The 57,671-nt window shown below is 43.8% G+C and carries 52 protein-coding genes and 2 tRNA genes (1 of these 54 running past the window's edge); 35 read left to right on the forward strand and 19 right to left on the reverse strand.

What is annotated here, in order from left to right; translation table 11 throughout:
• The 13 genes from EZE20_RS24340 to EZE20_RS22780 all read left to right on the forward strand — a co-directional run.
• On the forward strand, positions 1–591 hold a 591-nt coding region (locus tag EZE20_RS24340), incomplete at its 5' end, for a polysaccharide biosynthesis protein (RefSeq protein WP_207104710.1).
• The gene (locus tag EZE20_RS22725) at positions 548–1,261 is read left to right on the forward strand and encodes an FkbM family methyltransferase (protein WP_132122106.1); all 714 of its coding nucleotides are present in this window, start codon (positions 548–550) and stop codon (positions 1,259–1,261) included. The genes EZE20_RS24340 and EZE20_RS22725, both read left to right, overlap by 44 nt.
• A gap of 8 nt (positions 1,262–1,269) precedes the next feature.
• A complete protein-coding gene (locus EZE20_RS22730) occupies positions 1,270–2,160 on the forward strand; it encodes a glycosyltransferase family 2 protein (protein WP_132122108.1) in 891 nt (296 codons plus the stop codon).
• A complete protein-coding gene (locus EZE20_RS22735; protein ID WP_132122110.1) occupies positions 2,157–3,323 on the forward strand; it encodes an O-antigen ligase family protein in 1,167 nt (388 codons plus the stop codon). The genes EZE20_RS22730 and EZE20_RS22735 overlap by 4 nt, the downstream gene beginning before the upstream one ends.
• Before the next feature lie 11 nt (positions 3,324–3,334).
• Positions 3,335–4,213: a class I SAM-dependent methyltransferase gene (locus EZE20_RS22740; protein WP_132122112.1), complete on the forward strand. Its 879-nt coding sequence runs from the start codon at positions 3,335–3,337 to the stop codon at positions 4,211–4,213.
• Between the two features lie 17 nt (positions 4,214–4,230).
• Positions 4,231–5,409 carry a glycosyltransferase gene (locus EZE20_RS22745; RefSeq protein ID WP_132122114.1) on the forward strand — a complete coding sequence of 393 codons (1,179 nt, stop codon included), beginning with the start codon at positions 4,231–4,233 and terminating at the stop codon, positions 5,407–5,409.
• 23 nt (positions 5,410–5,432) lie between these two features.
• Complete coding sequence (locus EZE20_RS22750) at positions 5,433–6,137, forward strand: glycosyltransferase family 2 protein (RefSeq protein ID WP_165933556.1); 705 nt, start codon at positions 5,433–5,435, stop codon at positions 6,135–6,137.
• A gap of 27 nt (positions 6,138–6,164) precedes the next feature.
• Positions 6,165–7,292, forward strand: coding sequence for a non-hydrolyzing UDP-N-acetylglucosamine 2-epimerase (gene wecB, locus EZE20_RS22755; protein ID WP_132122118.1), 1,128 nt, complete (start codon positions 6,165–6,167; stop codon positions 7,290–7,292).
• Between the two features lie 7 nt (positions 7,293–7,299).
• The gene (gene wecC / locus EZE20_RS22760; RefSeq protein WP_132122120.1) at positions 7,300–8,520 is read left to right on the forward strand and encodes a UDP-N-acetyl-D-mannosamine dehydrogenase; all 1,221 of its coding nucleotides are present in this window, start codon (positions 7,300–7,302) and stop codon (positions 8,518–8,520) included.
• Between the two features lie 27 nt (positions 8,521–8,547).
• Entirely contained in the window at positions 8,548–9,297 is a 750-nt protein-coding gene (locus tag EZE20_RS22765; protein WP_132122122.1) for a glycosyltransferase family 2 protein, read from the forward strand.
• A 195-nt stretch (positions 9,298–9,492) separates the two neighbouring features.
• Positions 9,493–10,506, forward strand: a complete 1,014-nt coding sequence (locus EZE20_RS22770; RefSeq protein WP_132122124.1) for a sugar transferase — start codon at positions 9,493–9,495, stop codon at positions 10,504–10,506.
• A 357-nt stretch (positions 10,507–10,863) separates the two neighbouring features.
• Complete coding sequence (locus EZE20_RS22775) at positions 10,864–12,270, forward strand: capsule assembly Wzi family protein (protein WP_132122126.1); 1,407 nt, start codon at positions 10,864–10,866, stop codon at positions 12,268–12,270.
• 122 nt (positions 12,271–12,392) lie between these two features.
• The gene (locus tag EZE20_RS22780) at positions 12,393–13,904 is read left to right on the forward strand and encodes a capsule assembly Wzi family protein (RefSeq protein ID WP_132122128.1); all 1,512 of its coding nucleotides are present in this window, start codon (positions 12,393–12,395) and stop codon (positions 13,902–13,904) included.
• A gap of 348 nt (positions 13,905–14,252) precedes the next feature.
• Here EZE20_RS22780 and EZE20_RS22785 read toward each other — a convergent pair whose 3' ends face one another.
• Positions 14,253–14,654 carry an HIT family protein gene (locus EZE20_RS22785; RefSeq protein ID WP_132122130.1) on the reverse strand — a complete coding sequence of 134 codons (402 nt, stop codon included), beginning with the start codon at positions 14,652–14,654 and terminating at the stop codon, positions 14,253–14,255.
• Positions 14,655–14,905: 251 nt separating this feature from the next.
• Between EZE20_RS22785 and EZE20_RS22790 the strand changes: the two genes are divergently transcribed.
• Positions 14,906–15,604 carry a 3-keto-disaccharide hydrolase gene (locus EZE20_RS22790; protein ID WP_132122132.1) on the forward strand — a complete coding sequence of 233 codons (699 nt, stop codon included), beginning with the start codon at positions 14,906–14,908 and terminating at the stop codon, positions 15,602–15,604.
• 32 nt (positions 15,605–15,636) lie between these two features.
• Positions 15,637–16,515 (forward strand): hydroxypyruvate isomerase family protein, encoded by an 879-nt coding sequence (locus EZE20_RS22795; RefSeq protein ID WP_132122134.1) that lies wholly within the window; start codon positions 15,637–15,639, stop codon positions 16,513–16,515.
• A 204-nt stretch (positions 16,516–16,719) separates the two neighbouring features.
• On the opposite strand, the gene EZE20_RS22800 is transcribed toward EZE20_RS22795, so the two are convergent.
• Complete coding sequence (locus EZE20_RS22800; RefSeq protein ID WP_132122136.1) at positions 16,720–20,715, reverse strand: AAA domain-containing protein; 3,996 nt, start codon at positions 20,713–20,715, stop codon at positions 16,720–16,722.
• A 99-nt stretch (positions 20,716–20,814) separates the two neighbouring features.
• A complete protein-coding gene (locus EZE20_RS22805) occupies positions 20,815–21,933 on the reverse strand; it encodes a type III polyketide synthase (RefSeq protein WP_228713976.1) in 1,119 nt (372 codons plus the stop codon).
• 165 nt (positions 21,934–22,098) lie between these two features.
• Here EZE20_RS22805 and EZE20_RS22810 point away from each other — a divergent pair, with 165 nt between their 5' ends.
• The 5 genes from EZE20_RS22810 to msrA all read left to right on the forward strand — a co-directional run bounded on the left by EZE20_RS22810 (position 22,099) and on the right by msrA (position 24,580).
• A complete protein-coding gene (locus EZE20_RS22810; RefSeq protein ID WP_132122138.1) occupies positions 22,099–22,968 on the forward strand; it encodes a UbiA family prenyltransferase in 870 nt (289 codons plus the stop codon).
• A gap of 114 nt (positions 22,969–23,082) precedes the next feature.
• A tRNA-Gly gene (locus EZE20_RS22815) sits at positions 23,083–23,155 on the forward strand.
• 72 nt (positions 23,156–23,227) lie between these two features.
• A tRNA-Leu gene (locus EZE20_RS22820) sits at positions 23,228–23,313 on the forward strand.
• Positions 23,314–23,418: 105 nt separating this feature from the next.
• Positions 23,419–23,724 carry a hypothetical protein gene (locus EZE20_RS22825; protein ID WP_132122140.1) on the forward strand — a complete coding sequence of 102 codons (306 nt, stop codon included), beginning with the start codon at positions 23,419–23,421 and terminating at the stop codon, positions 23,722–23,724.
• Between the two features lie 187 nt (positions 23,725–23,911).
• Positions 23,912–24,580 (forward strand): peptide-methionine (S)-S-oxide reductase MsrA, encoded by a 669-nt coding sequence (gene msrA / locus EZE20_RS22830; protein ID WP_132122142.1) that lies wholly within the window; start codon positions 23,912–23,914, stop codon positions 24,578–24,580.
• Positions 24,581–24,680: 100 nt separating this feature from the next.
• Here the strand turns inward: msrA and EZE20_RS22835 are convergent, their stop codons facing one another.
• Complete coding sequence (locus EZE20_RS22835) at positions 24,681–25,310, reverse strand: hypothetical protein (RefSeq protein WP_132122144.1); 630 nt, start codon at positions 25,308–25,310, stop codon at positions 24,681–24,683.
• A gap of 172 nt (positions 25,311–25,482) precedes the next feature.
• Here EZE20_RS22835 and EZE20_RS22840 point away from each other — a divergent pair, with 172 nt between their 5' ends.
• Both EZE20_RS22840 and EZE20_RS22845 read left to right on the forward strand, forming a co-directional pair.
• Positions 25,483–25,680 carry a DUF2188 domain-containing protein gene (locus EZE20_RS22840; protein WP_132122146.1) on the forward strand — a complete coding sequence of 66 codons (198 nt, stop codon included), beginning with the start codon at positions 25,483–25,485 and terminating at the stop codon, positions 25,678–25,680.
• A gap of 135 nt (positions 25,681–25,815) precedes the next feature.
• Entirely contained in the window at positions 25,816–26,316 is a 501-nt protein-coding gene (locus EZE20_RS22845; protein WP_132122148.1) for a DUF4494 domain-containing protein, read from the forward strand.
• A 122-nt stretch (positions 26,317–26,438) separates the two neighbouring features.
• Here the strand turns inward: EZE20_RS22845 and EZE20_RS22850 are convergent, their stop codons facing one another.
• The 3 genes from EZE20_RS22850 to EZE20_RS22860 all read right to left on the reverse strand — a co-directional run bounded on the left by EZE20_RS22850 (position 26,439) and on the right by EZE20_RS22860 (position 31,922).
• Positions 26,439–27,869 (reverse strand): hypothetical protein, encoded by a 1,431-nt coding sequence (locus EZE20_RS22850; RefSeq protein ID WP_132122150.1) that lies wholly within the window; start codon positions 27,867–27,869, stop codon positions 26,439–26,441.
• Positions 27,870–27,898: 29 nt separating this feature from the next.
• A complete protein-coding gene (locus tag EZE20_RS22855) occupies positions 27,899–30,847 on the reverse strand; it encodes a GEVED domain-containing protein (RefSeq protein WP_132122152.1) in 2,949 nt (982 codons plus the stop codon).
• A gap of 340 nt (positions 30,848–31,187) precedes the next feature.
• Positions 31,188–31,922 carry a hypothetical protein gene (locus EZE20_RS22860; protein WP_132122154.1) on the reverse strand — a complete coding sequence of 245 codons (735 nt, stop codon included), beginning with the start codon at positions 31,920–31,922 and terminating at the stop codon, positions 31,188–31,190.
• A 261-nt stretch (positions 31,923–32,183) separates the two neighbouring features.
• Between EZE20_RS22860 and EZE20_RS22865 the strand changes: the two genes are divergently transcribed.
• Entirely contained in the window at positions 32,184–34,238 is a 2,055-nt protein-coding gene (locus EZE20_RS22865; protein WP_132122156.1) for a histidine kinase, read from the forward strand.
• A gap of 94 nt (positions 34,239–34,332) precedes the next feature.
• On the opposite strand, the gene EZE20_RS22870 is transcribed toward EZE20_RS22865, so the two are convergent.
• From EZE20_RS22870 to EZE20_RS22880, 3 genes are all read right to left on the reverse strand, one after another.
• Entirely contained in the window at positions 34,333–35,721 is a 1,389-nt protein-coding gene (locus tag EZE20_RS22870; protein ID WP_132122158.1) for an OmpA family protein, read from the reverse strand.
• 94 nt (positions 35,722–35,815) lie between these two features.
• Positions 35,816–36,574, reverse strand: coding sequence for a LytR/AlgR family response regulator transcription factor (locus tag EZE20_RS22875; protein ID WP_132122160.1), 759 nt, complete (start codon positions 36,572–36,574; stop codon positions 35,816–35,818).
• Positions 36,575–36,652: 78 nt separating this feature from the next.
• The gene (locus tag EZE20_RS22880) at positions 36,653–37,324 is read right to left on the reverse strand and encodes a sensor histidine kinase (protein WP_132122161.1); all 672 of its coding nucleotides are present in this window, start codon (positions 37,322–37,324) and stop codon (positions 36,653–36,655) included.
• Between the two features lie 203 nt (positions 37,325–37,527).
• Here EZE20_RS22880 and EZE20_RS22885 point away from each other — a divergent pair, with 203 nt between their 5' ends.
• A complete protein-coding gene (locus EZE20_RS22885; RefSeq protein WP_132122203.1) occupies positions 37,528–38,331 on the forward strand; it encodes a UDP-2,3-diacylglucosamine diphosphatase in 804 nt (267 codons plus the stop codon).
• Positions 38,332–38,346: 15 nt separating this feature from the next.
• Here EZE20_RS22885 and EZE20_RS22890 read toward each other — a convergent pair whose 3' ends face one another.
• The 5 genes from EZE20_RS22890 to EZE20_RS22910 form a co-directional block, all read right to left on the reverse strand.
• Positions 38,347–39,060, reverse strand: coding sequence for a carboxypeptidase-like regulatory domain-containing protein (locus EZE20_RS22890; protein ID WP_132122163.1), 714 nt, complete (start codon positions 39,058–39,060; stop codon positions 38,347–38,349).
• Positions 39,061–39,201: 141 nt separating this feature from the next.
• Positions 39,202–40,035 (reverse strand): phosphatidate cytidylyltransferase, encoded by an 834-nt coding sequence (locus EZE20_RS22895; RefSeq protein ID WP_132122165.1) that lies wholly within the window; start codon positions 40,033–40,035, stop codon positions 39,202–39,204.
• Entirely contained in the window at positions 40,016–40,225 is a 210-nt protein-coding gene (locus EZE20_RS22900; RefSeq protein ID WP_132122167.1) for a putative signal transducing protein, read from the reverse strand. The genes EZE20_RS22895 and EZE20_RS22900 overlap by 20 nt, the downstream gene beginning before the upstream one ends.
• Positions 40,226–40,429: 204 nt before the next feature.
• Positions 40,430–41,509, reverse strand: coding sequence for a baeRF3 domain-containing protein (locus EZE20_RS22905; protein ID WP_132122169.1), 1,080 nt, complete (start codon positions 41,507–41,509; stop codon positions 40,430–40,432).
• 108 nt (positions 41,510–41,617) lie between these two features.
• Positions 41,618–42,574 carry a CPBP family intramembrane glutamic endopeptidase gene (locus EZE20_RS22910; RefSeq protein ID WP_132122171.1) on the reverse strand — a complete coding sequence of 319 codons (957 nt, stop codon included), beginning with the start codon at positions 42,572–42,574 and terminating at the stop codon, positions 41,618–41,620.
• 134 nt (positions 42,575–42,708) lie between these two features.
• On the opposite strand from EZE20_RS22910, the gene dusB reads away from it, so the two are divergent.
• From dusB to frr, 5 genes are all read left to right on the forward strand, one after another.
• On the forward strand, positions 42,709–43,707 hold the full coding sequence (gene dusB, locus EZE20_RS22915) for a tRNA dihydrouridine synthase DusB (protein WP_132122173.1): 999 nt from the start codon (positions 42,709–42,711) through the stop codon (positions 43,705–43,707).
• Positions 43,704–44,627 carry a DMT family transporter gene (locus EZE20_RS22920; RefSeq protein WP_132122175.1) on the forward strand — a complete coding sequence of 308 codons (924 nt, stop codon included), beginning with the start codon at positions 43,704–43,706 and terminating at the stop codon, positions 44,625–44,627. The genes dusB and EZE20_RS22920 overlap by 4 nt, the downstream gene beginning before the upstream one ends.
• A gap of 70 nt (positions 44,628–44,697) precedes the next feature.
• Positions 44,698–45,198, forward strand: a complete 501-nt coding sequence (locus tag EZE20_RS22925) for a biotin/lipoyl-containing protein (protein ID WP_132122177.1) — start codon at positions 44,698–44,700, stop codon at positions 45,196–45,198.
• 62 nt (positions 45,199–45,260) lie between these two features.
• Entirely contained in the window at positions 45,261–45,986 is a 726-nt protein-coding gene (pyrH, locus tag EZE20_RS22930; protein ID WP_132122179.1) for a UMP kinase, read from the forward strand.
• Positions 45,987–46,049: 63 nt separating this feature from the next.
• Positions 46,050–46,610 carry a ribosome recycling factor gene (frr, locus tag EZE20_RS22935; protein ID WP_132122181.1) on the forward strand — a complete coding sequence of 187 codons (561 nt, stop codon included), beginning with the start codon at positions 46,050–46,052 and terminating at the stop codon, positions 46,608–46,610.
• A gap of 89 nt (positions 46,611–46,699) precedes the next feature.
• Here the strand turns inward: frr and EZE20_RS22940 are convergent, their stop codons facing one another.
• The 3 genes from EZE20_RS22940 to EZE20_RS22950 all read right to left on the reverse strand — a co-directional run bounded on the left by EZE20_RS22940 (position 46,700) and on the right by EZE20_RS22950 (position 49,999).
• Positions 46,700–47,308 (reverse strand): DUF4136 domain-containing protein, encoded by a 609-nt coding sequence (locus EZE20_RS22940; RefSeq protein ID WP_132122183.1) that lies wholly within the window; start codon positions 47,306–47,308, stop codon positions 46,700–46,702.
• A 308-nt stretch (positions 47,309–47,616) separates the two neighbouring features.
• Positions 47,617–48,606, reverse strand: a complete 990-nt coding sequence (locus EZE20_RS22945; RefSeq protein ID WP_132122185.1) for a UDP-glucuronic acid decarboxylase family protein — start codon at positions 48,604–48,606, stop codon at positions 47,617–47,619.
• 82 nt (positions 48,607–48,688) lie between these two features.
• Positions 48,689–49,999: a UDP-glucose dehydrogenase family protein gene (locus tag EZE20_RS22950; protein ID WP_132122187.1), complete on the reverse strand. Its 1,311-nt coding sequence runs from the start codon at positions 49,997–49,999 to the stop codon at positions 48,689–48,691.
• Between the two features lie 300 nt (positions 50,000–50,299).
• Here EZE20_RS22950 and EZE20_RS22955 point away from each other — a divergent pair, with 300 nt between their 5' ends.
• From EZE20_RS22955 to EZE20_RS22965, 4 genes are read left to right on the forward strand one after another with little or no spacing between them, the layout of a single operon-like run.
• Entirely contained in the window at positions 50,300–51,442 is a 1,143-nt protein-coding gene (locus EZE20_RS22955) for an acyl-CoA dehydrogenase family protein (protein WP_132122189.1), read from the forward strand.
• Positions 51,443–51,601, forward strand: coding sequence for a hypothetical protein (locus tag EZE20_RS24185; protein WP_165933557.1), 159 nt, complete (start codon positions 51,443–51,445; stop codon positions 51,599–51,601).
• Positions 51,602–51,613: 12 nt separating this feature from the next.
• Positions 51,614–52,531, forward strand: coding sequence for an SPFH domain-containing protein (locus EZE20_RS22960; protein WP_132122191.1), 918 nt, complete (start codon positions 51,614–51,616; stop codon positions 52,529–52,531).
• A gap of 23 nt (positions 52,532–52,554) precedes the next feature.
• Positions 52,555–52,992: an NfeD family protein gene (locus EZE20_RS22965; protein ID WP_132122193.1), complete on the forward strand. Its 438-nt coding sequence runs from the start codon at positions 52,555–52,557 to the stop codon at positions 52,990–52,992.
• 171 nt (positions 52,993–53,163) lie between these two features.
• Here EZE20_RS22965 and EZE20_RS22970 read toward each other — a convergent pair whose 3' ends face one another.
• Complete coding sequence (locus EZE20_RS22970) at positions 53,164–53,601, reverse strand: helix-turn-helix transcriptional regulator (RefSeq protein WP_132122195.1); 438 nt, start codon at positions 53,599–53,601, stop codon at positions 53,164–53,166.
• Positions 53,602–54,115: 514 nt separating this feature from the next.
• On the opposite strand from EZE20_RS22970, the gene EZE20_RS22975 reads away from it, so the two are divergent.
• Together EZE20_RS22975 and EZE20_RS22980 are read left to right on the forward strand one after the other, a co-directional pair.
• The gene (locus EZE20_RS22975) at positions 54,116–54,796 is read left to right on the forward strand and encodes a LytR/AlgR family response regulator transcription factor (protein ID WP_132122197.1); all 681 of its coding nucleotides are present in this window, start codon (positions 54,116–54,118) and stop codon (positions 54,794–54,796) included.
• 745 nt (positions 54,797–55,541) lie between these two features.
• Positions 55,542–57,671, forward strand: partial view of an Ig-like domain-containing protein gene (locus EZE20_RS22980; RefSeq protein WP_165933558.1) — the beginning only. The gene runs 3,612 nt beyond the window's last position; only the first 2,130 of its 5,742 coding nucleotides appear in the window; it begins with the start codon at positions 55,542–55,544; its stop codon lies off the right edge, out of view.

Genomic DNA, 57,671 nt, shown 5'->3' on the forward strand with positions numbered 1-57,671 from the left:
AAATCATTTCTTAAGGTATTTGTATTGAATATTACTGTTTCCTTTGGAGGATCGCTATTCTTAATATGTTTTTCGGAAGAAATCTTAATATTCTTTTTGAAAGAAAATTTCAAGTATGAGTACATTACATATTTTTCAATATTAGCAATAATTTTTGGAGTATATACAGTATCCGTAACAGGTCATTATACACATTTAGGTTTTGGTAAAGCAAAAAAAGTAATGTACGTAACAATAATATCAGGATTAATTTCAGTAATAGCAATTTATATATTAAGTCTAAACTTTGGGCTACTAGGTGCGGTAATAGGAAATGCTTTCTATGCCTTAGTATTAGTATTATTAATTGACAGTTTCAGATTATTAGAAATAAATAAACAACAATTCAAAAGTAATATATATAACCTATTTATCCCATTAATTACATATATACTTTTTGGTACATTATATATAATATACGACATAAACATAACTTTTAGAATTATTCTATTAATTATCTTTTTTCTAATTTTATTAAACATTAACTGGAAGTTAAATTCAAAAAGAAATGAAATACATAATAACAAATATTTTCAAAAAATTAGGAGTTGATATTAAAAGATATCCAAATATACATCAAAGGAGAAAATTAAAGCTTTTTAAAAAATATAATATTTCGTTAGTTCTAGATGTAGGAGCCAATGTAGGACAGTATGGGAAAGAAATCAGAGATTTAGGATATAAAGGAAAAATTATATCATTTGAACCATTATCTAATGAATTTCAAATTCTAAATACTTTAACTAAAAAACATAAAGAATGGAGAGCCATTAACGTGGCATTAGGTGATATTGATGGCGAACTCGAAATTAATGTTTCAGAAATGTCAGTAACCAGTTCCATTTTAGATGTAAGCAATAATTATATGAATGAAGCATATTCAAATGCCCATGTTATAGGCAAGGAAATAGTAAAAACAATGACACTTGACACATTCTTCAATAAAGAACAATCGTTATTAAATGAAAATATTTTTTTAAAATTAGATGCACAAGGATATGAAGATAAAATAATCTTTGGCGCAAAAAAATCATTAGCTAACGTAATGGGTATTCAAATTGAAATGTCAATAGTGGAATTATATAAAGGTGAAATATTATTTAAAGAAATGCTAGAAAAACTAAATAACCTTGGTTTTGGTCTTATCGATATTAAACAAGGCTTTTATGATCCGAAAACACTTGATTTGTACCAGATTGATGGATTATTTTTTAGAAAATAGTATTTCAAATGAAAATTGCAATAGTATTTCCAATATTTAATGGATTAGAATTCACAAAAGTATGTTTAAAGAATTTAAAAACATGCCTAAAAGATAATGATCTTAACAATACTTATGATATTATAATTATAAATGATGGGTCGACTGATGAAAGTAGTTCATGGATAACAAAAAATTATCCAGAAATTATATTGATTCAAGGAAATGGAAATTTGTGGTGGAGCGAAGGAATGAATTATGGACTAAATTATTCATTCAATGTTTTAAGAGTTGATTTCGTACTTTGCTGGAATAATGATATAATTGCGGATATAAATTACTTTAAAAATTTAAATTATGAATTATCACTCTTAAAGGAAAATGAATTTCTATGCTCTAAAATATATTATAAAATTAACACCAATTATGACAAAAAATTAATATTTGCCGCAGGGTGCGGATTTAACAAAAATACAGGTAAGATAACAATTTATGGCAATGGTCAAGATAATAATTCAATATACGAAGCAAAGAGATATGTAGATTGGAGTGGTGGAATGGGTATGCTAATTTCGCAAAAATTATTTTCACTAAATGGCTTATTTAATAGCACACAATTCCCACAATACAAAGGAGACGCAGATTATTGCCTAAGAGGGAAAGAATTAGGATTCAAACTAAAATTTTGCCCTAATTTAGAAATCTATAATGATGCAAAAAATTCAGGTATAAATAATAATTATAATGACATAAATAATTTGATTAACTTACTAAGTAGCAGAAGGTCAATATATAATTTAAGATTAAATTATAATTTCTACGCACGGCATTGTGGAATATTGGGATTCATAAGTGGTTTTAGTTTAACCTATTTAAGATACTTAAAATTAGTATTAAGGGCAATATTTTACACAATATGATCACTATTCCAAAAAGTAATGCAGTACTTGGATTCTTATTTGGTATGCCAACAATAGTACTAGGAATTTATCCTGATATTTCTGGAATATCGTTATTACCTGTATTAATATTTTTTATTTTGGTGTTATCAAAACGTAAGTCAATAATTTTACCTGTAAAACTAGTAGTTTTTATTTTTCTCTTTATTTTTTTTGTTACGTTATCATATTTCTATTCAAATAAAACAGATTATTCAACCTACAAATTATTTATGATATATATTAAGGTCATACCCTTAATTTTTATTCCGATATTGCTAGGTAAAGATTTACCAAATTTTATTAATGGATATGTTCTAGCTGGTTTCATTAGTGTGCTTTTTCTATTTAGTACTTTATTACTTGGAGCAAACTCAAATGCTTTAAATAATAGGATCTATATAGGAAAGTTAAATCCCATTTGGATTTCAAGAAATTTATGCGAATTAATATTATTAGTTGGGCTAATTTTAAATAATCGAAAGGGAGCTATTATTATTTTACTTATTGGTACACCTATAATTTATCTTTCAGGGTCAAAAGGGCCAGTTCTATCCATGATTCTTGTTTTCTTTTATTCAATATTTAATCAAATTTTTTCTCTTCCAAAAGAGAAAAAAATATTTTCACTCATTATAGCTATTTTATTTTTTGGTTCAATAATGTTTTTTTCATTTGAACTAATCAATAGATTAGATACAAATAGCTACTTGGTTCAAAGGTTTTTTCGGGCAGTACCAGATTATGCGAGAGGTGAAACATATGAAACCAGCAGGGTTGTTGTATGGCCAAGAACAATATTTCTAATTATCGAGAATTTTCCTAAAATTCTCTTTACTGGTTTTGGAATGGGTGATTTTTCATTTTTCTATTCAGGAATTATTATTAATGATAGAATATATCCACACAACTTAATTCTTGAATTAATTGTTGAATATGGAATATTGTTTACATTATTTATATTCGCTTCCATATTTAATATTTGGCACAATAATAATAGTTCATTTAAGTTTTTGTTGCTATATTTTTTTTTAAATTCCATGGTATCAGGTGATCTTATTTTGAATGAATTCATATTTTTCTATTTGAGTTGTATGACCGTATCCTCAATTTGCAGTATAAGTAATAAGGCATTTAATAAATAAATCAAAATACTATGGATTCAAAATTCCCATATCTGGAAGAGTTTAGTCGAGAAATTAATATTGAAGATTATAAATTAGTAAAAGCCTTCGAAATTGAGAAAAAGTTTCATGAAGAAATCTGTAATGAACCCATTAAGGAAAATCGTCTAAAATTATATGAATGGGTCTATTCACAGGTTCATTCATTATATGGTAAAGATCAAAAATATGATTTCAAAAAGAATATTAGAGAGAAAAAGAAAAATGCATTCCTATTCAAAAGAGAATTTAAAAATAAATCAATAATTGATATTGGGTGTGGAGATGGCGCCCTTTTACATGCAATCTCATTGAGTTATCCATTTAAATCACTATTAGGGATAGATATTTCGACTATCACTCCGCAAATTGATGTTGAAAACATGCATTTTATAAAGTCAGATATAGTTAATTTCAAAGTCGAAAATCGGTTTGATGTTGCGATACTTGACAATGTTTATGAGCATATTTCAAAATTCGATACTGCTGATTTATTGGATTCTATTACAGATTCAATTCATGAAAATGGCAAGGTTGTGTTTTTAGTACCAAATAGACTTTTCGGACCATGGGACGTCACTAGAATATTAGATTATACGTACTCAGGTATTACACCCTCAATGGGTACTCATCTTAATGAAACTACATATACTGAATTAATTATTGAGTTAGAAAAACGTGGTTTCAATATTTTCAAGACACCGATCCCTCTTAGAAAAATTAAATATTTATCCTTTTTTTTAAGATTCCCTGCTAAATGGATGTCAAAAATTGAAACCAGTAGAATTGCTATGAAACTAATAAAGAAAATCAAATTCGAAGGGAAACCATTTTTTAGATTTGAAGTGATTTTAATTGCCTCAAAAAAATGAGATAATTTTTAATTCATATGCAAGTTAAAGAAAAAATTCTCTATTTAACCTTAGAGAGCCTTGAAAAAGATCCTATAATACAAACTCAGGTTGTAACACTAACCAATTCTTTAAATGACAGTTACGACATTGATATTTTGACATTAGAGAACTCAAACTATATAAAAAACAATACAAAACACTCAAATCATATTTTTTTGGAAAGGAAATCTTTTCTTCTCATTTTGATAAATCTTTTTATCTGGTTAATGAAGAATTCCAAGAATTATGATATTATCCATGTTAGGAGTTACTCGCCCATGTTTGCAGCGGTTCCATTTTCATTCATAAAGAAAAAACCAATTATTTTTGATATGCGTGGCGTAATGGGTCACGAATTTTGGGCGCGTGCAGTAGTCGTCTCCTCTCCCCTGCAAAAAACCAAGTACTATTTGTTAAGTCTAGTTTTTAGGGTCTTTGAAAATGTATTCTTACGGTTTTCCTCTCGAATTGTAGTTGTTTCTAATTCATTCAAACAATATGTTTTAGATAAAGGAATCACTAATAAAAAAATAGCGGTCATTCCTACTTTTTCTTCAAGTAAACAAGTTCATAATTATTCAATAAATATTACTTTCCCTTTCCCTATAACAAATTATCCTGTTTTTGTCTATTCTGGTTCTTTGGATATTTGGCAACAATTTCCAAAAACCCTCGAACTTTTTAATGTTATTTTAAATGAAATTCCAAATGCAAAGCTCTTGATACTTACCTTAGATACAATAAATGCCAATACAATAGCCCAGGAAGTTATTCCACAACATAGTTTTAAAGTCCTTTCTGCTAAAAGTAAAGATGTTCCATTCTATCTCTCCAAATGTGACTTTGGTTTGTTGCTGCGTTTACCTGATACTGTAAATCGAGTAGCTGCGCCTATAAAATTTGCTGATTATTTGTCTGCAGGATTGAAAGTCATTATTACAGAAGGTATAGGAGATACATCGGAACAAGTTAAACTTCATAACTTAGGATTTGTTCTGCCTAATCTTTCCTACTCCTCATTTAAGAATTTCGTTTCGGTAAATCGTAATTTTCTAAATACACGAATTGAAAGAAGCAAAAACGATTCGACTATCGAACAATTTCTAGAAGAAAATTATAGATTAGACCAGGCTTCTGAAAAATATAGACTTCTTTACCAAGGTTTATTAAAATGAATCGACCTCCCATTTCTGTTTGTATGGCAACTTATAACGGATCTAGTTTCTTGCGTCAGCAAGTAGAATCTGTTTTGTCACAGCTGAATCTTCATGATGAGCTCATTATTGCCGATGATCACTCAACAGATGATACATTATTTATCCTTAAATCATATCGCGACGATCGTATAAAGATTTTACCGTTACCAGAAAGCCCATTTCGAAATCCAATTTTCAATTTTGAATATGCCATTGAAAATGCTCAAAATGAATTCATTTATTTATGTGATCAGGACGATATTTGGTTACCTAATAAAGTAGATACCTTTCAAAATACTTTTTTATCTACTAATTGTGATATGATACTTTCCGATTGCACGATAGTGGACGAAAACCTAAGCGTTCGGTATGAATCTTACCGCTCAGTTTATCAATTCAGGCCAGGCAAATTACAAAGTTTCCTGGCTAATCCTTATCTTGGCTGTTGCATGGCCTTTAAAAAACGTGTATTGGCTAAATTGTTACCTTTCCCGAAATATATTCCGATGCATGATATTTGGATTGGAATTATTTGTGAGTTTTTTTACAACGTTGCAATTATTGAGGAACCTCTCATGCTGTACAGGCGTCATTCCAAAAATGCTACGCCTTTTACTGCGTCCGGCAAGAGTCAACACAGTTCTTTAAAGAAGCTAACATTCCGTTTAAACATGGCTCGTGGTCTGCTTCTAGCGTATTTAAGATAATTCAGTCAAGCGCAATACACCTAATTTATGGAGAAGAAAAAGGTTTTATTATTATTTGGTACACGCCCTGAGGCCATAAAAATGGCTCCGCTAATTCCTGAATTTCAAAAATTTGCTCGTATAATTGACTTAAAGATTTGTATTACCGCACAACATCGACACATGTTGGATCAGGTTCTTAGGTTTTTTGATATTGAAGTTGATTTCGATTTGAATCTAATGAAACCTGGGCAAAATCTACACTCATTAACCTCTGACATTATTCAGGAAACAAAGAAGATTTATGAAATTTTTCAACCAGACCTGGTACTGGTTCATGGTGATACTACAACCTCTATGGCAGCTGCTTTGTCAGCATTTTATCTTGGGATCCCGGTTGCACATGTTGAAGCAGGATTACGAACATTCAATAAAAAATCTCCATTCCCAGAAGAATTGAATAGAAATATAACTGGCAGAATTGCCGATTATCATTTTGCTCCTACCATAGAATCGAAAAATAACCTATTGGATGAAAGAATCGATCCATCAAAAATCGAAATTACTGGAAACACTGTAATTGATGCCTTACTTTTAGGGTTAAATAAAATTAAAGATCAAAAACCTGATTCAATTAAACTTTTGATAGATACTCTACCCTTTAATCGCCCATTTATACTTGTAACAGGCCATCGTCGGGAGAATTTTGGAGAAGGTTTTGTTTCTATATGTAAAGCTTTACATACCATATCTCAAAGTTTAGATGCAGATATAATTTATCCAGTTCATTTGAATCCAAATGTGCAGGATCCCGTATTTAAGTACTTATCAAATAACCCTGCCATTTTTCTAATTGAACCTCAACCTTACGAGGCATTTATCTGGTTGATGAATCAATCAAAACTAATTATTACTGATAGCGGAGGTGTGCAGGAGGAGGCTCCTTCCCTTGGAAAGCCTGTACTTGTTATGAGGGATACTACTGAAAGACCTGAGGCTGTAAGTGCCGGAACTGTTATTCTAGTTGGTACCGATTATGAAAAAATTGTGACTGAAACAATTTCATTATTTCAAAATGAAAAAAAATACGAACAAATGAGTAAACTTTCAAATCCTTATGGAGATGGGAATGCTTCCAAACGTATTGTTAATTTTATAGTTAATGAACTTAATTAATTGATTTATGGCCAAACATAAAGAGTTTAACGAGATCTGTATCATGGGTCTTGGTTATATTGGTTTACCAACAGCTGCACTATTGGCAAATAGAGGTTTTAGTGTAACTGGCGTTGATATTCAGCAGCATGTTGTTGATATAATTAATAGAGGTGAAATACATATTGTTGAACCTGAATTAGATGCATTTGTTATGGCTGCAATTAATTCTAAAAATTTAAAGGCAACAATACTTCCAACCTATTCAGATGTTTTTATAATTGCTGTTCCAACACCTTTTCAGGGTGATTTTCAACCAAATTTGGAATATGTTTTCAATGCTACCAAGGCCATAGCGCCCTTTATAAAGCCCGGTAATCTTATTATTTTGGAATCTACATCACCAATAGGTACCACTGAAAAAATTGCTGATATTCTTGCTTCTGAAGGTGTTGACATCAGTTCTGTTTATGTAGCTCATTGTCCTGAAAGAGTTTTGCCAGGACATGTGATGAGAGAATTAATTGAGAATGACCGTGTTGTTGGCGGCATTAATCTTGCCTCTACTGAAAAAGCCATTGCCTTTTACAAATCATTTGTCTCTGGGGAAGTTCTTGCGACAAATGCTCGGACTGCTGAGTTATGCAAACTAGCTGAAAATTCTTATCGAGATACAAATATTGCGTTTGCGAACGAACTATCCATAATTTGTGATAAAGCAAATATAAATGTATGGGAGTTGCGAAGGCTGGCAAACCGACACCCCAGAGTAAATATCCTGCAACCGGGCTGTGGTGTTGGAGGACACTGTATAGCTGTGGATCCATGGTTTATTGTAGCTGATTATCCAAATGAGGCTCAACTTATTCGTAAAGCGCGTGAAGTAAATAATTATAAATCGGAGTGGGTAATTGAAAAAATTAAAACAACAGCTTTGGAGTTTGAGATTAAACATGCAAAAAAACCCTCAATCGCCCTACTGGGTCTATCCTTTAAACCTAATATTGACGATTTAAGAGAAAGCCCGGCAGTATATATAGTCCAATCAGTGATTCAAAGTTTTGCTCCTGATTCAATTATTGTTGAGCCTAACATTGAAAGTCATCCAACCTTCAAAATTTCTGCTTTTGATCATGCTTCACACGATGCAGATATACTTGTAGTTCTTGTAGCGCATAAGGAATTTGGCACTATAAACAATTCTAAAAAATCAAATTCTATTATTCTTGACTTTTGCGGTGTAATTTAATTTTGATATAGCATTCTCACTTTCCATATGCCAACCTTATCCATCATCACTGTCGTCTACAACAACGTTCATACGGTTGGAGACACGCTTGCGTCAGTAGCTGCGCAGAAGGTGCGGCAGCTGGAGCATGTGGTGGTGGATGGAGTTTCTACGGATGGTACGCTTGCGGTTATTGCGGGCTTTAATTCTCCCGTTGTGCGGCTAACTTCCGAGCCGGATTCAGGGATTTACAACGCTATGAACAAGGGCATCAGACTTGCCACCGGAGACATTGTCGGGTTTTTGAACGCTGATGACGTTTACGAACATGCGGAGGTGCTGACACAGGTGCAGCGGGCATTTGCTGAGAACCCGCAGGCAGATGTTGTTTTTGGTGATTTGGTGTATGTCAAGGAAAATGACCTTGGAAAGGTGGTGCGACGCTGGAAGAGCAGACCTTACGATGCCGCCTTTTTTGAGGAAGGCCACGTACCGCCTCACCCGGCGTTTTTTGCCCGGCGAAGTGCCCTGCTGGCGAGCGGGGGATTTGATGAAACCTTCCAACTCGCCGCCGACTACGAACTCATGTTCCGCTTATTAAAAATTGAGCAACGCCCGTCTGTTTACATGCCGGAGGTGTGGGTGCGGATGCGGTTGGGGGGAGCCACCAATCAATCGACGCAGAATATCCGCAGGGGGAATCAGGAGATTGTGGCGGCCTGGAAAAGGCATCAGCAGGACATTCCCCTTCGTTTTTGGCTGCTGCGCTATCTTAGAAAAGTGAAACAATTTTGGTAAAATGACTTCCCGCCGTATGCGTTCTCCACTGCGCAAATGATCAGGAGATTACACATTTATGTAAATAATTTTCACGAGTGATAAGCTCTCCCCTTCATGACTATATTTTGACCTTTGGCTCAGTTTATTTTGTAGGCAATTGCATATTGTTTAGATTTACAAGCACATCCCGAATATTAACATATTGTTTCCCGTATGAATAGGAAGTTTTCTTACCACCATACTCCTGCGAAGTCATACGCGCATCGCCTGAAAAGCAAGACCGCTATCTCTGATGAGGTACTCATTATTACTAGTTTTGATTACTTTCTGGACAAGAATGGCTTAAAGCTACTCCTGAAAAAATACAAGGAGATAATCCTTGTCCCCCGCATGGTTGACGATGATTATTTACTGAATCAGACGATCCGGCCACTACTCGAAAAGTTCGATAAAATTCATTTGGTAACCAACCCGCAGTACGATTCCCGCTATCATGTCATATATGAGCTTGTCATCCGCAACAACAAGTCGATCCGCATTACGACGGTGTATGACTTTTGTGAGAATGTACTGAAAAAGGTGTACATCCCGGATGACATAGCAGAGGAAAATCCCGCAATGCCGCGTCGTTTGTCTTTTGACGGCAAGGTTCGGGCGGTTAAGAATATCATTGATCTGGTACTTTCTATCGTGCTATTTGCGCTTAGTTCTATCTTGTGGCTTGCGAGCGCATTTCGTATTCGGCAGGAGTCTCCGGGGCCAATTTTTTACTTTCAGGAACGTACAGGTTTGCATCAGGCCGAGTTCAAGTGCATCAAGTTCCGATCCATGGGTACGGATGCGGAAGCCAACGGAGCGGCTTTTTCAAGAAAGAAAGATTCCCGAATTTTTAAATACGGCGCGATTATGCGTCGCACCCGCATTGACGAGCTGCCACAGCTGATTAATATTTTTAAAGGAGATCTGTCGCTGATTGGTCCACGCCCGGAGCGTCCGGTATTCATTGACACGTTTGAAGAAACCGTCCCTTATTACAACCTCCGGCACGGAGTAAAACCGGGCATTACGGGCTACGCGCAGGTCATGTATCCCTACGGAGCAGGCGTGCGCGATGCGCGGCACAAACTGATGTATGACCTCTACTATATCAAGCACTGGAGCATTCAGCTGGAACTGAAAATAATCCTTGTAACGGCAATTGTCGTATTTACCCGCAAAGGACGGTAGTTAGCTGTTAGGTGTTAGGTGTTAGGTGTTAGGTGTTAGGTGTTAGGTGTTAAAAAATTCAAATTTTGATGGTTAAGTTCCTGGTTAATAGATTATTAGAAACTATTTTTTCAGCTACTTATGTAATCAGACAGAATTAAATTATGTTTAAAAGTATCACAAAGTATTGATTTACAATAATATAGAACCTAAGTGCTAATAACCTAAAAGCTAACAGCTACTTAAGTACTTAAGCATATTTAGTTTAGTTAAATAACATTACAAACACTTGATTATCAGCGTAATAAATAACTAACAGCTAATAACCTAACAGCTAACAGCTACTTTGGGCGCTTTTTGAACCTAACCCCACGTTGCATGCGTTTTTTACAGACGGGATTTTTTTTAGTACTTCTGGCGCATGTGGCGCACGCACAGGACTCAACCTTTACCTACTCAATTGCCGCACAGGCTGCGGCCACTACCTCTCAAACCCCTTTTTGGCTTCGGGCCAATCAGTTCGGGATGTTCCCCGCCGAAGGATCCTTTGGCAGCGCTCAGGCAGGGCTTTATAAACGCTATTCATCTTCATCTTCCTTTATTAAATGGTCAGCAGGTGCCGAAGTGGTAGCCTTTGGCGGGCCAAAAACCGATCTTTTTCTGACGGATGCCTACGCGGCGATTCGTTTGGGCCCGCTGGAAATCAGCGCCGGGCAGCGCAAAGAAACCGTTGGTTTGCAGGACACAACCCTTACGTCCGGTTCGTTGGCGTGGTCGGCCAATAGCAGACCGATGCCCCGGATTCAGGTAGCGCTGCCGCAGTTTGTATCCCTGGGATTTACGGGTCACTTTCTGGCCTTTAAAGGAAGCTATTCCGACGGACTCATGGGAAGCGCAGCCGTACAGTACGGGAACGTAACCGAAGTGCCCGATACTTACATGCACCACAAATCCCTTTACCTACGACTGGGAAAACCGACTCACCGGCTGCATCTCTTTGGCGGATTCAATCATCAGGTCATGTGGGGTGGCGAATACCTTATTTTTACGGGTGGGCTATCGCCTGCGGAAGCTTATAAGTACTCCATTTTAGGTAAAAGTTGGGCGAGTAGCCGGGTGGGAAATCACTTTGGCACAATTGATTTAGGCGCTAAATGGAAAGGGAAAACCTGGACGTACTTTCTGTATCGTCAAAACATCTACGAAGATGGTTCCTTATCCGAACTCACCAATATTTCCGATGGGCTGAACGGGCTGAGCATCCTACGCAATGAACCCGGGTTTACAGGGAGCAGCTGCCTGAAAGCATTTTTGGTAGAGTTTGTTGCCACTAAAAGTCAGGGCGGTAGAATCTTTGATTTCCAAAACGGGATTTTTGGCCGCGACAACTACTACAATCACTACGTGTACACGCAGGGATGGTCGTATCGGGGCAACAATTTGGGTACGCCTTTGGCGCCGTCGCAGGATGTCCTGCGGGAGGATCTTCCCCGGAGCGATTCTTCCTTTACTACCAACAACCGTTTTCTGGCGCTGCACCTGGGTGCCACCGCGCAGGTGCAGGCAATGGAAGTACAGGCAAGAGCCACGCTGAGTCAAAACTTCGGAACGTACTCGCTGCCCTTTACCCGTACGCAGCTCTCGCTACTTCTGCGTGCCGAAAAACCCGTCGCCTTTGCCGGAGGAAGTTTGCTCAGCATTCAGGCAGCGGCAGATATGGGCGGCTTGTACCCGCAATCCTTCGGATTGATGGTGGGCTGGCGAAAACGCGGAGTTTTTCAATAGACCGGAAACCCGGTAAACCTATTGGAGATTTATCAGATATACTTACATTTGCCTTCCGGGTATGGCTTTTTTTCTAATCTTTCCATAGAGCCATCCAATTTCTTACGATACGTTTTTTTTCAATGATACGTCACCGCTGCACACTACTGGTTCTGATTTTCCTTCTTCCTTTTTCAGGCATTGCGCAGGTAGACAGTACAGCCGTTGATTTTATTCCCAATTATGTAGAGGTAGGCGGTTTGCTGACCAATGGATCCCGGACGCCCTTTTGGCAGCAGAGCAATCGATTTGGCACAATTCCCCGGGATGGCAACGCCCTGATGATTCGTGGCGGCATGCAGCACACCTGGGCGCTGGGAAAGTCAGATTCAATTAAAGAGTGGCGGCGGGTTATGCGCCCTACTTACTTTGCCAAAGAGTGGCGGTTTCAGGTTGGGGTTGAGGGCGTAGCGAATGTTGGAAAAACAACCGACTTTTTGCTGCCGCAGGCCTACGGAGCAGTTCAGTTTGGCAATTGGGAGCTAATGGTCGGACGCCGCAAACAGTGGATCGGAATTGCGGACTCTACCCTCAGCAGTGGTTCCTACGCCTGGTCGGGCAATGCCTTGCCACTTCCAAAAATTCAGTTTGGCCTCAGCCGGTACACAGCGGTACCCTATACTAAAAATTGGGTGCAAATCATCGGTTTTTATTCCGACGGATGGTTTGAAAAAAACCGGCCGGTAACGAGCGAATTAAAATTTCATCAGAAACAACTGTATGGCCGCATCGGCAAGCCGGACGGGACATTTAAACTACTGGGCGGAATTAATCATCAGGTTCAGTGGGGCGGGAAGTCGCCCTATGAAACAATTAATGGCCAAATGCCCAAGGGATTTGAAAACTATATCCGAATGGCTTTGGGACAGCCGTCTGCCGGAAAGCTGGATACGGCTACTTTTTTTGATAATTCAAACCGCGTAGGCAATCACCTTGGAACGCTGGACGCAGGTTTTGAAATTACAGGCAGGAAAATCCGTTGGTTGCTCTACCGGCAAAACATCTACGAGGATGGGTCGCTGTTTCGATTGACCAACATCAAAGACGGATTGAACGGAATCAGCCTTACGCGCCTCACGGAGTCTGATGCTGATTTTCAAATACATAAAGGAGTTTTTGAAGTGTTATACACCAAAAATCAGGGAGGAAGCCAATTTATTTTTAATCAGGCTATTTTCGGAAAAGACAACTACTTCAACCACGCACAGGTTCGGGATGGCTGGGGGTATTTTGACCGGGGAATCGGCACACCCTTCATTCCGCCCACCTCCGAAACGGTTTGGCGCTACCCCAACTACGGCGATTCTTTCACAAGCAACAATCGGGTGTGGGTATTTCATACAGGCCTGCAAGGTTCCCTGCTGCAAAAAATCGAGTGGTCTACCCGGCTGTCGTTTTCGAGCAATGCGGGCGTGTATGACCTGCCGTTTTTGCCAACCGCTTATCAATTTTCAGGAGTCCTCAACCTCCGGGCCCGCACGTCCTGGCTGGGTGAAAACACCTTTGTTCAAGGTTCACTTGCCGCGGACATTGGCGACCTCTACCCCAAAAGCTACGGTCTGATGCTCAGCATCCGCAAAGAAGGGCTTTTTTGAATGTTGATTCTGTTCATAAATTATTGTAGAATGAATTCCATCCCGGGTATTCCATCCCGGGTATGAGATGCTCCGTAAGAGCTGACTGTTTGTAGCTAATATATAGATAGTATTCACACTAGCTCCGTTAGGAGCGGCCCACTAGCAGTACTCACGGGCCGCTCCTAACGGAGCTCATGAGAGATTAAATGGACATTATTCTACTAACGGTAAGCCTCTACGAGGCATAAGTAGCACTATTATTCAAGAGATGCCCATTAAAAAATTATACTCTAAACTAAATTTGCTTAATTACTTATCAGGAAAAAAACCAATGACCTGATAACTAACCGCTACTCAATCAACTGATCAATTTTCTGCTTCCAAAGCCTGCCGAATCTTTTCTGTTGTTTCGGCAAGTTCCTCCGAAGTCATTTTTAGCTTAGACCCAAAATCCATGTCGGCCATGCTGTTCAACGGGATCAGGTGTACGTGGGCATGCGGAACTTCCAGCCCGATGACGCTGACTCCGATGCGTTTGCAGGGAACGGCCTTTTGCAGGGCCGGGGCTATTTTTTTGGCAAATTGCAGGAGACCGGTATACAGGTCGTCATCCATGGCAAAGAGGTAGTCAATTTCCTTTTTGGGAATGACGAGCGTATGCCCCGGTGCTACCGGAAACACATCAAGAAAGGCCAGGAAGTCTTCGGTTTCGGCGATTTTGTGGCAGGGAATTTCACCTGCAACTATTTTTGAAAAGATGGATGCCATGAGATTTACGAATTACTATTCAGGAAAAGTATAGGCTGCAAGTTGTGATTTTTCTTTGTCACAGGCAAGTTTCTGTGGCTCAGGCCGGGAGAAGATGCCCAATCGGACAGGTTTGAAAAAGTAAACGGGTAACAAGTAAAAATCGGGTAAATTCCCGAAAAAACTATCTTTGCATGAAGGAGGCGGCAATAGAAAAGTTTACCTGCCGTTTTATCCAGCATAATCTTTTTTTAACTGCTTAGATCATTCGTATGAAATCTACAAAAATGGTTGTTGGTGCATTGCTTGCACTGTGTATTTTGGGAGGCTCTTCGGCCTATACCACTTTTTCAAAGAAAGGAAAGTGGGAATCTCTTTTTGATGGAAAAACCCTGAAAGGATGGAAAAAATGGAAAGGCGGCGAAATCACCAAATGGAAGGTAGAAGATGGCGCGATGGTCCTGATGGAAAAAGGCGGCGGAGATTTGCTGACTGAGAAAGAGTACGGAGATTTTGAGCTGGAACTCGAATGGAAGATTAGCGAAAAAGGCAACAGCGGCATTATGTACCACGTACAGGAAGGCGAAAAGTACTGCTGCCCCTACTCTACCGGACCGGAAATTCAGGTACTCGATGACGCCAAACACCCGGATTCATTTGCCGGAAAAGAAGGAAATCACAAGGCAGGATCGCTGTACGACTTGCTACCCCCCTCTGACCTGACGGCCGTAAAGCCTGCGGGTGAGTGGAATAAAGCCCGAATCGTGATTAACAAAGGAAAAGGAGAAAGCTGGCTGAACGGTAAGAAAGTGGTGGATTTCCCAACCCAAGGCCCCGAATGGGATGCAATGGTTGCGAAAAGCAAGTTTAAGGGATGGGATGGTTTTGGCTCGTTTGCCAAAGGCTCCATTGCCTTGCAGGATCACGGCGATAAAGTATGGTACCGCAATATCCGAATCCGGGAATTGTAAGATTCTCTAATCACTCAAAAACCCTCGTACCGATGAAATCATCCCGTAGAGATGCTGTCAAACAAATGGCCGGGCTAGCCGTAGGCATGCCCGTGGCCAATTCGCTCAAAGATCGTATGGACGCAACTGAACAAGCCCTTGGGTCTGCGCTGAAAGGCCGGATCAACCACTCGGTGTGTCGGTGGTGTTATGGCAAGATTCCTTTCGAGGATTTGTGCAAAGCCGCCAAAGAGATTGGCCTCACCTCCATCGAACTGTGCGGTCCCGAAGAATGGCCCATCCTGAAAAAATACGGTTTGCACTGCGCCATGCCGTGGGGAGCGGGCAAAGGAATTGTGGAAGGATTTAATAATCCAGCTTTTCACGACGAACTCGTGGCAAGCTATGAAGCGCATTTTCCCAAACTAGCCGCCGCCGGTTATGACAAAGTGATTTGTTTTTCGGGCAATAGAAACGGCATGAGCGATGAGCAGGGCATGGAAAACTGCGTGAAAGGCCTGCAACGCCTGATGAAAAGCGCTGAAAAATATAAGGTCACGCTTGTGATGGAGTTGCTCAACAGCAAGGTCGATCACAAAGACTACATGTGCGATACTTCCAAATGGGGTGTGGAGCTGTGCAAGAAATTGGGTAGCGAAAACTTCGGACTGCTGTACGATATTTACCACATGCAGATCATGGAGGGGGATGTGATCCGCACCATTCGGGACAATCATAAATACTTCTCGCATTACCATACCGGTGGCGTGCCGGGCCGCAACGAAATTGATGATACGCAGGAACTGAATTACCCTACGATCATGAAGGCGATTGTGGACACGGGCTATAAAGGGTACGTGGGTCAGGAGTTTATTCCCAAAAGAGACCCGCTAACGTCTCTTAAAGAAGGAGTTTTGATTTGCGATATTTGATTTTTCTGAAATTGAAAACCGTTTAGGTTTATAAGAAATTTTGAAGTACAAAAAGAACCTGCAAGGATTGAGAATATTCTTACAGGTTCTTTTTGTTGGGATTCCGCCAGTCATTGGGTCGCTCCTAACGGAGCTAATGGGCATTTCCTAGGGAACGATTCTACAAACAGATCGCCTCGCTGAGGCTAATTCTGTAAAAAATCCTTACAGGTCCTTTTTGTTGGCATTTCGCCAAAACTCGCGGCTGTATAGGCGCAAAAACGGCCAGTTTTTTTTCTTCAAAATAAGCGGCAAATAGGCATGCGGCTCTTTGGCAGACGTGCTGCCGTAGTACAAATCATCGTCTGTAAGCAGCAGAGCTTCGTAGCGTCCATCAGCTGATTGCCGGGTAAGGTCGGCAAAGGGTAACTCCGGCTGATACTCCGGCTGCCGCACCGATATCAGGTCTTTGAGCAATGCCTTGCTGCGGTAATTTCCCATTGGAGCAGGCTGCGGACGGTAGCGTCCTTCGGACACTTCCCGGGCGTAGGAAAGATAGGCTTTCAGAAGCTTTGGCCCTTCGTTGGCGGTTTGGTCCGTTTGCAGTTGCTCGGGCCACAAACTTGTGACTACGTACACTTTTCGGCGCGCCCGGGTGATCGCCACATTCAGCCGGTTTTCGCCCCCCTGCGTGTTTAGCGAACCAAACTGCATCACAAGCCGACCGTTGGGATCTGGCGCGTAGCCCAACGAAAAGATAATTACGTCGCGCTCGTCGCCCTGTACATTTTCAATATTTTTGACAAAAAGCTCCGGTGCCTGCACATTTTCCTGGTCGAGAATATCCTGAATCAGTTGCTGCTGATGGAAATTGAACGTCACGACACCCACGCTCAGCGCCTGCCCCGATAGTTCCGTGAGGAGCGTCACAATCTGCCGGGCTTCGGCCAGGTTGGTATTTTTCTCCCAAACGCCCTCCACGTGCAGGTAGTGAATGCCCGGTTCGGCATCGTTGATCTGGTGAAAATCGGGCAAAAGCCGGAGCGTATTTTTATAAAAATGTCGATTTGAAAAATCAATCAAATCCAGCGAACTACTACGGTAGTGCCCGGTCAGTTGCTGCTGTACGAGCGATTGGGCCGCCAAATCCAGCAAAGAATCAATTTCTAACGCCACCGGATTTTCGTCCTCCGCCTGATTTTCTTCAAAACGAACCTTGTATAAATCTCCCGGCGGAAGCTGCTTGCTATCGCCCGTAACCACAAGTTGCCGTCCCCGATATACGGCAGGCAAACCGTATTCAGCATAGCACTGCGATGCTTCATCAAAAATCACGAGGTCAAACAGATTGCTTTGCATCGGAAAGAGCGTCGAGACCGCCTCCGGTGAAGCCATCCAACAGGGAATCAATCGAAACACTTCATCCGAAAAGCCTTCGAGCACTTTTCGAATGGGCCACAGTTTCCTTTTCTTGGTTACCTGATGGTACAATTCACGGTAAGTCGTGCGGTTTCCCAACCGGTTATTTTCCAATCCCTGATAGGTAGCTTCCCGCAGTTGCATGAGTGTTGTATCCCGACTGAGGGTTTGTTTACGGCCAATGCCTGCCTGCAACTGCTCCTCCCAATGTTCCATTTTTAGCGACGAAACGGCCCGCAGCAGGGGGTGTTTGGCTTCGATGTGTTCGATCCAGGCCAGGCGAAGGCTGTTTTCAAACAGTTGCAGCAGGTTTTCGGTCTGTGCGGTTTCTCCCGCAGCGTGTTCCATCAACAGCGCCACGACGCTTTGCTCAACGGACGAAAATTGGAGCGTAATTTTGTCCATTTCTACCAGAGAATCAAAATCCTGCGTCAGTTCATGCCGTAGTTTTTCAGAAAATTCCAGGGGTTCTTCCAGCAAAGAATCCCATTGCGGTGTTGCTAAAAAAGATAGCTGCTTTTCCCGTTTTTGCTGCCAGGCCAGGAGCCATTGGTAAATTTCCTGAAACGTGTTGGTGAATTTCCCAAAATCAGTATTTTCCAGACTAATGTTTGTCAGAATGCTTTGCCAGGGTTTGAGGCGTAGTCGTAGGACGGCATCTGCCGCCCGCTCCACTTTTTTCAGGTAGCCTTGATACTCCGAAAGTGTGTTCGTATGAGCAGGACGTGTAGCCCGCAACAACTGATTTTGAAGCCATTGTTCGAGCTCCATGCGGTTTTTAAGCCGGATATTCAATTGATGAAGTTCCTCAGGAGTTGTCCCCAATCCATTGGCATTTGCCACCCGCGTCACGGTAGCTTTCTCTTTTCCAAACCATTTCCAAAACGTACCGCTTACTGCTGAGGCGTTTGCCTCTATTGCTTTGGCTAGCTGTGCCCGAAAAACAGGCAGTTCGTTGGCCGGCAAACTTTCCTCTATGGCACTTCCATCGGCAATCCAGCCCTCGATACTTTGCACCACCTGCCGGGCAAACGCCAGTCGGGCCGGGGCCTGCGGCTCGTCCTGTAAAAAATTTTGAAATAACGTAAATGTTTCAAAATCAGCAATATCCGAAAGTACATCTTCGATTCTCTCCGTGCATTCCGGTATATTTTGAATAAAATCAGGATGGAAAGCGACCGATGTCCACGCGCCAAACTGACGAATCTGTTCCTGAAAAAACGGAAAAAATTGCCGCAGTTCGGTTTCCATGCGCTGCAAATCGGGCAGGTGATAGTTGGCAAACGACAGCCGCTGAAGCCAGCTGTGCTCCGGCCCCAGGCGGTAAGCGTAGGTACAATAGCTGCGTAAGTTTCGGCGAAAACCATCCAAAGACGAAAAGGGAAACGAGCGGTAATAAGGACGGAGATTACAATCAGGTTCCGTAGGGTCACTTGACAAGTAGAGTTCTTTCACCGAAATTCCGCATTCAGATTCATCAAATAAAGCCGCACGAAATAGTTCAAGTTCGTGCACAACCTGATCAATCAACCGGCTTTCTCTGGTAAATTCCCGATCCAGAAACACGGCATCCAGGCTGTAATTTTCTTTTCGATATTCGTCAACTTTCTCGATATGAGCAGCTAATTGACGAAAAAGACCGGAGCGGTCATTTTTGAAATCGTGAATCAAGGCCACAAAGGGCGCCATACCCAGTTCATGAAGCCGGTGATGTACGACATCCAGAGCGGCTCGTTTCTGACACACAAGCAATACCCGTTTCCCATGTGCAGCAAAATCGGCCATTAAGTTACAAATGAGCTGAGATTTTCCCGTACCCGGCGGCCCCTGCACTACTACCGATTGTCCCTGTCTAACTAACCGGATGACTTGCTCCTGCGAAACATCAGCGGGTAGCGGTGTCAGAATGTGCTCTTCTTTCAGCGTATTTTGTGGAAGTGGTTCAGCCTCTGGATTTACTTCCGAAGCTTCCACTGCATCTACAACCTGTTCATTTTCAACTAAAAACAAAGGCATTTTCAAAACGCCCTGCTCCGCCTCCCGCAAGAGGTGGTGATAATCGGGCACGAGATATGAGCCAGCCTGTGGAAAAATCCCGAGGATCAATTCGGGGTATAATTTCAATTCACCATTCTTCTCCAACAGTTGCAAATCACTGCTCTTTACTTTATCAAAAGGCAGTAAAGTATCTTCAAAAAGTTTTTGGTTAAAATTGATTCTAAATGGCGTTTCTTTCAGCCACTCGTAAAGTGCCGTTCGGAATTCCAGCGGATCGCGGGGAAAATCTTCAAACGATTTTTCGAGAATTTCATCGGGTACTTTCACCTCATTGAAGTGCGCATAGGCCAAAGCAAAGCTGCGGTTGAGGGAGATTTCGGCATCATCGCGCCCGAAAAGGCACCACTGTTCGCGGTCAAGGCGGAGCGTTACCGGAAAAAACAAGAGCGGCGCATGAACGACCGAACCATCTGAAAACTTTCCGCGAACAAACGGATAGCCTACGTACAAATCGCGCGCGCCGCGTTCTTCTTCGATGAATTGTTCCGTTCGGGCAATTTTTCGCAACTTTCGGCTCAGTTCGTTCACCCGATCGTAACGAGGATCCTGCATATCGCAGAGCGGAATCCGGCTCTTTCGCTGAATGAGCTGGGTGATTACTTCAAAAGAAGATTTAGATAAAAGGAAATCGGTTTCGTGTAAATCGAGGAATTGCTCGGCAGGTAAACTACTGAGCAGCAGAGATTTGTTTCGACTGCTAAGATTGGTCAGGCGTTTGAGGTACGCTTTCAGGATTTTATTCATGCTTTTCTAAACGAAACGGATCGGAGTCCCGTACATGCGGGTGCTAACTCCGATCAAAAGTAGAAAAATAATGGTTCGTTTAATATACGTTTCGTTTGTCTATACTATTTTCAAAAGTGCGGTTTCGGCGGTCAGGCCGGGGCCAAAAGCACTCGCAAAAATCCATGAACCGCCCGACCGGCTGTTTAGCTCCCACAGTTTTTTTAGAACAAATAGGATAGTTCCTGACGACATGTTGCCGTACTCCTGCAAAATCGCATAGGCAGCGGCATTGTCTTCATGCGTCAGATCCAGAACCTGCTCAACAACTTCCAGAATTCGTCGCCCGCCGGGATGAATCGCGTACAGACTTATATCTTCCGGCTTGATGCCTTGCGCCTGTGTAATGCGCTGCAAAACCGCCGGTAAACCCGTTTTAAGAACATCAGGAACGCGGGAGGTCAGTTTCATTTCAAACCCAAAATCATGAATATGCCACGCCATATCTTCGCGTCCTTCGGGCAGTACTTCGCAGGCAAAGTCCATTATTTCCAATGCTGACGCCCCTGATTCCAGGCTACCTTCTATCAGAATACCCGCGGCACCGTCGGCAAAAAGGGCATTGGCCAACAGATGATCTTCTTCCTTTTTTTTCTGAAAATGCAGGGTACAAAGTTCCACACAGACCATCAGCACTTTTGCCGCAGGATCGGCTTTCACCAGCGCTGCGGCGGTTTTCAATCCATTGAAAGCTCCGTAACAGCCCATAAAATTTACGGCAATCCGATGAACCGAACTCTTTAAGCCCAAACGTTCAATCAGCTCAATATCCGGCCCCGGTGCGTACATGCCGGTGCAGCTAACCGTAATCAGATGGCTGATTTCGCCGGGTTGCATATTGCGGCTTTGCAGGCACTCGCGCAGAGCCGTTTCGGCCAAACCCACAGCATATTCGCGGTACGCTACCATCCGTTTTTGCACGGTAGGAAAAGGTTCGAGTGTGGGTGTATTGGGATAAAACGTAAATTCACCGGGTTCCAGCCCATAATCCGGCAAAACCGAGTAGCGCTGCCGAATGCGCGTGCTGCGATACAACGCACGTAGACGTCGCTCTTCCACAGGATTTAAGTCCATTGCGGCCGCCATAAAATCGGCGATCCGACTTTGGTCAAAGCGGTGAGGCGGTACAGCCGTACCAAAGGCCGTCAGGTATGCGGATGCGGGTATGGGATTTGACACTCAATTAAAATTTAGAAGAAAGTAGCTACATTCACGTAGGGGAATATGACTGGTAAACGACTTTTTGCACAACATGTTCTGATCCGTTTTCCAACATTCTCTTACCTTCCCTGTTTTAGGGTTAGTTTTTCTTTAACAAGGTATAAATTTCTGTGCCAATAGCGTATGAAAAGCGTTCTTTTACACCTTCGGATTCCATTTTCGGTTTTTTTGTTACCCGTCTTCCTGTTTGCCATCAGTCAGGCAGAACCCCTTCTGGAAACAAATGCGTGGTGGGCCTTTTGGCTCATTCACCTGTTTCTGTACCCGGCAAGCAATGCCTACAATAGCTACTACGACAAAGATGAAGGAAGCATCGGACTGCTCGAAAAGCCCCCGCCGGTGCGTTTTGAGCTACTTCTCACCGCCTGGGCATTGGATAGTGCGGCTGTTGTGCTGGCTCTGCTGGCCGACCTCGGCCCGGTGTTTGTAGGTTATTTGCTTCTGTATGGCTTCATATCCAAAGCGTATAGTCATCCGGCCATTCGTCTCAAAAAATACCCTGTGCTTAGCTGGCTCGTGGTCGGTTTATTTCAGGGGGCTTTTACCTACCTTGCCACGATTCAGGTCGTCAGCGGGCTCGACCTCTCTGACCTGCTCAATGTAAAATATCTGCTGCCGGCGCTCATTACCACGTCGAATCTTTGGGCGGTGTACCCCTTAACCCAAGTGTACCAACACGAAGAGGACGCTCAACGCGGAGATCTTACGTACAGCCGCCTGGTAGGCATCCACGGCACGTTCCTGAATGCCGCCGTATTTTTTACACTTTCCTTCGCCGGGTTTCTTTACTATTTCCTGAATTTTGGAAATTCAACCATGCTTTATATCCTTACCGTTTGCATGGGCCCTGTGCTTGGCTACTTTGCGGCCTGGTGGTGGATGGTCAAAAAAGATTTAAAAGAGGCAAATTTCCGGCATACCATGCGTATGAACGTACTGGCAAGCCTTGGACTCAATATTTTTTTCGGGATATTATGCTTCTACACCCTCTGATTACCAATTATTTATTTTTTCATTAACTTTTTTACTGAAAATTTTTCCGGATAACACTTGCGTGCAATCGCTGAAGCCTCTACATTTGCATCACCAAATATCAAAAAGGTCAACGCAGAAGTAGCTCAGCTGGTAGAGCGCAACCTTGCCAAGGTTGAGGTCGCGAGTTCGAACCTCGTCTTCTGCTCAAACAGGCTAAGCACCTTCTCAGGTGCTTTTCTTGTTATACGGACAGCAGGCCGAAAGGTTTGCAGCTCGGGCCGGGGTGGTGGAACTGGTAGACACGCAGGACTTAAAATCCTGTGAGCCGAAACGCTCGTACGGGTTCGATTCCCGTCCCCGGTACTGATTATCAAGGAGTTGCGATGAAAATTGCGGCTCCTTTTTTTGTGGTCCAATCCGATAGAATCCCAAAAATATTGTAAGCAAATCAATAAATTAATCTGATCAATGGATCCCTTACTTCCTAAACACAAATACTACCCTTTACAGCAAAAGATCAAAGAAATGAAGCTTAGCGGTGTTAATGACTTTATCCTAACTATTTCAGAAATAGATCAACTTTTAGCGGAAAGCAATAAAGGAATGTTGCCACTTTCTGCATTCAAATATGGACCGCTATACTGGGGCAACGACTTGAAAAGTCCCACGCATGTATGGAAACCTGCTTGGTTAACCAATGAATGTTATATTACCGAAGTGAATAATTTGAATAATGTAAGGCGATGTGGGACTATTCATTTTACTTTTAGATAGACATTAATTTCTTAAAAATTAATCCTTTACGATCGTAGCAATATATCAATTAGACTTTACTATTCAATTAATTGCCCACTACTCCCCAAATACCTCCCCCACTGAAACACATACCGCTGCTTTAACGTTAAAACAAAACCCGCTGATACATGTGTTGAGGCAGGAAATTACTTCAAAAGCAAATACCATGAATCGATTGAAATCGCTACCCTTCATCTGCCTGAGCCTTGCGTTGGGAGCTGTGGCCTGTACCAATGGCACCCATCAAAAACAAGATACCGCTGACGTACGAATTGTACCGTTGGCAGCTCCCCAAAACCGGGCGGTGGCGGCTTTTGCTGCCGGTTGCTTTTGGTGTACAGAGGAAATATTTGAAGCCCTGCCCGGGGTTGATTCGGTCGTTTCGGGCTATGCGGGTGGCACGGTTCCTAATCCAACCTACGAATTGGTCAACACCGAAACCACCGGACACGCTGAAACCGTGCTTATTTACTACGACCCTACTCAGATAAACTACGAAGAATTGGTGCGGGTATTTTACCTTTCGCACGACCCGACTACCCTTAATCGGCAGGGACCGGACCGGGGTTCTTCGTACCGTTCTATTTTATTTTATAATTCGGAGGAAGAGAAACAGAGTGCCGAATCCATCACGCAACAAATGAACACCGAGCGTTTTGACGGCAAGATTGTCACGGAAATTAGTCCGTTGAAGGCTTTTTACAGGGCCGAGGGTTATCATCAGGATTATATTGAGCATAATCCGGGCAATCCGTACGTCCAAAGTGTGTCGATTCCCCGCTTTGAAAGATTTAAAGAAATCTACACCGGAAAACTTCGGGAAGACAAAAAGTAGATGGATGCTCACAAAAAAATCGGAGGCAAACCCGTGATAGGCTTGCCTCCGATTTTTTGTTGAAAATTTTTCAGTCAGGAACCAAATAATAGATTTGACTCTACCGTCCCAAAATCATATTACTGGTGATTTCCTGCTCAAACGTAATATAGCCGGGATAATTTACCTGACGATCACCAACGGCAAGCGTTGGCTTAATTTTAACGGTCAGGCGCGAAGGAGCCGTATCAGATTTTCCTGACAGCGATTGTACCATCGTGATAAAACTGTCGCGGGTTTCGTCATTCATGAGCAAATCATACGCATTTGTGCTCAGCTGAACGGGTACTTTGGTGCTGCCGGTGCCGGGATATACCTCAATCCGGCGATTTAAAATTCCTTTGAAGATTTCTCTATTGGAAAGTAACACAATGTATTCCAATTGATTAATGGCAGCCAATTGTTTCGTTGGGTTATTGATATCAAGATTAACCCGCAAATCCAAAGGCACCTTTTTGCGCATCAGGGCAAGGCCAAGGGCCGGATACTTCGTAGGGTCAAAATCCTTGATACTCTTGATGTTACGCAGCTCCCGAACGTCCGTTCCGGCGAGGTAGATGCTGTCGATGGAGGTGATGGCATACTTGCAATCGCCAAAAGCTTTGGCCTCTTTAATCTGCTTGCTGACGGTACATTGGCTAAATACAAAAGCAACGGCTAACAATCCGAAGATGGTGATACTACTTCTCATGGGGAGTAAAATGTATAATTTGGGATGCAACTTACTGAACAGGTATTAAAACGCCAACTTTGATTTCACATTACACGTAATAAGGCAATTTTTATCACGTCAAAAACCGGGCCCACGCTGGTCTGGTACGAAAATTTAGCATAGGAAAAATTGAACCAAACATATCTGGACTATGCCCTGGACCAAACAAAACTATCCGCCATCGCTGAAAAACTTTATGGCTCCTGTGCGAGTCAAGGCTATTGAGATTGCCAATGCGCTGCTCAATGAGGGCTACGACGAAGGGAAAGCCATTGCGATTGCCACGGCGAAGGCCGAAGAGTGGGCCGAAAACCGAGGAAAGAAGGTAAAGAAAACGCGTACAAGTTGAAAGTTTCGGCTCCTTTGAAAGTCGTGGGTAGAGCTCAAAACTAAAAAAGTACGTATCATTGCAGAGGCAACTGCGGCGCTGACGGCTCCCGGTTGCCTCTATTTTTTAGTAAACATAACTAGTAAATTTTATTTCATGGCAAGCTGGTATTTAGGTAAAATACGTTACCAAAAAGAAGATGAAACCGGAAAACTCAAAACAACCAATGAAGCCTATCTCGTAGATGCGCTGACGTATACCGAAGCAGAGGCGAGGCTTTACAAGCAGATCGTGACGGGCGTCACAGAATTTAGCGTAACGGCCATTAGTCGCATGCGACTGGCAGATTTGCTGGCCTATGAGGATGGAGATAAATGGTTCAAGGCTAAGGTTGTATATTATTCGCTCGACGAAAAAAGTGGGAAGGAAAAAAAAGTGGTTAACTATATGCTCGTCAATGCCGAGGATTTGGCGCAGGCTCTCGAACGTCTGACCGAAAGCATGCGAACGATGCTCGTTCCCTACGAAACCACGGATATAAATCTTACACCAATTTTGGATGTATTTCCTTATGAGGCTGAGCAAACCGAAGAAGCCATTCCGGCCAATTTACGGCCGCTCTCGGAAGTATTGGCGGAACGGGCCGGAGAAGCCTGAGAAACGCTTTGAATTTGCGATTCTTCCAAAGAAAAATCGTTTGTGCAGCCTGCCCAAGGGTAGCTACACAAACGATTTTTTATTTTCTTTTCTTCGAAAGAATTACGCTGGAATATTCAGATTTATTTAATGATGACGATCGACACGGGCACGCACAAGGTATTGCAGGGAACACCAATGGGGAGCACCGTCACCGTGGCACTTCCCGATACCGTACCGGCAGTACAGTTGTCAGAAACCGAGACAAGGCTGTAAGTCGTTGTTGCTGCGGGAGTAACCGGAATTAGCAGTGGGCTCACGTTGCTTGTATAGTTAACCGTGTTTGACAGTACTACATTCCAGGGTGCCTGACCCGTTAATGCTACGCTCAAATTTGCCGTACCGCCGGCATTGATCGTGGTGGTGCCCGACAAGGTCGCTGTTGGAGCCGCACTCACCGAGAAAGGTCCGGAAGGATCGCCAATCGTTGCGGGATTGGAGGCTACTACCCGTACCCGGTAGCCGCTTCCGGCAGGCGTATTAGCCGGAATCGTGGCGGTTAAAGGGCTTGTGGTGCCGGTCGTGGGGATGTTGACAAAGTTGGATCCCGATGCATCTGAGAGCTGAACTGTAAAGATATTACCGGCGGCAAAAGCTGTGGTGGAAGTAAATCCAACACTCGTAGCCACACCCGGACAAACAGTTGGATTAGTCAGATTTTGGGTCGTGATGCCGGGACTCAGAATTGTTACAGTAGCGCTGCCGGAAACGGTTCCTTTCCCGCAGGCATTACTCACGGAGTCAATAGTATAGGTGGTAGTCTGATCCGGAAAAACATTAATCATGACCGGGCTTTGCGAAAGGTTACTATATGAAATACCATCCACAGAAATCGTTTGGGGCAGCTCTCCGGTAAAATTAACTTTCAGCACAGCCTGTTCACCCAGAAAAATGGAGGTATCACCCATGATAGATGCCACGGGTAAACCGGCAGCAAATGCACAGGCCGTATTTACCTCAAAGGTGCCCGATTGTGCTAAACCTTCATTGGCACTTCCACCACTGATAACCACTTCATTCACATCCGCACTTGGGAAGGCATTTTCATCATTCCAAACCAAAGAATAACAGCCATCAGAACCGGATGGAACATCAAAGGTAATTTGAGCAATAGACTTCCAATCCGTAAGAACATTATCAGGATCTTCAAATGGCGCCATGCCCTGATACACAATATTGAGGGTCAGAACAGAACTCTGTTGCGTCATAGTCAGCGTGGTGTAGCGCCCGCCCGAAAAGTTCTGAATGGACGACAACACAGGAGTGGACAGCACGCCTGCCGGAAATGTGAAAGGCAAACTCGATGAACCCATAATAAAGGTACTGTCGGGATGTGCCGCCCGAATCTGAGCACTGAAAACTACCTTTCGTGCCACACAGTCATAGGACTCCTGCACGAAACGCAAATCATACCGACCGGTTTGTGCATGGGAGACAAGAATGGCAGATGCATAGAAAAATACAAACCAAAGGATGGTAAGTATTGATGTTGGGCGCTGTAAACTTTTTAGCATTATCCTACTTTTTTAACTTTTCAATTATTTCATTGTCTGCCAATCATAGAAAACTTACTGTTGTTGGCATTCCACTGAATTTTGTCCGAAGCCGATATTTGGGCATCCATATTGAAGTCAGCGGGTGAATAAAGATCAAATTGCCCGTTGGAAGCTGTCCAAAGGTTATAATCATTTACGTTAATCACAAAATTTTGATTGGGCAAGGTCTTATTTCCATCAGCAGAATGCATCGCAAATATTGTACCAATTTGCTTTTGGCCAATCGAAACAGGTACCGTGGCAGTATATGAGTTTTGGGTTGTAAAATCGTAACTCAACACATTGTTCTGAACCGTCACCGACTGATGGGACAGCACGCCCAGATGATTACGGTGTTCAATCACAACATAATAGCTCTTTACCGCCGACAGCTCAGGAGGAGGCCCAACAAGTACTACCTCTCCATTCGTACGGACCAAAGCGGCAGTTCTGTAAACCGTTTCATCCACCGAAGGAGAATTTTCACGTAAGGATAGTAAAACCCAATCAACAATGTTGGATTGATAATTGCTTACCGCCTCGCTTCCTGAATAACTCCACGGACTACCACCATACGGCTGACCCGCAGGCGTTGGTGCCACCTCCGTATTGACCGGCGTCTGCCCGGGCAACAGGCCCCGTTGGTTCAAAACTGTTATCATTTGTCCGGTATTTGTGCGGTAAGGCCCTTCCATAAAAACTTTGATCTGCAAGGTCGTTGCGACAATCGGATGTACCACAATTGTGGCCGAGCCGCTGCCGGTTCCAACGCCGCATTCCGTATTTTGTACGCTGCTTAGCGTATAGGTCGTGGTGGAAGCGGGAGCAAGATTTATTGAAATTTCAGATTGACTATTCGGAAAATACGTCACCGAGTTTGAAAGCGTAAATTGCCATGGACCATTACCCGACGTTCGTGTGATTGTGAGCGTGGCACTGTCTCCGGCCGCAACGGCCCCTCCACCACTGAGTACAGCCTGCACTTTGGGCAAAATCAGGACTTGCTGCGCTGAAGTACTGCCGGTTGTTTGAGGGAGCGAAGCCACCACCCGAACCAAATAGGTAGCTCCGGCGGGTAAATTGGCCGGAAACTGAGCCGTTAAAGGACTACCGCTGCCAGTGGTTGGCACAGAAACAAATTGATTGTCAGACGCATTTGCAATCTGTACGGTATAGGCATTTCCCGAGCTGAACGTACCGATTGTTGTAAAAAACACCTGTAAACTTTGTCCCGGACACACAGAGGCCGCATTTACAGAAACCGTTTGGATCGTTGGAGCGAGCGCCGTGGATTGTATGTGCAGGGTATAATCTTCTGCCTCGCCAAAAGATAATTGCCCACACGGCTCTGTTACGGAGCCTGAGGTGTAGTATTGAGAACGAATCCGCATCCGGGTCGGACCGGCGGTGGCAGTAATCGGAATAGTTATTGAGCCTGTAATTGTAGGCGACATGGTAGTTCCGCCCGACGACTGATACAAACGTTCACTTACTTCAAAAACACCATTTTGATTGAGATCAACCCAAATGGAAACATGCTGTGGGAAAAATGATCCATTTCCATTGGTGACGGCCCGCGCCGTAAAGGAATAGCTCTGTCCAGCGTTTACAGTTGCTACAATCGACGAATAATCGCTGTAACTATTTGTTCCACAACCTGTATTGGTATTATTGATCAGGTTGGTCCCGCTTTGACTAAGTACAAAATCAGCAATAATCATCGGAGAGCAGGCAGACGAATAGGTTGGTTTGCAATAAAAAAGATTGACCATCGCCGTATCGGAGGCACTGTATTGAATGCCATTGGAGGCCCGAACCCTGTAATAATACAACGTGTTGGTTATCACCGATGGGTCTACATAAGAGGTGGTGTTGGCTTCCAGCCCGGCGATTGCAAGGTAAGGACCATTGGGGTCTGTGGCACGTTCAATGATAAATCCACCTTCACCGGCTCCGGGGTCGGAAAAATTCACCTGAACGCCTGCCGAAGTCTGATTAGCCACCACCTGACCAGGAACTCCGGTAAACGCCGGGTAATTGAGTGTGTACTGATTGGCCGGTGCGGTACGCAAAACAAGCCCTCCTTCCATTCGGGAATATTGCCCATCGGTAAACTGATTGCCACATAGAAAATAGTATGACATCATATTCACCAGTGAGGGTACAAACAAATCGCCGTTGGCGTCTGTAACCGTACCGGTGTACGAACAACCTGACGTAGTAGAATTGATCAATCCGTAGGGATCTGCGGGAGTATCACAGACAAGATCGCCGGCTGTGGTACAGTTAGCTCCTGATCCACGGGTTACCAGCTCTCGCAGAGAAACATCCGGATTGGAATTATTATGAAATGTATGAAGTAAATTAAAATAGTGTCCCAGCTCATGAGAAAGGGTTCGCCCATCCGTTACACGATCTGTTCTGATAAAGATTCGGTTACTACTTGCAAGGGTCGAAGGATAATAGGCATAGCCGGTCACGTTTCCTGACTGAAAACTCAGCGTACCTACCATATACAAATTAATTGCATTTGTGACGTCATTCCCGGCGGTTAAGGCAGCTTCCTCGGAAAAGTCATAGTCGTAGTACACATCACTGTCAATGTAATGTGGGGTGCTGCCAGCCATATAAAACTGAATCCCCGACTGCAAATACGCCGTATTAACATGCGCCAAAGTGGTGTTTAGTTGTGCCAGGGTCGCTCCTCCTGTTCCATTGCTTCGACGAACCACATGAAAGCGAATCGGAACAAAGGTAACAGCGCTACCTTGTAACTGACTCTGATTCCGTTTAAGTCTGCGAAGTTCCGCTTCCCTCTGCTTTATTTCTTGTTCCGTTGGCTCTAAACTCCCACACTCCAATATTTGACCAAACCCTTGATAAGCAACCAAAAAAAATACGATAAAGTAGAGGAAAGATGGAATCAGTATTGGAGATGAAATTCTTGCCGCTTTCATACTCTTTACTTTAAATCTATCAAAATGTTAGAGAGAATCGCAAAGAGCATGCCAAAATTAAAGGTCAGAGTACAAGGCCTTTAAAAGACAAAGTTTCTGATCCCTAATTCTCCTTTTTAAATCTGATTTTTGGGCTCTTGGGTTACAATGTAAATCCAAAAATTTGTAAATCAAAATACTTTATGTGTTTTTTTCTTACATATTTATAAATACCTGAATGTGTATAACTTAATAAATATGCACATATTTTCTTTAAATAATACCAAAGACATAAGAACATGTTTATAGCAATTTGGACATTTACAATAGTTGAATCCAGAGCTTTAAAATTAATTCTAAATTATTTATACTTGGATAAATCCAAATAATAAGGGTTACTTTCGTAGGCTACAAGCTTTAATGTAACATACGGATCATTTAATTCAGTAATCAATTGCCGGGGTCCTAATACATAGCTAAAACTGAGAGCAACGGGCAATTGTGCGTCTCCTTCCCATTCATCAAATGTATATAATGGATACACATTAAACGGAACGGTGGCCAGCCACAGGTTGGTTTTTTCATTTGTCTTGATATAAGACAAGGTATATTCGGCACTTCCCCAGCCAAACTCTTTTCGGGTTCGGCCGGTGGGGCTACATTGTTCCCGGAAATTATCTTTTTGAAATTTTATGTCGTCTGGATGAGGAGTTACAGCACTATTCATAAATGTAGTTTTTACATTTTTTCCGTGCTCATCCTGCCCGCAGGCAATCATTTTTCCCGACGGGAAAGCCACAATTGCTTCATTCATTTCGTCGGTCAGGCCAAAACTACTTTCACGCTGAAAACACATGGTTCCCGTGACAGGATCGATAAAAACCCACAATTCGCCCTTCGTTTGATCCGTTTTTTTCTCAAATTCATAAATCAGCGCATGACTGAAATAGTATTTGCCCTTATCAGGCTTCCATTGCGCATTTCGTTGGGGATCTGCCGGGGTTTTGGCAACGCGGGTATTTTGAGACCAAACGGTGGACTTTGTGAATACAAGTAATCCGAGCGTGCACAGAAAAATGAATAGTTTACGGTTCATTGTGTCTTTTTTTGATAAATATTTGATTTAAAAGAATGTTTGGCACAAAATTTATTGATCCACCTTTCCAGCCTTATTCAGGTAGAACAATGCTTTGAACTTAGCAGTTGTAAATCCGCAACTGTTTTGATCAAATATTTAAATTTATCCGGAAAGGTTGACCAAGTTACCTATCAATTTACTTTATTTAGCTTGTCAACAGGATTTTTGAACGAGTAACCAGATGAAAGCGTAACTCCTGGCAAATCATAGACCCTGAATATGTTAAAAACATTCGTACTTGCTTTTTTAGGAGTAGTTGTCAGTTCTGTACTCATTGCCCAGCCCTCTGCTACACTTACGGTATCAACCCTGGGGCAGGATAGTCCTATCAAAAAACAGGTGGCATGGTATGTTACACCTGCCAAAACGATCTCAGACGATACGCTTTCGCCCGCAGCTTTTTTCGCTTTTCCCGGCTTAGTCCGCCTGTCACGCGACAGCACGTACTGGGTTAGGTTTGACATTCGGAATGATTTACCAACGGCACAAAAAACCCATATTCTTACCCCATCAGCCAACGATAACGTAACCTGCTACGTGTCGTTTGATGAATTTCGGACAACCCAAACCTTCAAAATCGGGGCCGACGTTTCCATTTGGAAAGTTGCCTATCAATACAGCAATTGCCTGCTGCCGATTGATTTGAAGCCCGGACAACAAGCTTCTTTTTTACTCAAAATTCAAAATAGCTATCAGCCCTCCGGCAGTCCCGATCTTCGGATTCTGTCGTACGATGGCGTTAAAAATCAATTTTGGAATGACTACGCCAACGCCTTCAATGGAGTCTATATCAGCGTATTAATTCTTGGGGCGGTACTCGCCATTTTCCTGTTTGTCGTTTTTCTTTACATCACCACCCGCGACCCGCTGTACCTCTACTACGGACTTTATTTGGGTGGAGTTGCGCTCTATTTTTCTCTTAAAACCGATTCCCTGTTTTTTATAGGCTATTGGTTCTACGGCTTTCCGGCATTGATTAATATTCTGAATGAGCCCATTCAGATGATGTATACGGCGCTATACATTCGGTTTAGTATCGGGCTGTTGAACATGAGTATGTACGATCCGGGCCTAAGCCGTTTTCTGAGCAGGTTCTGGAAGTGGCTCCTGCTGTACGGACTGCTTATGTTAGTTGTGTTGTCCGTTTTCTGGCAACGCGAACTTCAACAAACGCTGCTTGCGGTAGACCGGGTTATTTTGCTGATTTTCAACGCAGTCATGCTCGCCCGGATTATCCAGAAAAACCGTTCCCCGCTCCTGCCCTATTTTCTGATTGGTAACGTGTTTTTCATTTCCGGCGTCGTTATTTCTACGTTGGGGAGTTTGTTTTTACTTCCCCCGGCTTTTACAGAGCATCTTTTTCCGATCAACTATTTTCAGCTTGGCGTCATTGGCGAAATCATGTGTTTTTCTTTTGCCCTCGGGTATAATGTTCGGCTACTTGAACGAGAACGCACGAAAAATCAACGAGCGTATATCAACCAATTGCATGTAAATCAGGAAATTACCGAAAACTCCAACCGCGAGTTACAGGAAAAACTCAGCGAACGTACCCGGGAAGTAATGGCTATGTCGGAAGCCTATCAGGCCGAAAAAGAGGCCTTTCTGCGTTCTGAATTCGAGTTTCAATTGGGCGAAATGGAAATGCAGGCGCTGCGGGCGCAGATGAATCCACATTTTATTTTTAACAGTCTCAACACGATTCGATACTTTGTACTTAATAATGAAAACGAAAAGGCGAGCGATTACCTAGGTAAATTTTCCCGACTCCTGCGCATGGTGCTCCAAAACTCCCGGGAAAACACCATCAGTTTGAGTGAAGAACTCGAAGCGTTGCGGCTTTATCTTGACATTGAATCGAGGCGGTTTGGGGACAGTTTTAGGTACGAAATTCTGGTACCGGCAGACATGGATACGGATGGGATTCTGGTCCCGCCGCTTCTGTTGCAACCTTTTGCCGAAAACGCAATCTGGCACGGTCTGCTGCATAGCGATGAACCGAAAAAATTACTCTCCGTGCGGATCAGTGAAGAACCTGACTACTGCTTGTTTGTGATTGAAGACAATGGAATCGGGCGTGAAAAAGCCCGGGAAATGAATAGCCGCTCAGCACAGGTTAAGAAATCGTTTGGGATGCAGATTACCAACAAACGAGTAGAGCTTTTTAACAAAAATTTCTCCTCTCAAATCCGGATTAGCGTGCGGGATGTCGTCCGGCCTGATGGAGAAATCGGTGGCACTTCGGTGGAGATCACTTACCAATTGCCCGACTGAAAACCAGTCACTTGTACCGGGTTTCAGTCAGGAAATCTACAAAATCCTCGGGCTTATTGTGAGGGCCTGTGTGGCACAGGCCCTGAAATCACGGCTACATTTTTACAAATTCTACCCGTCGGTTGTTGGCTTTTCCTTCGGGTGTTGTATTGGGTGCAGCGGGTGCGGTCTCGCCTTTGCCGTCAGTTTCCATGCGGCTTTTATCAATACCAAATTCCTGTGAAAGTGACTCTTTCACCGATTCTGCCCGCTTTTTTGAAAGTTCGAGATTGGCTGCATCGTCGCCATCGGAATCCGTGTGCCCTACAATCTTCACCTTTACTGATGGGTTTTCGGTTAATGTTGCGGCAATATCTTTCAGCACGGCATACGATTCGGGCCGAATTTGAGCCGAATTAACACCAAAAGTAATACCGGTTGTCACAAATTTACCTTCCGTAATCAGCTTGGAACGGGTATCCGGGGCCCCAACGGCAAGCCGAAAATTAGAAACAAAAACCTGCTCTCCCTCATTGGAAACTTCCGAATGCAACCGTAGGGAGTTAAGTTTTATATCTTCTGGAAAAATACGGGGCAAATCAAAAACCTTCATTTCATCGACATAAATGCGCAACCGCGATTTTTGCCGCCACATCGAAACATGGAAAACCTTGCCATTATTTTCGGGATTGATGTACCCTTCCATCTCTTTTGTACCCGTCAAATCGGTATATCCTCCACCCGCTTTGGTTTGCATGAGCCGCACCTCACCGGTACCCATGCCGCCTTCAAACTGAAACGTAGCACCACGCCCGGCGGCTTGCTGCTGAATGCGTGCGTCACTCTTTTCTGTTTCGTGGACAGTCACGTAGAGACGCCTGTGATACGCATATTTCTTTTCCCAGTTGTTATATATCAGGTCAAATTCCAAAGTAAAATTTTCCGGCAGATCTTTCACAAAATCAGGGATATAAGAAATATTCTGGGCATTTTCCATCATGAGCCATTTTCCCGGAATACCCTCAATCGTAACAACTTCGGCGGTACCGTTGGTATTCCACTTGGCCGGAAAATCGCCCACGGCATCCTGAGAGAAGTCTTCGGAGGCCACAATTTTTTCTCCCTGAATAAAATCATACTTGCTGTACGACTTCAAACTTGCCTTTTCTGGCTTGGTCGCAGCGGTTTGCCCACCTGATCCGGCGTTGCCACCCGACACACGTCCGCCTCCATTGCCGGCGTTTTCTTCCTCGTTTGTTTTATTCTCCGACGAGTTTTTATCTTCTTTGGCGGGCTTTTCTTTTTTCTTGAAAATACTGCCAATTCCTTCTTCCAATTTATCAAACCCTTTGTCAACGGCCTGATCAATCTTCCGATTTGCCCGGTTTTCGGCCTGTCTTTCTATTACTTTTTCAGGTTTGTTTATTCGTATCTGACCGTGCGCAGAAAGTGAAAGCAACACGCTGGATAGCACTAACAATAAACTGATTTTCAAATGGTTCATGGTACCTAAATTGTTAAATGGAACTCGGTTTTACACGTAAATATACTAAATATAGGGATGCTCTTTTGGTTGAATGAGCGAGTGGTTCGAGGAGCTAGTTGCGAAAAGAGCGTACTTTCAGAAGGTTGTTCAGCACATCTTTCCGACTACGCGACACGGCCACTTCACTCCCGTCGGACATTACGACGTAGCCACCATCCGATCGGACATATTTTCTCAAATGATCCAGATTGATGAGGTATGAATGATGAACACGGGCAAAATTTGCACCTTCCAGCAACTCTTCTACCTCTTTGAGCGTCCGGCAAATTAAGGTAGGTACAGGATCTTTCAGGAAAATCCGGGTGTAGTTGCTATCTGATTCGCAACGGATAATATCAGCAACATTGACGTATTCCAGGCCCATTGTGGTGGGTAGAGCGATTTTCTGCGGTGCCTGCTGATCTTTGACGAGGAGCGTCCGAAGAAAATTGAGCTGATTCTGCAAATCTGAATGCTGCTGTTTTTCGGACAGTTTGTCCACACAGGCTTTAAGCTCCTGTCCGTCAATGGGTTTCAGCAGGTAATCAAAGGCGCTGTATTTGAATGCTTTCACGGCAAATTGATCATATGCAGTGGTAAAGATCACCTCAAAAGATTTATTGGTCAGGCGATTTAGTATATCAAATCCATTATAAACCGGCATTTCAATATCCAGAAACAGTACATCGAAAGTAGATTCATTCAGCACGGCAAGGGCTTCTTCCGCGCGATTATATTTGCCCACTACATCAACATGCGGACAATATTGCCTCAGTAAAATGGCAAGACTTTCGGTACAATGAACTTCGTCGTCTACTAAAATTGCTTTCATAACCCTGTTTTATTCGCGAGATATTGCCTCGGATTTAACTCCAACTACTACCAAAAACAAGTACGTCCGGTTCTAAAATTACTGCTTAGGTTTAGTAAAAGGGATGGGCTCAAACTCAATTTCCACCCGTCTGCCAGGCTCCCCGCCAGCTATTGGCACCTCAACAACCTGCACCTGAATATCGGTTCCGTGTCTTTGGTTTAGTAAAAACACCCGTTCTTCGGCCATCTGCAATCCGGCTTCATCCTGCGTCATCAGGCGATGTGCGTGCGTCTCTGACCGATGTATGCCGTTATCTTCGAGCACAATATGAAATTTATTCAACCTTCTAAAAACCCCCAAACGAATTTTACCGTCTTGTGTAAGTGGCAGCAAATGATTCCAGATTGCATGTTCAATATACGTATGCAACAGCAGAGAAGGAAACATAATCATCTCAGGATCAATATTTTCCCCATACACAGGTTGCAGTTCGATGGGATGATTAAACCGCATACTTTCCAGTTGTACATAGAGCCTGAGGGTTTCTATTTCTTCGGAGAGCTTGATGAAATCACGCTGCGAACCAGCCATAATTCGCCGCATCAGGCGAGAGAAAAGGGTCAGGTAAAAGGAGGCTTTTTGAGGATCTTTCTGTAAAATATAGAAATTAATGGCGTTCAGATTATTGAACATAAAATGCGAATTGAGTTGCGCACGGAGCAGCTTCAATTCCAGTTGTGCCATTTTTCGGTCCAGGTCAAGTGTCATATACTAAGGGAACATGCCATTCAGCTGATCGGTGGTGCAGGTGTTCTTTAAATCGAATATACATACATACCTCTAAATGGTTTTTAAGTAATGAGTCATTGACAAATCCGGACAACTAATTGGAGCAAATGGACTATCAATCCGTAGGCGGGTATTGGATGGCAGCGAAGGAAACTCGTAAATTGCACCTCATTTCAGATTTCATGAGCACAACATTTCATACAGAAAACCTATCGTTGAAGAGTGGCAGGAAACTTTATTTTGCCTCAGATTTTCATTTGGGAGCTCCCAGCCCCGAAGCCAGCCGCTACCGCGAACGTACGATTGTGCGATGGCTCGAAAGTATTCGGGCCGACGCGCAGGTAATTTTTCTGGTTGGAGATATTTTTGATTTCTGGTTTGAGTACAAACATGCCGTTCCCAAGGGTTACGTACGGCTTTTGGGCGCTTTGGCCGAGCTTGCCGACGAAGGAATTGAGCTAGTTTTTTTTACCGGAAATCACGACATGTGGATGTCCGACTACTTTTCAACGGAGCTGGGAGCTACCATTTTCAGGCAGCCCGTACGTTACGAAATCACGGGTGTTCAGGGTTCTATTCAGCATTTGCTCGTTGGGCATGGCGATGGACTCGGGCCGGGAGATGCCGTGTATAAACAACTCAAAAAAGTGTTTGCAAATCCATTGGCTAAGTGGTCATTCCGACAGCTTCATCCCGACGTGGGCATCCGAATTGCGAATGGCTGGTCGAGAAGAAGCCGTATTTCAAATATCAAAAAAGGAGAAGAAAAATTTATGGGCGAAGACCGCGAGTGGCTCTATTTATATTGCCAGGAAGTGGAACAGCTCCTGCCTCACGACTACTACATTTTTGGCCATCGGCACCTGCCACTCGACCTCCGGCTAAACGCCACAAGCCGATATATCAACCTCGGCGAGTGGGTCAATCAACAAACGTTTGGAGTGTATGATGGAAAAAACCTGGAATTGTTGACCTTCAAAGGCTGATAAATTGTGCCTGATTTACTTCCTGATATAATCCTGACGCGTCATGTTTTCCCGGGGAGTTTCACCCAAATCTTTCCGGTATTCTTTCTTTTTGAGATCCCCATTTTGCACGGATTTGATGAAGCTCGACCAGGCAAACGGGTTCAGGAATGGAAAGGTGGTAGCAAAGCCCTTGTTAGCAGCCGACTCCCGTCCAAAAATCTGCTGATCCATGGTATAGCGATAGTTGGTTTGGGCATTGTTGGGCATTTGGGCCGCCATTCGATTCAAATAATTAATGTCTGTATTGCGGGCAAGTGCGTCTCTGTCAGCCTGATCCGGCAATTTCAACTCCAAAAATGCCCGTTTGAATTCTTCTTCCGTTGCATAAGGATACACCTTCACTTCCGCGAGCATCGTCACAGATTCCTGCATGGCAATGATGGCTGAATAGCCTTCGGCATTGTATTGCCGGGGAACTACGTGGTACTGCGTTTTGTAGCCCACGTAACTATACACAATGCTGTCGCCGGGAAATACCGGAATTGAAAAGTACCCTACATTATTGGTAAGTGTGCCGCGTCCGGCTTTGGGGATAAAAATATAGGCACCGGGCAATCGTTCCGTAGATTTTCCGGCAACGACTACACCCGTAAAAATAATGGCTTTTTGTTCTCCCTGCGCGCGGGCGTCAGGACCAAACAGAGCCAAGAAAAGAAATAAAGCTATATAGGGGAGACTGTTTTTCATGGTAGCAATAGAAATTTTCGATGGATTAAACAGGGTGGCTGGTAAGTCATTTTCTTTTAACCAAGAGGTCTTTCCAGCTACAAAAGTAACGACAGGGCAATGGTCTAATTGTTCCTTTTTCAGGATAAAAGGTTGGATCATTCAGGAAAATATTTTCAGGAATGTTACGATAAATGGAGCTGAAAGCAACAGTCCGTCAAAGCGATCCAGAAAACCTCCATGACCAGGAATCGTACTTCCAGAATCCTTAATGGCGATGCTCCGCTTAAAGAGCGACTCCACCAAATCGCCGTAGGTGCCGGTTACGACGATTATTCCCCCGATACAAAACCATTTCCAGGGCTCGAATGTACGGAAATAATGACCAATGACAAAGGCAACGCAGGTTGCAAGAACGGCTCCGCCAACGGCACCTTCCCAGGATTTTTTGGGCGATACCCGCTCAAAAAGTTTACGTTTACCAAATTTTGTACCGGCAAAATACGCTCCTATATCCGTAGCCCAAAGTAAGAGTAAACTTCCAAGTATTATTTCAAAGTTGTAAATCCCGCCCCGCATTGCCATGACGATAATGAGTGAAAATGGCAGCGCAACGTAGATTAGCCCCAAAAAAGTAAAGCCGATATTGGTAAAGGGTTTCAGGTCATTTTTTTTATACAGTTTTATGAAAAAAATCATGGCCAACAGCGGACTGATCAGGAAGTAATTTTCAAAAGCAATAACTCCCTTTTCAACCAGGTAGGTAAGTACCACAAGCACTACTCCGCAGAGAGTGCCATAAAATGTCAAAGGCTGATTGCCGTCAAGGCCCAGTAATTTATAAAATTCGAGCTGTGTGAGCATACTTATGGCACAGAAAAGCAGCATAAACGATACATCGCTATACAGAATACTCGTCACAATGATGCTCACACCAATTACTCCTGCAATTACACGCTGTTGAAGATTGCTAAGGCTACTCAGGCGTGATCTCATTCGTCAAAATAGTTTTTGCCCGCTCTGCATCTTCCAGAGGCACGTATACTTCAAAAAACCCAAAAACGGGATAGTTACTATCTTTTTTGTCCATAATGACTGCATGAATCTGCTGCTCCTGCAAAATGCCTTTGGCAATTTCGGCCCGGGCCGAGTCTTTGCTACTCAGGATTAGTTCCCAATTTTCCATAATCAATTAACTGCTCAAAAGGTTAGGTTATTCTTGTTGAATTCAGTTTTGAAGGTGGCCAATACCCACAGTTTGGCATAGGGCCGGGCATCAAAATCATAAACAGGAAGGCTATATTTAGATAAAAAACTTACTTAACTAATAAAACACTACTGCTATTGCCCAACCTTTTTGCCAAACTGCTTTAAAGCCCCAAAGTTAGTACTAGTATCTCGTCTTTAATACAATATTTCCCAGGTCACTTAATTCCTCCTGTGAGGTAAATATCACTCTTCCTTTCTTTGAAATTACTTCCCATGCCACTATACTCGTAATGTCATCAATTGTATTTGGCTGTGTTGCATCCTCTACCAAATCAAAAGTTCGTTCATCTTTCATTACAACTGCTTGTGAAAAATCCTGATGAACTATAAGCAGATCAGCGCGACCATCGATTGATGCCTGAAAAATTTCCTGGATGTCTGTTAGTACTCTCCCGTGTGCCACAGCCTCTTGCATTTCACTAATCGATTCTGTTCTACGCTGTTTCTGTTGCTCCTTAACAAGCTCCCACGATTGGGTTGCGATGTGATGGGGTGTAGTGTTATTATAGTCAATAGGGCTAAATCCTAAATAAGCAATGGGCTTATCAGCTACTTGCTGTAATCGGCTGTAGTTATCTTCGGTAGCTATAACCACACATTTTAGCTCAGTCTCGTTATACACATTTACAAGTGCTTTATCTACCTTGTTTGAAAACTCACGCACCAAATCGTCAAGATGTTTGGGGTCGCTTCCTTTGTCAGAATGTGTGTTGTAATGTCTATTTTCTGAAAATGGAAAATCATCGTTTTTCAGTTCTTTAACAATATCATCGTTCACAGCCTCAAACAATTGAACACCACTTTGTGAGAAAAGCATCACTAAATAATTTTCACTGCGATTGTAATTTTTGATCAGCGAACGAATGGCAAAACTATCGGAGATATGAACCTCATTGTTGCTGGTTTCCCAGGATGATTTTACGATCTCAAAGGTATCGTTTGAAAGAAAAATGTGTAAACTATCTAAATTTTGGTTTACATCAATTTCTTCGGCTGCCAATTCAATTTTTTCTAAAAGTTGCGATACAGGTCTTTTACCAAATTCATCTATCACCCGCTCCTCTGCTTCTTTTAAAAGGTTTTTGAGTACTATTTCATCTTGCGCGTTATCAGGATGGGTACGATGCGTATTCATCGAAATGGTAACGCAGGGAGAATTTTTCTCTGTGGCAAGTTTTTGTAATTGTTCTTTTAAAGCCATAATGTTTTTCGCTTAGGATTTCCTACTCTTTTGAAATTTCGGATCTCTTATAAAGTTATATGTAGTTGTTAAATTTTGACGGTAGTCTGACCGCCGCCAAAAAGTCTACTATAATTGTACCACCGCCTTATTTCTTTCTTTCCAGATTCGGTAGAGGATTGCGCCCGTGACAAACGCTGACACCACTACCGCGCCCCAGGGCATAGCATCTGAGTCCTCAATGTCCATGTCTACTACTTTTAGCTGATGAAGATAAATCATCAGGACCATGAAGCCATTGTTCACAAAGTGGGCAAAAATGGTCAGCGACAGGCTGCCGGTCCAGAAGTAAAGGTAGCCAAAAAGTGCGCCTAGCAGCATGCGTGGAAAAAAACCGTAGAACTGAAAATGAATGGCACTGAAAATGGCTGCTGAAACCCAGATTGCCACGTGGACATTGGCCCAGGCTTCGGCAAATTTGCGCTGCAAGACCCCTCGGAACAGCAGTTCTTCGCCGACTGCCGGAATAACAGCAATGACCAGCATCGCCAATAGGAACTGTCCGGGAGTATCAAACTCTGTCAGAAAATCGGTCATTCCCGCCATTTGATCTTCTTTATCGCGCATCCATTTCTCCACGCCCTGCAAAAAATCGGGCAGATGCATGTTGGCATTCCATTCAATAATCAGGCTATTAAAAGGCATAAACGCTATCACAACCAATAGCACAAGTACCCAAATCAGCGGCTGAGATAAGGGGCGAATTTGAAAATGAGCAATGGTTTTACGTTCGATATAGGTCCAGTAAAGCAAGGGTGGCAGCAGGTACGTGCACACATGAGCCGTAGCTTGAAGAATCATGAGGCCATACCAGCCGTTGGGTACATCGGCAGGTGACTGAATCAGCTCAGTAAGCACATTCACCGATAGTTGGCCGTCTTCGCCGGAAAGGAATTTCATCAGGATTAGTAGCGCGAGCATATTGCCTGCGGACATCCCTACAAGGATAAAACCTACCAAAACCAATAGGCTTCGCCAGGTGTTTGGTACACGAGATCGTATGGGAAGTGGGTTAGATTCTAGCATAATTCCTGTAAATTTACGCCTAATTTCGTATCAACGAACATGTTTATTGCCTATTCTGGTACGAATCCAAAAACCACCACACGTTCATAGCCCCCTGACGGGCCTTCGTTCAAACTAAAAACCGGAAAATAGATATGGTAAGAATTGGATCAATCGAGTTGAATGACTTTCCCTTATTGCTTGCCCCGATGGAGGATGTCAGCGACCCGCCTTTTCGGGCTGTATGCAAAGCGAATGGAGCGGACTTGATGTACACGGAGTTTATTTCGTCCGAAGGGCTGATCCGGGATGCTGCCAAAAGCGTGCAGAAATTAGATATTTTTGATTACGAGCATCCAATCGGAATTCAGCTTTTTGGCAGCGATATTGAAACGATGCGCTCCTGCGCCGAAATCGCCACCCGCGCCCGCCCCGACCTGATCGACATCAATTATGGCTGTCCTGTAAAAAATGTGGCCTGCCGGGGTGCCGGAGCAGCGTTGCTGCAGGATATTCCCAAAATGGTTAAAATGACCGAGGCCGTAGTGAAAGCCACGCATTTGCCCGTGACGGTGAAGACCCGCCTGGGCTGGGACGAAAGCACGAAAAATATCATGGAAGTTGCCGAGCGTTTGCAGGACATCGGGATTCAGGCCCTCAGCGTGCACGGCCGAACCCGTGTACAAATGTATAAAGGTACCGCCGACTGGACACTGATTGGCCGATTGAAAGAAAATCCCCGGCTGACGATTCCAATATTTGGAAATGGCGACATCGACAGCCCGCAAAAAGCGCTGGAATATAAAAATCGCTACGGCGTTGATGGGGTCATGATTGGCCGGGCCTCGATTGGCTATCCCTGGATTTTCAACGAAATAAAGCATTTTCTGCGCACCGGCGAGCAGTTGGCGCCCCCTACCCTCGCCGACCGCGTGGAGGTTTGCCGCAAGCACCTTGATTTTTCGGTACGCTGGAAAGGAGAAATAACAGGCCTGCTGGAAATGCGCCGACACTATACCAACTATTTTAGAGGAATGAATCATTTTAAACCCTACCGCATGCGCCTCGTGGAGAGTTTGTCACTACCCGAAATCCATGACATTCTACACGAGATAGCCGAAGTATATGGCGCCGAAGAACCTGCTGCATTATGAGAAAAAGTACGGTTTTGATTACGCCATCACCAACGCAGACTCCCCTGGTTTGGGGATTGCTGGTACTTTTGGCGCTGGTGTGGGGAAGTTCCTTTATCATGATCAAAAAAAGTCTCCTGGTCTATTCGGTCACGGAAGTTGCTGCCGGACGGGTTTTTCTGGCTTTTGTCTTTTTTCTTCCGATTTTACTCAAAAGCCGCAAAAGCATTCCACGCCCATTGCTGGGCTACTTTTTCTTGTCGGGTCTGCTTGGCTACCTGCTGCCCGCCTTTCTGATTGCCTTTGCCACCACGCAGATAAGCAGTGCCCTGGCAGGTACACTCAATGCGCTCAGCCCGATGTTTACCATGATTATCGGCGTGCTTTTCTTTACGCAACGTTCCACACGACTGCAAACGATTGGCCTGCTGATTGCGCTGGCAGGCGCTTTGATGCTCGTTTTTACCCGAAACGGAAGCGTGTCATTTACCGGAGTTAATTCGTATGCGCTGTTGGCCGTGTTGGCTACTGTATGTTATGGCACCAACATCAATCTGGTGGCGCGCCATTTTGGAGGGCTGCCGCCACTCGTTTCTACTGCCTGGATTTTTGCGGGCGTAGGCCCCCTTTCGTTCGGAATATTACTGGCAACAGATTTCTTTCCAAAAATGTCCAATCCGGACAACTTGCTCCCCTCCCTATTTATGATTTGTCTCGGAGTACTGGCCTCCGGCCTGATGTCTGTCCTTTTTAATAGGGTCATTCAACTGTCCAGTGCCGTTTTTGCCGCTTCTGTTACGTATCTGATGCCTATTGTAGCGTTGTCGTGGGGCTTACTGGATCACGAATCGGTTGGAGTTTTGCAATGGATCGGTACGCTCATTATTCTTGTGGGTGTCTATCTGATCAATCGCCGGAAAAGAAGTCAGGAGAACACGTAATCGTATATTAATTTCAATAAAAAAACTACCCCCTACATCCCATTTCAGCACCTCTTTTCTTCATAGCTATATGTTAAAAATTTCGATCAATGACGCACCACCGCTTGACGTAAGTCAGGAAAAAGGTCAATGGATTGTAGACGGCACAGCCTTTTCCGGCGATCTTCTAAGTTTACGTCCCAATCATTTTCATGTCCTGCATAATCACCGTTCGTATAATGTAGAGGTGATTGAACATGATCCACAACAGAAAAAAAGCACCCTGCGCATCAACGGGGCCCTTCTGCAAGTATCGGCGCAGGATCGTTTTGACCTCCTGCTGGAAAGTCTTGGTATGAGTCAGGCCACAGAAGTACGGATCAATGAGGTCAAAGCGCCGATGCCCGGCCTGATTCAGAGCGTAGCTGTACAGGCCGGAGACTCCGTTAAGAAAGGAGACATTCTGCTGGTACTCGTAGCCATGAAAATGGAAAACGCCATTAAAGCTACCGGCGACGGAACCGTGAAGACCGTCAAAATAACGCCCGGAAGCAGCGTTGAAAAAAACCAGGTCCTGATAGAGTTTGAGTAATTTTTTTGTAAATCTGATAGACCAACCCTTATTTTTACGCTCTCAATTCCAACAACTTCATCATGTCAACACCCAAATACAAGCGTATTTTATTGAAACTCAGCGGAGAAGCCCTTAATGGGGGTGACAAAACGCAAGTCATTGACTTTAATATCCTGGATCAATACGCCCGCGAAATCCGTCGGGTATATGATGCCGGCGTCGAGATTGCGATTGTAATCGGTGGAGGCAATATTTTTAGAGGCGCTTCCGTAGAAAAATCAGGGATTGACCGGGTGCAGGGCGATCATATGGGCATGCTCGCCACGGTGATTAATGGCATGGCGGTACAAAGTTCCCTGGAAAAACACGGCATGTACACGCGTCTGATGTCGGCCATTAAGATGGAGCAGGTCTGTGAGCCTCTGATTCGTCGGCGGGCGATTCGCCACCTGGAAAAAAAGCGCATTGTTATTTTTGGTGCCGGAACGGGTAATCCCTACTTTACTACCGACACAACCGCAAGTTTGCGGGCGATTGAGTCAGAAGCTGAGGTAGTTTTGAAAGGTACACGTGTAGATGGAGTATATACGGCTGACCCAGAAAAAGATCCTTCGGCAGTTAAATATGACCACCTTTCGTTTGATGAAGCCTTAGCCAAAAACCTGAAAATCATGGACTTGACCGCTTTTGCTTTGTGTAAGGAAAACAACGTCCCCATCATTGTGTTCGATATGAACAAACCCGGCAACCTGTACGATCTTGCTATGGGAGGACAGGTAGGCACCCTGGTTTCCAACGAATCATAAGTTTAGTTTCTAACGATAGAACGGATAATCTATCAGTCTTTTAGTCAATTATTTACACGCAGTATGGAAGAAATAGAGATTTATCTTGACTCAGCCGAAGAAACCATGGACGGCGCTATCAAACACCTTTCGATTGAACTGGCAAAAATCAGGGCCGGAAAAGCCTCTCCTCAAATGCTTGACGGAATTCAGATCGAGTACTATGGCTCTATGTCGCCGCTTTCCAACGTAGCCTCAGTCAATACGCCTGATGCCCGCACGATTGCAATCAGGCCATTTGAAAAACGGATGATTGCCGAAATTGAAAAGGCAATTCGGAATAGCAATATCGGCCTTTCGCCTAATAATGACGGCGAGCTGATTCGCCTGTCGGTACCGCCACTGACCGAAGAGCGCCGCCGCGACCTGGTGAAGCGTGCCAAGCAGGAAGTTGAAACTGCCAAAGTAAACATTCGGAATATTCGGCAGGATGCCAACAACTCGATCCGGAAACTTACCAAAGAAGGCGTATCCGAAGATGAAGTAAAGGTAGGTGAAGAGCGCGTTCAAAAACTGACCGATGCGCACATTGCACGCATCGAGCAAATTTTTGCAGCCAAAGAAAAGGACATCATGGAGGTGTAGATTTCAGTAGAAATTCTTTATTTCATAAAACAAAAAAACGGCTCCCTTTATCAGGAAAGCCGTTTTTTTATGTCAATTGGTATTTAATTTTACTGATTCAGAACAATATCATATTCGTCAAAAATCATGTTGGCAGCTTTCGCAACGTGTGTAGGATCCCGATCAAACTTTTTGTCGCCATCCAAAACACCACTTGCATATCCCTGCCATACTACCACCCCTTTTTTGGCGTCTACAATCTGTACGAGTAAGGTACCTGCGTCAAAGTAATAATCAGTTGTGTTGTCGTTTATACCTGTTGAGGTACTACGGGGGAGCATTCCCAATCGATTGTTAGTGACTTCGTCAGTTCCCCAATACTCCGAATCACGGAAATATCCTTCATACCCTGTCATTTCTACCGGTTCTTCAAATATCCGGTAATTTACCAGCAAGTCCGGGTTGTTAGTCTTCATTTTGTATCCGCGGGCTGCCATTTCATGATCAATCGCATCCTGGATTTTGGCTTTCAAAATAGCATCATTTATGGCATAGGCAAGGCTGTTTGCGGTGCGTACCTGCTTAGCCCATGAGTAGGTTTTATACGAATCAAATGGTGCTCCAAGATCTTTGTCCGACGTTACCCGATAATCCTGCGCCATGAGTGGTGTTGTACAAACAGCTACGGCTAATAAAATTGTTTTCAGTATCTTTTTCATAGTTTTTTAAGTTAAATAAAACATCTTTTTGAGGTTTAAGACAAGCACAACAATCTCATATACAGTCCTTATTCCTCTGTACTATTTTGAAAAAAAGTCATTCCCCGTCCTTTATTCCAAAATTTATCCGATTGTATGTACACACTGTCCCGACTTCTCCCCACAGGTGTTGACTAAACTAAACTATCAGCAGCAGGCACAAAGCCTGAGTCGGTTTTTATGGCCTGCTTACCAAAAACCGGGAGCCATTTCCACAGATGGAAATGGCTCCCGGCCCTAAAAAACATCTTTTCTATTTAAATCAATACTTACTCTTTTTTAAACGCGTCAAAAGCCCGGTGGCCCGATTCTTCATACAGCCGTTCGGTAGGCAGACTTTTAAAATAATCGTAGGTAATCCGGAGGCCTTCTTCCCGAAGTACCTTTGGCTCCCAATTCAGGATTTCCCGGGCCTTGGTGATATCCGGCTGCCGCTGCTTGGGGTCGTCCTGAGGCAAGTCTTTGTAAATAACTTTTTGATTGGTTCCAGTCAGTTTGATAATCTCTTCGGCAAACTCCTTTATCGTAATTTCCGAAGGATTTCCGACATTGACCGGGTACGGATAATCGCTCATCAAGAGACGGTAAATTCCTTCTACCAAATCAGAAACGTAGCAAAACGAGCGGGTTTGCGAGCCATCGCCAAAAATCGTGAGATCTTCGCCACGAAGCGCCTGACCAATAAAAGCGGGCAGTACCCGTCCGTCGTTGAGGCGCATGCGTGGGCCGTAGGTATTAAAAATCCGGACAATCCGCGTTTCCAGGCCATGATAGCGGTGGTAAGCCATCGTGATCGCTTCCTGATAGCGTTTGGCTTCGTCATAACAGCCGCGAGGACCAATCGGATTGACGTGTCCCCAATACTCTTCGTTTTGTGGATGCACCAGCGGATCGCCGTACACTTCTGAGGTAGAAGCGATTATGAACCGGGAGCCTTTGACCCGCGCCAAACCCAGCAGATTGTGTGTACCCATTGCGCCCACTTTCAGCGTCTGAATCGGAATTTTCAGGTAGTCAATCGGGCTTGCAGGCGACGCAAAATGTAGAATGTAGTGCAGTTCTCCCGGAATGTGCACGTACTTAGTAACATCGTGGTGGTTAAATTCGAAGTTTGGATGCGGCATCAGGTGTTCGATATTGCGCATATCGCCCGTAATCAAATTGTCCATGCCGATGACATAAAATCCTTCCTGAATGAACCGATCACAGAGATGAGAGCCTAAAAATCCTGCTGCGCCGGTAATGAGAACACGCTTCATAGAGTTTGGTTTTGGAGTCGGTGGTTACTCACCGCTGGTAAATTTTTGGGTAATAGGTTTGTAAAGGTAACTATTGTTCGGCTTAATTTACAGCTTCCCGCCCAATGCTATAATAGGTGTACCCCATTTCGCGCATGAGGTCGAGTTCATACAGATTGCGGCCATCAAATACTGCCTTATTTTTTAGTAATTTATTCATTTTCTCAAAGTCCGGGGTTCTGAACTGTGGCCACTCGGTAAAGATCATGAGCCCGTCGGCATCGTCAAGTGCGGCATACGGCGTGTGGCAATAGGTGATTGAATCGCCCATTACTTTCTTCACGTTTTCCATCGCTTCGGGATCATACACTGTGACGTGCGCACCTGCTTCCAAAAGTTCCTTAATGTTTTCCAGAGCAGGAGCTTCGCGAATGTCATCCGTATAAGGTTTAAAGGCAAGGCCCCAAACGGCGATTGTTTTTCCTTTCAGATCATTTTTAAAGTAATCATTCAGTAAAGGCATCAACCGTTTCTTTTGATCTTCATTTACTTCCATGACAGATTTCAGAATCCGAAAATCATAGTTGTAATCTTCTGACGTTTTGGCCAAAGCCTGCACATCTTTTGGAAAACAACTGCCGCCGTAGCCGATCCCGGCAAACAAAAAGCGCTTGCCGATGCGGCTATCTGTCCCTATCCCGCGACGAATATCGTCCACATTGGCACCTACTTTTTCGCATAAATTAGCGATTTCGTTCATGAAGGTAATCTTCATGGCCAAAAATGAGTTAGCAGCGTACTTGGTCATTTCGGCGGAGCGCTCGTCCATAAAAATCACCGGATTTCCCTGCCGCACGAGGGGTGCGTACAGCTTTTCCATGGTCTTTTTGGCTTTCGCAGAAGTTGTACCTACCACAACCCGGTCGGGTTTCATAAAATCTTCTACCGCTACGCCCTCCCGCAAAAACTCGGGATTGGATACTACGTCAAAATCAACTTTGGCATTTTTGGCAATTGCCGCCCGCACCAGCTCTGCCGTACCTACGGGCACTGTACTTTTATCCACAATTACCGCGTAGTGATCAAGCAAAGGGCCCAAATCGTCGGCAACTTTCAGGATATATTTCAAATCGGCCGATCCGTTTTCGCCGGGAGGTGTGGGCAATGCAAGAAAAATAATCTGCGCCTCTTTAATTCCTTCGGCCAGATTTGTGGTAAATTTCAGACGTCCTTCGGCTACGTTGCGGTCAAACAGCACGTCAAGGCCGGGCTCATAAATCGGGATGTCACCTTTGAGCAATCGCTCTACTTTTTTTTCGTCAATGTCTACACAAATGACCTGATTTCCGGTTTCGGCAAAACAGGTACCCGTCACGAGTCCTACATATCCGGTGCCTACTACTGCTATTTTCATACGATTGGGAAGATTAGTGTAAGGTATTTTATACGATTGATTCCGAAATTGTACTTTACGATGAATTTTCGCAAATGGAGCCCAAAAATAGTTCTTTTTCCAAGAATCAATACCTACTCGTATAGATAAATTAGGGAACGATTTAAGGTTACACTTATTTACATAAAAAAAATGTATTTTTCTGTTACTAAGTTGTATACAGTCCCGAAACTGCCATTGAATAACATTGTCTGGGCTAAGTCGTTAAACTAGTGTACCTTGTTGGTACAACTTCACTTCATCAGAAAAAAGATAAAAATCATGCATACTGAAACCGCCGAAAATCAGGCACTCATCGAACAAACCGTTCGCGATTTTGCCGAACGTCATATTCGTCCGCACATCCGACAGTGGGATGAAACCCAGTTTTTTCCCATGGATATTTTTCATCAGCTTGGCGAGCTCGGCTTGCTGGGCGTGCTGGTACCGGTAGCGTATGGAGGTTCGGGACTGGGTTATCGTGCCTATGTGGCCGCCATCATTGAGCTTTCCAAAGTAGATCCTTCCATTGGCCTTTCCATGGCCGCGCACAATTCGCTGTGTACCAACCATATTTTGATGTTTGGCGATGAAGATCAAAAAAACACCTATTTACCGCGACTGGCAAGCGGCGAGTGGATTGGTGCATGGGGTCTTACTGAGCCAAACACGGGTTCCGACGCGGGAAACATGCGTACCGTGGCCGTTCGGCAGGGAGATCATTGGGTACTCAACGGCTCCAAAAACTTTATTACTCACGGCAAAAGCGGGCATGTAGCGGTAGTCATTGCGCGCACAGGCGAGCCCGGCGACAAACACGGCGCTACCGCTTTTATTGTAGAACGGGGAACTGCTGGTTTTTCGGCAGGCAAAAAAGAGGATAAACTGGGCATGCGCGCTTCCGAAACCGCGGAAATGATTTTTCAGGATTGCGTACTTCCCGACAGTCAACGGCTGGGTAAGGTCGGCGAAGGGTTCATCCAATCCCTGAAAATTCTGGATGGCGGACGCATTTCCATTGCGGCGCTGAGTATCGGTACGGCGCTTGGAGCCTACGAAGCAGCCCTGGCGTATGCCAAAGAACGCAAGCAATTTGGTCAGTCAATTTCCCGGTTTCAGGGAATTGCCTTCAAACTTGCCGACATGTATACCGATATTGAAGCCTCCCGCCTGCTGACAGAACACGCCGCCGACCTGAAAGACAGTGGACAAAAGGTAAGCCTGGCAAGTTCTGTGGCCAAGCTACACGCTTCCGAAACCGCCGTGCGGGTAGCCAACGAGGCCGTTCAGATTTTTGGCGGCTATGGCTTCACGAAAGATTATCCGGTAGAAAAATTTTACCGCGACAGCAAACTCTGCACCATTGGCGAAGGTACAAGCGAGATTCAGCGCCTGGTCATTTCCCGCGAAATCCTGCGCGATTAAGTGATTATTCGTTCCCGCCTGCACCAATCCCCGGCAGGCGGGGCAAACTTTCTCTGCCATTCATCCGCTACCCTTACCGACAGCCCCGCCCCGCTGAACGCTCGTCCGACAAGTATTGCACCCTGGTTTATACCTGCTTACATTCGTAAAAAACCTTAACCATCTAATCTCATGATCGCATTAGTTGTTTTACTTGTCCTGGTTGTATTGGCCGTCCTGATGACGGTAAAAGTTGTACCGCAGCAAACTGCCTACGTCGTGGAGCGTTTGGGTAAATTCTACGCTGTGCTTCAACCCGGTATCAATTTTATCATTCCGTTTTTTGATCGGGTTGCCTATAAATACACCCTCAAAGAATCAGCAATTGACATCCCCGAACAAATATGTATTACCAATGACAACGTACAGGTACGGATGGACGGGGTTATTTTTATTCAGGTAATCGACGCAAAAAAGGCCGCCTATGGCATTGCAAACTATACTTTTGCCGTTACACAACTTGCCCAAACGACCATGCGTAGCGAGATTGGCAAACTGGCGCTTGACAAAACCTTTGAAGAACGGATGACCATCAACCGGGCCGTGGTTGAAGCGATTGACGAAGCCGCTACCGGTTGGGGCGTGAAGGTGCTGCGCTACGAAATAAAGAATATTACCCCGCCCCAAAGTGTATTGATGGCCATGGAAAAGCAGATGCAGGCCGAACGGGAACGTCGGGCCGTCATTTTGCAATCGGACGGTGAAAAACAGGCAGCCATCAATGTGGCCGAAGGCCAAAAGCAAAAGACCGTTCTGGAATCGGAAGGTTTGCGGGAGCGGCAAATCAACGAGGCACAAGGCGAGGCTTCGGCGATTTTGTCGGTAGCCGAGGCAACTGCCGAAAGTATCCGTTTGGTGGCAGCAGCCATTCAAAACGAAGGCGGCCTGGAAGCTGTACAGCTGCGCGTGGCAGAAAATCTCGTGGATCAATTTGGGAAACTGGCAAAAACCAACAATACACTCATTTTGCCCGCCAATTTTGCCGACATGGGCTCCATGATTGCCGCCGCTATGACCGTCATTAAAACCGACGTACCCAACGCGAAGTAACTGCACTTTAAACTTTCCTCCCCATGGATTTAACATTGCCACAAATTTGGCTCATCATCGGACTCCTCATGCTCTTCGCTGAGCTACTCAGCGTGGCGCTTGTGTTTGTGTTTTTTGCGGTAGGCGCATTGCTTACGGCCCTGCTGGCAAGTATCGGCATTTTGCCCGACCTCAACGCGCAGCTCTTAGCTTTTTCGGTTATATCCGTCCTTTCGCTCTTGCTGTTCAGGAAACAGGCGCGCCACTTGCTTGATCGTCGCAAACGAACCGATGAGTACAACGAATATTCCGGCGAAACCGCTATGGTTATCAAGGATATCCCGCCCACGGGTGAAGGTAAAATTTACTACCGGGGCGCCGAATGGATTGCGCTTTCGGCCCGGCATTCGCTCATCGAAGCAGGAAGTAAGGTCATTATCCGTAAGACCGATGGGATTAAACTTATCGTGGAAGAAACCTGAGGTTGACGGAGGAATGTAACGTACAAAAAAGAGGCTGTCAGAAAATTCTGGCAGCCTCTTTTTTGTAGATGATTGGGCAACATCCAAAAAGTTTTTGTCATTTACCCAAAAGCAATTCATTCGTGCCACACCTGGTCCAGCTCTTTTTCAGAAATCAATTGCCATCAATCATTACTCTTGAAACTCATTTGCAGGATAGCTTTGAAGGTTTTTATGGCATTCGTGGTACCAGTTGGCTGCTTCCCTCGCATTTTGTACATCCAATGCCTTATATAGCTTTTTAATGTAATAGCGCACCCCATTGAGAGAAATTTGCAGGAACGCGGAGATCTGCCCATAACTATATCCCCTTGCCAGCAATTTAAGGATTTCAAACTCCTTTTTCTTTAAAGAAACGGATGCCTGAAAGCTATTTGTAGCATCCTGAAATTCTACCGTATGGAACTCTGATTGAGGAACGGGGTTCCTGGAAATAAGTTTAAAGCTGTTTACTTCTTCGATTTCAATAACAAAATTTTGTTGCAAAGCTTCAATCAGTCTTTCTAATGGAACATTCAGAGGAACGGTCAGGATAATCTTTCTTTCGGAAGTAGGCGAAGGGGCTTTCATAAAGTTTAGTGTTTAGGTGTATAGCAACTCTTTGAAACTCATCCAAACTCGTGTACTGACAAGGAAGATACCGCATCTAAGCTGAATGAAAATGTTTCGACCTGGGAAATTTAATGTAATTACTCATAAAGAATCAAGGATTTTGACGTATCAAGGTTTGAATTCGCGGATGAATAACTTGAAAAGTATACGACCGACAATGGTTTATCACAAAAAAATCTGAGATAGATTTAAATACCTAGGCTATACAAGTTACATATTTACCCTTATTTTTAGGGTAAAAGAAAAAAAATTACCCATTTATGTAAACAATCAAAATTCCTGTTCAGTCCTCTGTACGTCTCCTAAAACTAACTGAGAAATACTCTATTAATTCAATAATTGATTGACAAGTAATGTATTTAAAGTGTAGTCATTCTCAAAGTCATTTTCTTTCTAGCATATACTAATAATTTATCTATCTTAAATAAACTACGGCTTTTTATTTACATTTAAATGCATCATCAACAGTTACATGAATTTATTAATACTTGAAGATAATCCAGCATATCAACGGCAGTTGGAAAATATGCTCCATTCAATTTCTGGCTTACAAATCACCTTTGCAGAAACACTTGAAGTTGCTCAAACCTACCTTGACGTTTCTTCACCGGCATTACTCATAACGGAAGTATACCTCCCAGACGGAGAAGTGTTCTGTATGTTGAGAAAGATAAAACCTTCGTTTCCCATTATCTTCATAACCGAAGATACTCAGCCCGATAACCTGGACCTTAGCCTTTCAATTTCTCAACAAAGCATCCTGTTAATCAAGCCTTTTCATCCTCTTACACTTCTTGGTATAGTCAGAAAATTTCTTGGACTATACCCTTCCATAAATGTGGTAAACAGTTTTTTGATATATGACAAGTTCAAGAACTTAAAGGCACTTCCCTTTTCGGAGATTCATTATATAAAAGCCGAAGGTAACTACATCACGGTCAGGACCAATGAGGGCAGTTACACGATGAAGTATTCCCTGAAACGTGCGCTCGATGTCCTGGATGAGCGCTTCATACAGATTCACAAAGGGTACCTTGCTAACCTTGATTACTTCAATCGCCTGAATCTCTCCCTGAATCAAATCATCATACACCAGCATCCTTTGCCAGTGGGGCGTTCGTTCCGGAAAAATGTGATTGAAAGAATATGTTGAAAAGATTGCTGGCCGATGCCGATTTAAAGCACTTTACACAATTTTCTATTAGTTACATTTTAAATTAAAGATCATCCAAGACTTCGATAATACGTTAAACGAATTCCATAAAAATGCACCTAAAAATGATTATATATTTATTATCTGAATTACTACACATTTTGGCAAGATATTTGATAGAAGGTCTTCTCTTCAATAATCTACTGTCAATATATTCATGTAGGATGTCATTTGCATACGTATCGTGTCGTTGATCACCGAAATCGGCATTTCATTTAAATTTTAGCATGAACATTGATCATTCAGAATAGTGATTTAATTTCCAATGTCAATATTTTTAATCAGGATTCATGCACTATTTTTACTTAAAATATGAATAACAAACCTATACACTTAAAGTACATAAACTACATAAGGCTATCCACTTTCCGGTGGATTTCTACTGTCGATGATTAGTTCCTGACGGTTTAAAGTAGTTTAGGATACGATCACAACCATCGAAGTTGTGACATGGGTCTTTTCATTGAATCTCTATCTTTTTCACTTTACCCATTCAGGAAAAACGCATTTATCTGTTGGCCAAATGTTGAATACACCGCCATTGGCACTATCCGAAACACAATAATTAAGCTACCACAAAGCCCCTTTTAAGTTCTGTTATTTTTAAAGCTTTCAAAAAATGATACACCACTACTCTTTTCGCATTCTACGTTTCTTGCTTTTTCTTACACTCTTAGGGGCTCATATGCAGGCTGAAGCCCAAACGCTCTGTCGTATTCAGGGAAATGACGCATCGCCTCCGGGCATTCTGGATTGTAATGGGAAGCGGGTGTGGTGCATTGAGCAGGGAAAAGAATGGTGCTTCAATATCAAGCACACATACAACAGCGTTCCCTGGGATGAATTGTCCACTGATCAGGAATGTCAAATTGGCTACCTGATGGCCTTGTATCAGGAATATCAGGGAATTGGCGGATACAGTGAAACCGATTTTCAGGATGCCATTTGGACTATCCATACACCGGGTTATTCAGGCTCAGCAGAAAGTGCCTTCCTGGTAGCTGCTGCACAAGCCTATTGTAACGGAGATAATACATCCTTTAACTATACGATATATTGCAACAGAGCTACCCTGGAAATTACTACGAATCAGAATTTTGTGTATTTGCAGGACTTTAGCTCACTAACACCATATCTTGAATTATCCAGCCTACCTGCGGGAGCTCAGCTAATTCCTCGTGGAAATACGGGTTTTATGCTTATACTGGAAACCCCCGGCACCTTTACTTTGGAGTTTGAATTCGGGCTTACAGCCGACTGTACCCCACAATATAGAGAACTAGAATATTGCAAGATTACAAATACATCTATCGAGTATTGGAAAGATATTGACGAAGCAGACCCTGATGCTCCGGGCTGTCAGGTACTTGGTTCGGTTACTTACAACATCTCCTGTCAGGGAGTGACCGTAAACAATCAGTGCTCTACCTGTCAGGGGGATTTTACGTTTACGGTGGAGCAGGAATGTACGAACGGTTTTTGGACAGGGCATACAATTGTATTCCCAAATTACTTTAACCCAAATATCCTATACAAACTATTTACCCAAGCCGAAGTAATTGGTGGAATAACCTATACAGATCTAAACTCCTGGACTCCACTACTCAATGGAAACCTGACGATTTCTACCCTTGAAAATGGAAACGTGGTTCTTGTATTAGCAGAGCTTGATGGCAATGGAAATGTCACCTGTGTAAAATGCATACCAATTACACTTCCCGAAATAACAGGCGGCCCCTGCGGCCCTGTGTGTGAGGTTGAAGCCGGACAAAACCAGACGCTTCCCTGCACCAATGGTGTGCTCACCACCACCACGACGCTTACTGGCTTCACTCCTGCTGGTGGCACCTGGACGGCGGCTGGTGGGAATCCTGCCAATGCTACCATAAGCAACGCCGGTGTTGCTACGGGCATGACCGTGGCGGGTAACTATACCTTTATTTATACCGTTAGCCCTGGCTGCTCAGACCAGGTGACCATAACCGTACAGCCTTGCGGTAGCTGTGTAGTTGATGCCGGACCTAGCCAGGCTTTGCCTTGTACGAATGGCGTACTTACCACCACCACAACTCTCACAGGTTTTAGCCCTGCCGGTGGCACCTGGACAGCCGCTGTGGGAAACCCTGCCAATGCCACAATTACCAATGCAGGTTTGGTTACAGGCATGACTGTCGCGGGTCAGTATACATTTATTTACACCATTAGCCCTGGCTGTTCTGACCAGGCAACCGTAACCGTCGTGCCCTGCGAGACGGAATGTGACGTTTTTGCCGGAAATGATCAGGACATTTGTTTCCCCCAATCAACCACAGCCATTACTGATTTTAGCCCGGCCGGAGGAACCTGGACGGTCTCACCCCAAATTTTACAGCCTATATTACCCAGCATTGATAACAACGGAAACGTGACGGGCATGACAGCTGTGGGTACTTACTACTTTATATACACACTTGGCGAATGTTCGGATACCGTTGCTGTCACGGTTAGAGTGTGTGACGAAGAGTGTGTCAAGCCGAAGGCGGGCCCGGATGTGGAGATCTGCCAGCCGGAACTAAAAGCTCAGCTACCTGCTGCGGGTACGGGCGAAATGTGGATACCAGGAATAACCGTCCCTGCCAACATTTCAGGGGCAACTATTTCGCAAAACGGCATGGTAACGTTTGACAACAACAGCGTCACCGGTTTCTTCCAATTTATTCTTATGAATGAAAAGGATAAAACCTGTGCCGACACTGTTTGGGTAGCTCGAAATCGAAAGGTCAATGCAGGGCCTGATAGTACCATTTGCGAACCTACCAGCTCGATAGTTATTGGC

This window comes from Arundinibacter roseus (assembly GCF_004348825.1).
GTDB lineage: Bacteria > Bacteroidota > Bacteroidia > Cytophagales > Spirosomataceae > Arundinibacter > Arundinibacter roseus.

Excerpts from the sequence above, each read along its gene's own strand:
- EZE20_RS22725 (WP_132122106.1), top strand. The coding sequence starts at position 548 with ATGAAATACATAATAACAAATATTTTCAAAAAATTAGGAGTTGATATT.
- EZE20_RS22730 (WP_132122108.1), top strand. The coding sequence starts at position 1,270 with ATGAAAATTGCAATAGTATTTCCAATATTTAATGGATTAGAATTCACA.
- EZE20_RS22735 (WP_132122110.1), top strand. The coding sequence starts at position 2,157 with ATGATCACTATTCCAAAAAGTAATGCAGTACTTGGATTCTTATTTGGT.
- EZE20_RS22740 (WP_132122112.1), top strand. The coding sequence starts at position 3,335 with ATGGATTCAAAATTCCCATATCTGGAAGAGTTTAGTCGAGAAATTAAT.
- EZE20_RS22745 (WP_132122114.1), top strand. The coding sequence starts at position 4,231 with ATGCAAGTTAAAGAAAAAATTCTCTATTTAACCTTAGAGAGCCTTGAA.
- EZE20_RS22750 (WP_165933556.1), top strand. The coding sequence starts at position 5,433 with ATGGCAACTTATAACGGATCTAGTTTCTTGCGTCAGCAAGTAGAATCT.
- wecB (WP_132122118.1), top strand. The coding sequence starts at position 6,165 with ATGGAGAAGAAAAAGGTTTTATTATTATTTGGTACACGCCCTGAGGCC.
- wecC (WP_132122120.1), top strand. The coding sequence starts at position 7,300 with ATGGCCAAACATAAAGAGTTTAACGAGATCTGTATCATGGGTCTTGGT.
- EZE20_RS22765 (WP_132122122.1), top strand. The coding sequence starts at position 8,548 with ATGCCAACCTTATCCATCATCACTGTCGTCTACAACAACGTTCATACG.
- EZE20_RS22770 (WP_132122124.1), top strand. The coding sequence starts at position 9,493 with ATGAATAGGAAGTTTTCTTACCACCATACTCCTGCGAAGTCATACGCG.
- EZE20_RS22775 (WP_132122126.1), top strand. The coding sequence starts at position 10,864 with ATGCGTTTTTTACAGACGGGATTTTTTTTAGTACTTCTGGCGCATGTG.
- EZE20_RS22780 (WP_132122128.1), top strand. The coding sequence starts at position 12,393 with ATGATACGTCACCGCTGCACACTACTGGTTCTGATTTTCCTTCTTCCT.
- EZE20_RS22785 (WP_132122130.1), bottom strand. The coding sequence starts at position 14,654 with ATGGCATCCATCTTTTCAAAAATAGTTGCAGGTGAAATTCCCTGCCAC.
- EZE20_RS22790 (WP_132122132.1), top strand. The coding sequence starts at position 14,906 with ATGAAATCTACAAAAATGGTTGTTGGTGCATTGCTTGCACTGTGTATT.
- EZE20_RS22795 (WP_132122134.1), top strand. The coding sequence starts at position 15,637 with ATGAAATCATCCCGTAGAGATGCTGTCAAACAAATGGCCGGGCTAGCC.
- EZE20_RS22800 (WP_132122136.1), bottom strand. The coding sequence starts at position 20,715 with ATGAATAAAATCCTGAAAGCGTACCTCAAACGCCTGACCAATCTTAGC.
- EZE20_RS22810 (WP_132122138.1), top strand. The coding sequence starts at position 22,099 with ATGAAAAGCGTTCTTTTACACCTTCGGATTCCATTTTCGGTTTTTTTG.
- EZE20_RS22825 (WP_132122140.1), top strand. The coding sequence starts at position 23,419 with ATGGATCCCTTACTTCCTAAACACAAATACTACCCTTTACAGCAAAAG.
- msrA (WP_132122142.1), top strand. The coding sequence starts at position 23,912 with ATGAATCGATTGAAATCGCTACCCTTCATCTGCCTGAGCCTTGCGTTG.
- EZE20_RS22835 (WP_132122144.1), bottom strand. The coding sequence starts at position 25,310 with ATGAGAAGTAGTATCACCATCTTCGGATTGTTAGCCGTTGCTTTTGTA.
- EZE20_RS22840 (WP_132122146.1), top strand. The coding sequence starts at position 25,483 with ATGCCCTGGACCAAACAAAACTATCCGCCATCGCTGAAAAACTTTATG.
- EZE20_RS22845 (WP_132122148.1), top strand. The coding sequence starts at position 25,816 with ATGGCAAGCTGGTATTTAGGTAAAATACGTTACCAAAAAGAAGATGAA.
- EZE20_RS22850 (WP_132122150.1), bottom strand. The coding sequence starts at position 27,869 with ATGCTAAAAAGTTTACAGCGCCCAACATCAATACTTACCATCCTTTGG.
- EZE20_RS22855 (WP_132122152.1), bottom strand. The coding sequence starts at position 30,847 with ATGAAAGCGGCAAGAATTTCATCTCCAATACTGATTCCATCTTTCCTC.
- EZE20_RS22860 (WP_132122154.1), bottom strand. The coding sequence starts at position 31,922 with ATGAACCGTAAACTATTCATTTTTCTGTGCACGCTCGGATTACTTGTA.
- EZE20_RS22865 (WP_132122156.1), top strand. The coding sequence starts at position 32,184 with ATGTTAAAAACATTCGTACTTGCTTTTTTAGGAGTAGTTGTCAGTTCT.
- EZE20_RS22870 (WP_132122158.1), bottom strand. The coding sequence starts at position 35,721 with ATGAACCATTTGAAAATCAGTTTATTGTTAGTGCTATCCAGCGTGTTG.
- EZE20_RS22875 (WP_132122160.1), bottom strand. The coding sequence starts at position 36,574 with ATGAAAGCAATTTTAGTAGACGACGAAGTTCATTGTACCGAAAGTCTT.
- EZE20_RS22880 (WP_132122161.1), bottom strand. The coding sequence starts at position 37,324 with ATGACACTTGACCTGGACCGAAAAATGGCACAACTGGAATTGAAGCTG.
- EZE20_RS22885 (WP_132122203.1), top strand. The coding sequence starts at position 37,528 with ATGAGCACAACATTTCATACAGAAAACCTATCGTTGAAGAGTGGCAGG.
- EZE20_RS22890 (WP_132122163.1), bottom strand. The coding sequence starts at position 39,060 with ATGAAAAACAGTCTCCCCTATATAGCTTTATTTCTTTTCTTGGCTCTG.
- EZE20_RS22895 (WP_132122165.1), bottom strand. The coding sequence starts at position 40,035 with ATGAGATCACGCCTGAGTAGCCTTAGCAATCTTCAACAGCGTGTAATT.
- EZE20_RS22900 (WP_132122167.1), bottom strand. The coding sequence starts at position 40,225 with ATGGAAAATTGGGAACTAATCCTGAGTAGCAAAGACTCGGCCCGGGCC.
- EZE20_RS22905 (WP_132122169.1), bottom strand. The coding sequence starts at position 41,509 with ATGGCTTTAAAAGAACAATTACAAAAACTTGCCACAGAGAAAAATTCT.
- EZE20_RS22910 (WP_132122171.1), bottom strand. The coding sequence starts at position 42,574 with ATGCTAGAATCTAACCCACTTCCCATACGATCTCGTGTACCAAACACC.
- dusB (WP_132122173.1), top strand. The coding sequence starts at position 42,709 with ATGGTAAGAATTGGATCAATCGAGTTGAATGACTTTCCCTTATTGCTT.
- EZE20_RS22920 (WP_132122175.1), top strand. The coding sequence starts at position 43,704 with ATGAGAAAAAGTACGGTTTTGATTACGCCATCACCAACGCAGACTCCC.
- EZE20_RS22925 (WP_132122177.1), top strand. The coding sequence starts at position 44,698 with ATGTTAAAAATTTCGATCAATGACGCACCACCGCTTGACGTAAGTCAG.
- pyrH (WP_132122179.1), top strand. The coding sequence starts at position 45,261 with ATGTCAACACCCAAATACAAGCGTATTTTATTGAAACTCAGCGGAGAA.
- frr (WP_132122181.1), top strand. The coding sequence starts at position 46,050 with ATGGAAGAAATAGAGATTTATCTTGACTCAGCCGAAGAAACCATGGAC.
- EZE20_RS22940 (WP_132122183.1), bottom strand. The coding sequence starts at position 47,308 with ATGAAAAAGATACTGAAAACAATTTTATTAGCCGTAGCTGTTTGTACA.
- EZE20_RS22945 (WP_132122185.1), bottom strand. The coding sequence starts at position 48,606 with ATGAAGCGTGTTCTCATTACCGGCGCAGCAGGATTTTTAGGCTCTCAT.
- EZE20_RS22950 (WP_132122187.1), bottom strand. The coding sequence starts at position 49,999 with ATGAAAATAGCAGTAGTAGGCACCGGATATGTAGGACTCGTGACGGGT.
- EZE20_RS22955 (WP_132122189.1), top strand. The coding sequence starts at position 50,300 with ATGCATACTGAAACCGCCGAAAATCAGGCACTCATCGAACAAACCGTT.
- EZE20_RS22960 (WP_132122191.1), top strand. The coding sequence starts at position 51,614 with ATGATCGCATTAGTTGTTTTACTTGTCCTGGTTGTATTGGCCGTCCTG.
- EZE20_RS22965 (WP_132122193.1), top strand. The coding sequence starts at position 52,555 with ATGGATTTAACATTGCCACAAATTTGGCTCATCATCGGACTCCTCATG.
- EZE20_RS22970 (WP_132122195.1), bottom strand. The coding sequence starts at position 53,601 with ATGAAAGCCCCTTCGCCTACTTCCGAAAGAAAGATTATCCTGACCGTT.
- EZE20_RS22975 (WP_132122197.1), top strand. The coding sequence starts at position 54,116 with ATGAATTTATTAATACTTGAAGATAATCCAGCATATCAACGGCAGTTG.